The organism is Vibrio alginolyticus NBRC 15630 = ATCC 17749, from assembly GCF_000354175.2.
Classification (GTDB): Bacteria; Pseudomonadota; Gammaproteobacteria; order Enterobacterales; family Vibrionaceae; genus Vibrio; species Vibrio alginolyticus.
Genome location: NC_022359.1, coordinates 749,730 through 807,400, shown reverse-complemented (window position 1 = coordinate 807,400; position 57,671 = coordinate 749,730). Strand labels below are relative to the sequence as shown.

The 57,671-nt window shown below is 45.7% G+C and carries 49 protein-coding genes and 3 pseudogenes (2 of these 52 cut by a window edge); 24 read left to right on the top strand and 28 right to left on the bottom strand.

The window, feature by feature from the left end; genetic code table 11:
• On the bottom strand, nucleotides 1–388 hold the 5' end (the start) of the coding sequence (gene yghU / locus N646_RS18990) for a glutathione-dependent disulfide-bond oxidoreductase (protein WP_005373705.1). 470 nt of this gene lie to the left of the window's left edge; 388 of the gene's 858 nt are visible here — the first part of the coding sequence; it begins with the start codon at nucleotides 386–388; its stop codon lies beyond the left edge, outside the window.
• Between the two features lie 253 nt (nucleotides 389–641).
• Here yghU and N646_RS25090 point away from each other — a divergent pair.
• A pseudogene (locus N646_RS25090) lies at nucleotides 642–761 on the top strand (dihydrofolate reductase family protein); the annotation flags it as partial.
• Nucleotides 762–825: 64 nt separating this feature from the next.
• Here the strand turns inward: N646_RS25090 and N646_RS18985 are convergent.
• From N646_RS18985 to N646_RS18975, 3 genes are all read right to left on the bottom strand, one after another.
• Nucleotides 826–2,280, bottom strand: coding sequence for a sucrose-6-phosphate hydrolase (locus N646_RS18985; protein ID WP_017819850.1), 1,455 nt, complete (start codon nucleotides 2,278–2,280; stop codon nucleotides 826–828).
• A 31-nt stretch (nucleotides 2,281–2,311) separates the two neighbouring features.
• Nucleotides 2,312–3,235 carry an aminoimidazole riboside kinase gene (locus N646_RS18980; RefSeq protein ID WP_017819849.1) on the bottom strand — a complete coding sequence of 308 codons (924 nt, stop codon included), beginning with the start codon at nucleotides 3,233–3,235 and terminating at the stop codon, nucleotides 2,312–2,314.
• 165 nt (nucleotides 3,236–3,400) lie between these two features.
• On the bottom strand, nucleotides 3,401–4,840 hold the full coding sequence (locus N646_RS18975; RefSeq protein WP_017819848.1) for a sucrose-specific PTS transporter subunit IIBC: 1,440 nt from the start codon (nucleotides 4,838–4,840) through the stop codon (nucleotides 3,401–3,403).
• 235 nt (nucleotides 4,841–5,075) lie between these two features.
• Between N646_RS18975 and N646_RS18970 the strand changes: the two genes are divergently transcribed.
• Nucleotides 5,076–6,062, top strand: coding sequence for a LacI family DNA-binding transcriptional regulator (locus tag N646_RS18970; RefSeq protein ID WP_017819847.1), 987 nt, complete (start codon nucleotides 5,076–5,078; stop codon nucleotides 6,060–6,062).
• Between the two features lie 63 nt (nucleotides 6,063–6,125).
• On the opposite strand, the gene N646_RS18965 is transcribed toward N646_RS18970, so the two are convergent.
• The 5 genes and pseudogenes from N646_RS18965 to N646_RS25020 form a co-directional block, all read right to left on the bottom strand.
• On the bottom strand, nucleotides 6,126–7,499 hold the full coding sequence (locus N646_RS18965; protein WP_031777226.1) for a carbohydrate porin: 1,374 nt from the start codon (nucleotides 7,497–7,499) through the stop codon (nucleotides 6,126–6,128).
• 740 nt (nucleotides 7,500–8,239) lie between these two features.
• Nucleotides 8,240–9,118 (bottom strand): alpha/beta hydrolase, encoded by an 879-nt coding sequence (locus N646_RS18960; protein WP_017819845.1) that lies wholly within the window; start codon nucleotides 9,116–9,118, stop codon nucleotides 8,240–8,242.
• 32 nt (nucleotides 9,119–9,150) lie between these two features.
• A complete protein-coding gene (locus N646_RS18955) occupies nucleotides 9,151–11,094 on the bottom strand; it encodes a TonB-dependent receptor domain-containing protein (protein WP_017819844.1) in 1,944 nt (647 codons plus the stop codon).
• Nucleotides 11,095–11,245: 151 nt separating this feature from the next.
• Nucleotides 11,246–12,199, bottom strand: a complete 954-nt coding sequence (locus N646_RS18950) for a LysR family transcriptional regulator (protein WP_017819843.1) — start codon at nucleotides 12,197–12,199, stop codon at nucleotides 11,246–11,248.
• Nucleotides 12,200–12,452: 253 nt separating this feature from the next.
• Nucleotides 12,453–12,722 (bottom strand): annotated as a pseudogene (locus tag N646_RS25020) (transposase); the annotation flags it as partial.
• Between the two features lie 395 nt (nucleotides 12,723–13,117).
• Here N646_RS25020 and N646_RS18945 point away from each other — a divergent pair.
• Complete coding sequence (locus N646_RS18945; protein WP_017819842.1) at nucleotides 13,118–14,722, top strand: S8 family peptidase; 1,605 nt, start codon at nucleotides 13,118–13,120, stop codon at nucleotides 14,720–14,722.
• A 260-nt stretch (nucleotides 14,723–14,982) separates the two neighbouring features.
• On the opposite strand, the gene fabG is transcribed toward N646_RS18945, so the two are convergent.
• From fabG to N646_RS18925, 4 genes are all read right to left on the bottom strand, one after another.
• On the bottom strand, nucleotides 14,983–15,702 hold the full coding sequence (gene fabG / locus N646_RS18940) for a 3-oxoacyl-ACP reductase FabG (protein WP_017633598.1): 720 nt from the start codon (nucleotides 15,700–15,702) through the stop codon (nucleotides 14,983–14,985).
• A gap of 300 nt (nucleotides 15,703–16,002) precedes the next feature.
• Nucleotides 16,003–16,797, bottom strand: coding sequence for a metal ABC transporter permease (locus N646_RS18935; RefSeq protein WP_017819841.1), 795 nt, complete (start codon nucleotides 16,795–16,797; stop codon nucleotides 16,003–16,005).
• A gap of 3 nt (nucleotides 16,798–16,800) precedes the next feature.
• Complete coding sequence (locus N646_RS18930) at nucleotides 16,801–17,727, bottom strand: metal ABC transporter solute-binding protein, Zn/Mn family (protein ID WP_017819840.1); 927 nt, start codon at nucleotides 17,725–17,727, stop codon at nucleotides 16,801–16,803.
• Nucleotides 17,717–18,859, bottom strand: a complete 1,143-nt coding sequence (locus N646_RS18925) for a hypothetical protein (protein ID WP_017819839.1) — start codon at nucleotides 18,857–18,859, stop codon at nucleotides 17,717–17,719. The genes N646_RS18930 and N646_RS18925 overlap by 11 nt, the downstream gene beginning before the upstream one ends.
• 208 nt (nucleotides 18,860–19,067) lie before the next feature.
• Here N646_RS18925 and N646_RS18920 point away from each other — a divergent pair, with 208 nt between their 5' ends.
• The gene (locus tag N646_RS18920; protein ID WP_017819838.1) at nucleotides 19,068–19,739 is read left to right on the top strand and encodes a cupin domain-containing protein; all 672 of its coding nucleotides are present in this window, start codon (nucleotides 19,068–19,070) and stop codon (nucleotides 19,737–19,739) included.
• Between the two features lie 73 nt (nucleotides 19,740–19,812).
• Here N646_RS18920 and N646_RS18915 read toward each other — a convergent pair whose 3' ends face one another.
• Nucleotides 19,813–20,052, bottom strand: coding sequence for a YdcH family protein (locus tag N646_RS18915; protein ID WP_005373737.1), 240 nt, complete (start codon nucleotides 20,050–20,052; stop codon nucleotides 19,813–19,815).
• Between the two features lie 228 nt (nucleotides 20,053–20,280).
• On the opposite strand from N646_RS18915, the gene N646_RS18910 reads away from it, so the two are divergent.
• Complete coding sequence (locus N646_RS18910; RefSeq protein WP_017819837.1) at nucleotides 20,281–21,084, top strand: SDR family NAD(P)-dependent oxidoreductase; 804 nt, start codon at nucleotides 20,281–20,283, stop codon at nucleotides 21,082–21,084.
• A 77-nt stretch (nucleotides 21,085–21,161) separates the two neighbouring features.
• Here N646_RS18910 and N646_RS18905 read toward each other — a convergent pair whose 3' ends face one another.
• Together N646_RS18905 and N646_RS18900 are read right to left on the bottom strand one after the other, a co-directional pair.
• Nucleotides 21,162–22,064, bottom strand: a complete 903-nt coding sequence (locus N646_RS18905) for a LysR family transcriptional regulator (protein WP_017819836.1) — start codon at nucleotides 22,062–22,064, stop codon at nucleotides 21,162–21,164.
• A gap of 80 nt (nucleotides 22,065–22,144) precedes the next feature.
• Nucleotides 22,145–23,014 (bottom strand): AraC family transcriptional regulator, encoded by an 870-nt coding sequence (locus N646_RS18900; protein ID WP_017819835.1) that lies wholly within the window; start codon nucleotides 23,012–23,014, stop codon nucleotides 22,145–22,147.
• 125 nt (nucleotides 23,015–23,139) lie between these two features.
• On the opposite strand from N646_RS18900, the gene N646_RS18895 reads away from it, so the two are divergent.
• Both N646_RS18895 and N646_RS18890 read left to right on the top strand, forming a co-directional pair.
• Nucleotides 23,140–24,288, top strand: a complete 1,149-nt coding sequence (locus N646_RS18895; protein ID WP_017819834.1) for an aminotransferase-like domain-containing protein — start codon at nucleotides 23,140–23,142, stop codon at nucleotides 24,286–24,288.
• Nucleotides 24,289–24,699: 411 nt separating this feature from the next.
• Nucleotides 24,700–25,728 carry a hypothetical protein gene (locus N646_RS18890; protein ID WP_017819833.1) on the top strand — a complete coding sequence of 343 codons (1,029 nt, stop codon included), beginning with the start codon at nucleotides 24,700–24,702 and terminating at the stop codon, nucleotides 25,726–25,728.
• A gap of 79 nt (nucleotides 25,729–25,807) precedes the next feature.
• On the opposite strand, the gene N646_RS18885 is transcribed toward N646_RS18890, so the two are convergent.
• Nucleotides 25,808–26,134: a DUF4156 domain-containing protein gene (locus tag N646_RS18885; RefSeq protein ID WP_017819832.1), complete on the bottom strand. Its 327-nt coding sequence runs from the start codon at nucleotides 26,132–26,134 to the stop codon at nucleotides 25,808–25,810.
• A gap of 224 nt (nucleotides 26,135–26,358) precedes the next feature.
• Between N646_RS18885 and N646_RS18880 the strand changes: the two genes are divergently transcribed.
• Nucleotides 26,359–27,069, top strand: coding sequence for a lipoate--protein ligase family protein (locus N646_RS18880; RefSeq protein WP_017819831.1), 711 nt, complete (start codon nucleotides 26,359–26,361; stop codon nucleotides 27,067–27,069).
• 59 nt (nucleotides 27,070–27,128) lie between these two features.
• On the opposite strand, the pseudogene N646_RS25160 reads toward N646_RS18880, so the two are convergent.
• Nucleotides 27,129–27,206 (bottom strand): annotated as a pseudogene (locus tag N646_RS25160) (VOC family protein); the annotation flags it as partial.
• Nucleotides 27,207–27,354: 148 nt separating this feature from the next.
• On the opposite strand from N646_RS25160, the gene N646_RS18875 reads away from it, so the two are divergent.
• Nucleotides 27,355–28,923, top strand: coding sequence for a DEAD/DEAH box helicase (locus N646_RS18875; protein WP_017819830.1), 1,569 nt, complete (start codon nucleotides 27,355–27,357; stop codon nucleotides 28,921–28,923).
• A gap of 105 nt (nucleotides 28,924–29,028) precedes the next feature.
• Here the strand turns inward: N646_RS18875 and N646_RS18870 are convergent, their stop codons facing one another.
• Nucleotides 29,029–31,908 (bottom strand): MGH1-like glycoside hydrolase domain-containing protein, encoded by a 2,880-nt coding sequence (locus tag N646_RS18870; RefSeq protein ID WP_017819829.1) that lies wholly within the window; start codon nucleotides 31,906–31,908, stop codon nucleotides 29,029–29,031.
• Nucleotides 31,909–32,128: 220 nt separating this feature from the next.
• Here N646_RS18870 and N646_RS18865 point away from each other — a divergent pair, with 220 nt between their 5' ends.
• Nucleotides 32,129–33,040: a LysR family transcriptional regulator gene (locus N646_RS18865; RefSeq protein ID WP_017819828.1), complete on the top strand. Its 912-nt coding sequence runs from the start codon at nucleotides 32,129–32,131 to the stop codon at nucleotides 33,038–33,040.
• Here the strand turns inward: N646_RS18865 and N646_RS18860 are convergent.
• The gene (locus tag N646_RS18860; protein WP_021035930.1) at nucleotides 32,993–33,928 is read right to left on the bottom strand and encodes a LysR family transcriptional regulator; all 936 of its coding nucleotides are present in this window, start codon (nucleotides 33,926–33,928) and stop codon (nucleotides 32,993–32,995) included. The genes N646_RS18865 and N646_RS18860 overlap by 48 nt on opposite strands.
• A gap of 198 nt (nucleotides 33,929–34,126) precedes the next feature.
• Between N646_RS18860 and grxB the strand changes: the two genes are divergently transcribed.
• Both grxB and N646_RS18850 read left to right on the top strand, forming a co-directional pair.
• Nucleotides 34,127–34,756: a glutaredoxin 2 gene (grxB, locus tag N646_RS18855; RefSeq protein ID WP_017819826.1), complete on the top strand. Its 630-nt coding sequence runs from the start codon at nucleotides 34,127–34,129 to the stop codon at nucleotides 34,754–34,756.
• A 10-nt stretch (nucleotides 34,757–34,766) separates the two neighbouring features.
• Nucleotides 34,767–35,891 (top strand): alkene reductase, encoded by a 1,125-nt coding sequence (locus N646_RS18850; protein ID WP_017819825.1) that lies wholly within the window; start codon nucleotides 34,767–34,769, stop codon nucleotides 35,889–35,891.
• Between the two features lie 83 nt (nucleotides 35,892–35,974).
• Here the strand turns inward: N646_RS18850 and N646_RS18845 are convergent, their stop codons facing one another.
• The 3 genes from N646_RS18845 to N646_RS18835 are packed head-to-tail and all read right to left on the bottom strand — an operon-like array spanning nucleotide 35,975 to nucleotide 38,352.
• Nucleotides 35,975–37,033, bottom strand: a complete 1,059-nt coding sequence (locus tag N646_RS18845; protein ID WP_017819824.1) for a zinc-binding dehydrogenase — start codon at nucleotides 37,031–37,033, stop codon at nucleotides 35,975–35,977.
• A gap of 4 nt (nucleotides 37,034–37,037) precedes the next feature.
• Nucleotides 37,038–37,550 carry a 2,4'-dihydroxyacetophenone dioxygenase family protein gene (locus N646_RS18840; RefSeq protein WP_017819823.1) on the bottom strand — a complete coding sequence of 171 codons (513 nt, stop codon included), beginning with the start codon at nucleotides 37,548–37,550 and terminating at the stop codon, nucleotides 37,038–37,040.
• Nucleotides 37,551–37,590: 40 nt separating this feature from the next.
• Nucleotides 37,591–38,352 (bottom strand): SDR family NAD(P)-dependent oxidoreductase, encoded by a 762-nt coding sequence (locus N646_RS18835; protein ID WP_017819822.1) that lies wholly within the window; start codon nucleotides 38,350–38,352, stop codon nucleotides 37,591–37,593.
• Between the two features lie 131 nt (nucleotides 38,353–38,483).
• Between N646_RS18835 and N646_RS18830 the strand changes: the two genes are divergently transcribed.
• Nucleotides 38,484–39,506, top strand: a complete 1,023-nt coding sequence (locus N646_RS18830; RefSeq protein WP_017819821.1) for a helix-turn-helix domain-containing protein — start codon at nucleotides 38,484–38,486, stop codon at nucleotides 39,504–39,506.
• 20 nt (nucleotides 39,507–39,526) lie between these two features.
• On the opposite strand, the gene ehuR is transcribed toward N646_RS18830, so the two are convergent.
• A complete protein-coding gene (ehuR, locus tag N646_RS18825; RefSeq protein ID WP_017819820.1) occupies nucleotides 39,527–40,960 on the bottom strand; it encodes a MocR-like ectoine utilization transcription factor EhuR in 1,434 nt (477 codons plus the stop codon).
• A gap of 271 nt (nucleotides 40,961–41,231) precedes the next feature.
• Here ehuR and doeA point away from each other — a divergent pair, with 271 nt between their 5' ends.
• The 6 genes from doeA (at nucleotide 41,232) to N646_RS18795 (ending at nucleotide 47,899) form a co-directional block, all read left to right on the top strand.
• A complete protein-coding gene (gene doeA, locus N646_RS18820) occupies nucleotides 41,232–42,419 on the top strand; it encodes an ectoine hydrolase DoeA (protein WP_017819819.1) in 1,188 nt (395 codons plus the stop codon).
• Between the two features lie 54 nt (nucleotides 42,420–42,473).
• Nucleotides 42,474–43,481 (top strand): N(2)-acetyl-L-2,4-diaminobutanoate deacetylase DoeB, encoded by a 1,008-nt coding sequence (gene doeB, locus N646_RS18815; protein WP_017819818.1) that lies wholly within the window; start codon nucleotides 42,474–42,476, stop codon nucleotides 43,479–43,481.
• 123 nt (nucleotides 43,482–43,604) lie between these two features.
• The gene (locus N646_RS18810; protein ID WP_005387046.1) at nucleotides 43,605–44,084 is read left to right on the top strand and encodes an Lrp/AsnC family transcriptional regulator; all 480 of its coding nucleotides are present in this window, start codon (nucleotides 43,605–43,607) and stop codon (nucleotides 44,082–44,084) included.
• A gap of 155 nt (nucleotides 44,085–44,239) precedes the next feature.
• Nucleotides 44,240–45,760, top strand: coding sequence for an NAD-dependent succinate-semialdehyde dehydrogenase (locus N646_RS18805; RefSeq protein ID WP_017819817.1), 1,521 nt, complete (start codon nucleotides 44,240–44,242; stop codon nucleotides 45,758–45,760).
• 41 nt (nucleotides 45,761–45,801) lie between these two features.
• The gene (locus N646_RS18800) at nucleotides 45,802–47,205 is read left to right on the top strand and encodes an aspartate aminotransferase family protein (RefSeq protein WP_017819816.1); all 1,404 of its coding nucleotides are present in this window, start codon (nucleotides 45,802–45,804) and stop codon (nucleotides 47,203–47,205) included.
• Nucleotides 47,206–47,377: 172 nt separating this feature from the next.
• On the top strand, nucleotides 47,378–47,899 hold the full coding sequence (locus N646_RS18795) for a DUF2058 domain-containing protein (protein WP_017819814.1): 522 nt from the start codon (nucleotides 47,378–47,380) through the stop codon (nucleotides 47,897–47,899).
• 92 nt (nucleotides 47,900–47,991) lie between these two features.
• Here the strand turns inward: N646_RS18795 and N646_RS18790 are convergent, their stop codons facing one another.
• The 3 genes from N646_RS18790 to N646_RS18780 form a co-directional block, all read right to left on the bottom strand.
• Nucleotides 47,992–48,606: a LysE family translocator gene (locus N646_RS18790; RefSeq protein WP_017633575.1), complete on the bottom strand. Its 615-nt coding sequence runs from the start codon at nucleotides 48,604–48,606 to the stop codon at nucleotides 47,992–47,994.
• Nucleotides 48,607–48,683: 77 nt separating this feature from the next.
• Nucleotides 48,684–49,076 carry a ribosome recycling factor family protein gene (locus N646_RS18785; protein WP_017819813.1) on the bottom strand — a complete coding sequence of 131 codons (393 nt, stop codon included), beginning with the start codon at nucleotides 49,074–49,076 and terminating at the stop codon, nucleotides 48,684–48,686.
• A 19-nt stretch (nucleotides 49,077–49,095) separates the two neighbouring features.
• A complete protein-coding gene (locus N646_RS18780; RefSeq protein ID WP_005373812.1) occupies nucleotides 49,096–49,965 on the bottom strand; it encodes a LysR family transcriptional regulator in 870 nt (289 codons plus the stop codon).
• A gap of 105 nt (nucleotides 49,966–50,070) precedes the next feature.
• Between N646_RS18780 and N646_RS18775 the strand changes: the two genes are divergently transcribed.
• Together N646_RS18775 and ansB are read left to right on the top strand one after the other, a co-directional pair.
• Nucleotides 50,071–51,327, top strand: coding sequence for an adenylosuccinate synthase (locus N646_RS18775; protein ID WP_017819812.1), 1,257 nt, complete (start codon nucleotides 50,071–50,073; stop codon nucleotides 51,325–51,327).
• 370 nt (nucleotides 51,328–51,697) lie between these two features.
• Nucleotides 51,698–52,762, top strand: coding sequence for an L-asparaginase 2 (gene ansB, locus N646_RS18770; RefSeq protein ID WP_017819810.1), 1,065 nt, complete (start codon nucleotides 51,698–51,700; stop codon nucleotides 52,760–52,762).
• 76 nt (nucleotides 52,763–52,838) lie between these two features.
• Here the strand turns inward: ansB and ppsR are convergent, their stop codons facing one another.
• Complete coding sequence (gene ppsR / locus N646_RS18765; protein ID WP_005373820.1) at nucleotides 52,839–53,675, bottom strand: posphoenolpyruvate synthetase regulatory kinase/phosphorylase PpsR; 837 nt, start codon at nucleotides 53,673–53,675, stop codon at nucleotides 52,839–52,841.
• A 251-nt stretch (nucleotides 53,676–53,926) separates the two neighbouring features.
• Here ppsR and ppsA point away from each other — a divergent pair, with 251 nt between their 5' ends.
• The 3 genes from ppsA to N646_RS18750 all read left to right on the top strand — a co-directional run.
• The gene (gene ppsA, locus N646_RS18760) at nucleotides 53,927–56,299 is read left to right on the top strand and encodes a phosphoenolpyruvate synthase (RefSeq protein ID WP_005373822.1); all 2,373 of its coding nucleotides are present in this window, start codon (nucleotides 53,927–53,929) and stop codon (nucleotides 56,297–56,299) included.
• A gap of 170 nt (nucleotides 56,300–56,469) precedes the next feature.
• Entirely contained in the window at nucleotides 56,470–57,249 is a 780-nt protein-coding gene (locus tag N646_RS18755) for a lipid-binding SYLF domain-containing protein (protein WP_005373824.1), read from the top strand.
• A gap of 193 nt (nucleotides 57,250–57,442) precedes the next feature.
• On the top strand, nucleotides 57,443–57,671 hold the 5' end (the start) of the coding sequence (locus tag N646_RS18750; RefSeq protein WP_021707696.1) for a response regulator transcription factor. It continues 578 nt past the right edge of the window; 229 of the gene's 807 nt are visible here — the first part of the coding sequence; the start codon lies at nucleotides 57,443–57,445; the stop codon falls past the right edge of the window.

The following is a 57,671-nucleotide window of genomic DNA, read 5'->3' as shown; positions in this document are numbered from 1 at the left end:
GATCAAACTTCTCTGCTAGATAAAACAAGATGTTGCCAGATTCAAACACGTTCACTGGCTCAGAACCCGAACGGTCAACCAATGCCGGAATTTTAGAGTTTGGGTTAACAGCCACAAAGCCAGAGCCAAACTGGTCGCCATCGCCAATCTTAATCAGGTATGCATCGTATTCTGCTGCCGTTACGCCAGCCGCCAAAAGCTCTTCAAACATGATCGTCACTTTCTGACCATTTGGGGTACCCATTGAGTAAAGTTGGAATGGGTGCTCACCAACTGGAAGCTCTTGCTCATGACGTGCGCCAGAATCCGGACGGTTGATGCTCGCCCACTGACCGCCGTTTTCATTATCGTTTGTCCAAACTTTTGGTGGAATGTATTCGTTAGCCATTGTTTTCCCTTATTGTGTTTGAATGCATCTTCAAACTGACGGGTCTTACGCGCCAGCAAGCATTATTAACATCACCTCTTCGCCAACTGCGATTAGGCATACTCAAGATATTAGGTCGAATTCGCTAAATAAAAGTCCTGCAATCTCTTTTAGTTAGAACCTTTGGTTATGGGATTTTCTTTCACGCTATAAGTAAAAACGTCGCGATAATGTGAACTAGGTTCGAGATGCCAGCGATGAGTAAGCGACACTCGGCGGCGCGCCACTATTTGGGGATTTAGAACAACCGCTAAACTTCAAAGTCACCAAGAATGAAGTTGTTCTGGATACCTTAGTTCAAACAACTTACGTGCGTGATAGGCAGTTAAGTTAGATAGTTAGAAAGAAAAACGCCCTTCACTAAATCAATGAAGGGCGTTTTAATGTATTCGAAACCGTTACTTAGCTGATTCAAACAAACCAGAAATACCTTTCAAAGGGAAAAGCCTTGCTTGCTCCAACCCTCTCAACGTTACCGTATTGAGGTCATCAATAAAGAAACGACTGGTCATCGTGTGTTTGCCGCCATTAATGAAAATCTCGATGACAGAATTGTCGATATACATCTCAATCGTCTGCTTAGCGTCCAATCTTGGTGCTTTTCGAATACCACCAAATTCTTCTGCGTACAAATGAGACATGTGACGACGGTCCAGCATAAACTCGTGCTCTGTCGCACTAAAGACGATGTTGTCACCTTTGAGGTTACTCAGCTCAAGTTCAAAGCCATCGCCCTCAAGGTCTAATTGGATCAAACAACTTGTGCTTTCCAGTGTATGGGATTGTGCAAAGACCACCTCTTCTTTTCTTAAACTCTTCAGCTCAGGGAGCGGAGCTTGAACAAGAAAACCATCTTTCAACGTTAGTTCTCTAGGAAGAGACAACATTCCTGCCCACTGGTGTGTGACCGATGGTGTGTCGATTTCTGGCAACCCTATCCATGCAATAAGAATGCGACGCCCATTCTCATCTAAATAGGTTTGTGGGGCGTAGAAATCAAACCCATAATCTGGCTGCAAAATATCTTGGTGGTTTTCTAAAATCATCGACTCTAGGTTCAACTGATCACCCACGATATACGCAACAGAATAGATGTTTTTGAAATCATAAGGATTATTACTGCTCACGCCCTGTGGAGAAAACAGCATCACCGATTGACCATTAATCTCAAAGAAATCAGGACACTCCAACATGTACCCAAGGTCAGAAAACTTGGTCTTGATAGGACCTTTATGCTGCCACGTTTTCAAATCTTTGCTTTGATAGAGCGCCATTGAACCATGCTCGGTTTTGGTTTGAGCACCCACCACCATCAAATAGTCGTCGCCTTTCTTCCAAACTTTTGGATCACGAAAGTGCTCCGTGTAATGTTCGTTCTCAATGACCACACCATGCTTTTCAATGTTGCCATCTGAATCCATGGTGGCAAAGCACTGTGTTGGAATTCGATTCCAGTTTTGGTCACGCTTATTACCAGTAAAAAACAGCAAAGCCTTGTTGTTTTCCACCAAAGCACCGCCCGAATAGACACCATGTGAATCGTAGTCTTGGTCAGGATGAAGACCCACGCCATGATCTTTAAAATGGATGAAGTCTTTAGTAGAAAGGTGGTACCAATACTTCATTCCATGGACTGGTCCCACAGGCGTCCACTGGTAAAAGATGTGGTGCTCACCATTGAAATAGCACAACCCATTTGGGTCATTTAACAGCCCAAATCTAGGGGCGATATGAAAACTAGGAAAGCCTTTATCTTGCTGACGTGAAAGTGTCATTTCTTCGATATCACACTGAGGGATTTGCTCAAGTCGACGATATCTTTGCTCTACAGTCCAACGGTTGTTTAAGCTCATAATTTTTCTCAACTGAAATTGGATCTGAAGATCATTGCCCAATAAATTGCAGCAACTCTGTCTGGGTCGGAAGCGCGGTCATTGCGCCTTTTTGCGTCGTCGCTAATGCACCACAGCCATTTGCCCATTGAATCGCAGAGCTAACAACAGGATGATTTTTCCAATCGTCATGCCGAGACAGGCATGCCAGTAGCCCTCCGACAAAAGCATCACCCGCACCTGTGGTGTCAATCGGACTAACGACTTGACCTGTGATCAGTTCACTCTGACTTTCAAAGACGCGCCAAACACCTTTCGCACCTTGTGTCACCAAGACCAAAGCAATATTCAAAGAGGCTATTTGTTGTAAACCTTGCGCCATCGACGTTGAGTCAGTCAAGAACAAAAGCTCTTCTTCAGAGAACTTAACCACATCGGCCATCGCTACAGCCTTCATCACGACAGCTTGGATTTCTGATTGATCTTGCCACACTTCATCACGCAAGTTAGGGTCAAAGCTAATGAAACCACCAGCGGCTTTTGCTCTTTTGATCGCCTCAAATGTGCTGCTTCTACTTGGCTCATTTGCCAGTGAAATTGAGCAAACGTGTAGCCAGTCACCTTGCTTAAAGTTTGGGATGTCTTCAACAGACATAAACTGATCAGCGCTCGGTTTTACCATAAACGTAAAGCTGCGCTCACCTTGCTCGTCTAAATCCACCACCACTGTTGATGTTCTTTGCTCAGGATCTTTAACGAGAAACTCCGTGCTCACGCCCTCTTGATCGAGCGTTGATTGCATGAAGCGACCAAATGGGTCATCACCTACACGTCCAAAAAACGCACTCTTACCAGATAGACGAGCAATTGCTACGGCGACATTCGCTGGTGCACCACCGGGACATTTGAGTAAAGAAGTCTCAGATTCCGGTATTAGATCGACAACAGCATCACCAGTTACCCACACTTGATTCATCTTGCTTACCTTGAAATTAAAGCCCTGATAGTCCAACGTGTTGAACACCTTCACTACCAAGTAAAAATTGAAAAAGGCTAGCCAAGCCATTAGTGCTTGGCTAGCACCCCAAACATTTAGGAAAAGAAGTGGATTTTGGGGGACTCCACCCTTAAGGAGTTCAGATTAAGCCGCTGCTTTTCTACCGACTTTAGCGCGGTCACGCATACCAAGAACAATGGTGAGAACAAATGCGGTCAAGAACGCGATCACCATACCCGCGATGTAGTACCCAATCTTCTCTGGCGTAATGGAAATGATGCCTGGAAGACCAGCTGCGCCCAATGCCTGAGCTTTCACATTAAACATTGTGATGAACGCACTTGATAACGCCGCAGCGCAAACTGCCGCAATAAATGGGTAACGTAGTTTTAGATTAACACCAAACATGGCTGGCTCTGTAATACCCAGCAAACCCGTAACACCCGATGGAATCGCAATACCTTTCATCTTCTTATCTTTGCTCATCACGCCCACCGCCAACGCTGCCGCTCCTTGAGAAACGTTAGACATCGCCGCAATAGGAAAGATAAAGGTGCCGCCCGTCGTCGCAATATCCGCAAGAAGTTGAGTTTCAATCGCAATGAAGCTGTGATGCATACCAGTAATAACAAACGGAGCATAAATAAGACCAAATACCGCACCACCAACAAAGCCAGCAGTGTTGTATAGCCAGTTCAGACCATCACCCAATAGGAAACCGATATCACGCGTGAACGGACCGACGACAGTAAACGTCAGCAAACCCGCTATGAAAATCGCCAGTAATGGCGTTAAAAGGTTGTCTAAAACAGAAGGTATGACTTTACGTAAGCCTAGCTCAACCTTCGCAAGAATGAATGCCGATACCAAAACCGGTAACACCGAACCTTGGTAACCCACTTTTTGGATTTCAAAGCCAAGAATATTCCAAACCGGAATGTTGCCAGACACAGATGCGCCGCCGAATCCCCAACCATTCAGCAAGTCAGGGTGAACCATCAACATACCTAGCGCCGCCCCTAAATATGGGTTACCGCCAAACTTCTTACTGGCTGAAAATGCCAGCAGAATAGGCAGGTAAACAAACGGCGCGTTCGCAAACGTGTTGATCATGTTCGCCAAGTCTGTCAGTCCTGGGTTGGCATCAATCAAAGATTTGCCATCAATGAACAAGCCTTGAGCAGTCAATAGGTTATAGATACCCATCAACAAACCACCAGCGACGATTGCGGGAATGATTGGGACGAAAATATCAGACAGCCCTTTCACCGCGCGCTGAACAATGTTTTGTTTCTCTGCGCCAGCAGACGCAACGTCGTTGGTGGACATTTCACTCATACCCGTCAACTTCGCCATTTCTGCATAAACTTGGTTTACGATGCCTGATCCAAAAATGATTTGGTACTGACCCGCAACTTTGAACTGCCCTTTTACCCCTTCAAGGTTATCAATCGCTTGTTCATCTATTTTTTGCTCATCTGCAACGGCAAGGCGTAAGCGTGTCGCACAATGCGCAAGTGCGGTGATGTTGCTTTTACCACCTAATAGAGTTAACAACTCTTTTGCTACTGCCGGATAATTCATTTCATACCCCATTGGATTATTATCTGAGCTTGCGAAATTTTCGGGAACGTTTGCAAAACAGATTTTTGCTCAATAAAACCAAATGATCAAAGATAAAGCAGAGAGAATGTGAGAATGATCGTCAAATTCTCTCCCTAAGAGCAGTATAGGAGGTTAGAATCGCTACTTATCAAAGAGCTTTTCATCTTCTCTTTGCAAACAATCCCAAAAACGAAAAACAGAATGGATAGGAACAATGGCGAGTCTGCATGATGTCGCCCGTCTGGCTGGCGTATCAAAATCAACAGTGTCACGGGTTATAAACGATGAGTATGGCGTAAAAGAAGCGACAAAACAGAAGGTCCGCCAAGCAGTAGCGGAGTGTGGCTATGTGCCGAACCAAGTCGCTAAAGATCTAAAATCTCAAAAGACCAATCTGGTTGGTGTCATTGTTCCTCGGGTTTCCTCTCATGCCACATCCCAAGGTGTCGATGGATTAACCGATGTCCTTGAAAAAGCCGGGAAACATGTCTTACTTGCTAGCACTCACCAAGCCCACGAAAAAGAACTGGAGTACATTCAGATCTTTAACCAAAAACGGGTTGAAGGGATCATTCTTTACGCCACCCACCTCGATTCCAAACTGGTAAAAGCAATTCAAAACTCAGCCGTTCCAGTTGTGCTCGTCGGTCAAGATGGTTCCATGTTTAATATTCCAAGCATCATTCATGATGACGCACGAGTAGGGTTTGAAGCGGGAAATAGACTGGTTGCAAAAGGTTGCCAAACCATGGGTTTTATTGGTGTGCAAGGTGACGATATCGCGGTAGATAAGCAACGCTCTGAAGGATTTGTTCAAGCGCTACAGCATCATGGTTTTGAGATCGCCTTCCATGCTCGTGGTGACTTTACCATCGATTCTGGCTATTCATTGGCAAAACAACACTTAACAAAGAACCCTAAGCTAGATGGCTTGTTCTGTGCGACAGACCGTATTGCTATCGGTGCGATGAGAGCGATTCAAGAGCTCGGGTTAACACCGGGTAAAGACGTTTTAGTTCTAGGAGTTGGTGATGATGAGCTCGCATCAGTGTGCACCCCAACCTTATCAACATTTAACTATGCATTTGATAAAGCGGGTGAAAATGGTGCGAAACTGCTACTAGATAGAATTGCCAACAGAAGTTTTGAAATGAGTAAGATGGTACTAACATTCAAAACAATTGAGCGTCAGTCCTGTTAATGAAAAAGCGCCAACTGAAATCAGTTGGCGCTTTTCTTATTACTCTTTGTCGGTTAGATCCCTTTAGAACCAAGTTTCCATTTGCAGTGCAAACAGAACTTCACCACCATCACCCATCGTTGCAGCACCCGCATCCTGGCTAATCGAGTAGCCATTCAAGTCTTCGCTCCAATCAACGTAGCTAACTGCAAAACGTAGCTCCGGACGGTCAAAGAAACCTGCAGCGGTAGACATCTTAAGCGTTGGTGCAATTGTCGCTTTGTAAAAACTGCCACTTGCTTTATCAATCGCATTGTCTAGGTCCATGTATTGGTATGAGCCTTCATAAACCATCTCAAAGTTCTGCGTAAACTCTTGCGCTAAGCGGATGTTGAACGATGCCCACGTAAATTCATCATTTTTAGCAAAGCGATCTTGGCTGTGTTCTGCTAGCAACGCAGGTGCTACACGCCAGTTGTCGCCGATGCGTGTTACACCATAGCTGAACAAGCGTACGGCTTTTGCGTCTTCTAACAAATCTCCGTTTGAACCGATGCCTTTAAGTTCCGCACCCAGTCCATCACCCATCAAAATACCGGTTTTAGAGAAGCCTTCACTCATGCCAAAGAAGTTATCGCCATGGTAAGCAAACATCGCATGTAAACCTTTGTCCGCTCCGCCTTCTACGCGATCATTGTTATCAGCAGACGTCATGCCGCTCAGCATCAATTGCCAATTACCGAAGCGGTTGTTCATTGTCGCGATATAGTTTTCAACATCTGTTGATGAGCTATCAATCTCACCAAAATCACGACCATAGATCGAGAAGTTTGCTTTCCACGAATCGCTCATTTGGACGTCATACACACCAGCACCAGTACCAGATAAGAAAACAATATCCGAGTCAAAGAAGTGAATGTCAAAGTTATCACGGTCAAATCGTTTACCAGCCCAAAACGTCGCGTCAGCAAAAGCTCTTGATTCAGAGAACATACTCAACTTGTTTAGCTCAGCATATATCTGACGAACGTTTAATTGACTCTCGCTCGCCGTCCATTCGTTATTGGTTTCCGTACTATCTGCCAACATGATTCGGAACAATGCGCTGGAACCATCATCTGCAAAACGTTTGTGAATAAGGTTTGCTTCCACATAATGATCATCCTCTACCCCTAATCGCCCAACTGGAGCGCCAATAGCACCAGCTGCCGTCATGTAAGGACCAGTACCCACTGCACCATTCAGATCGTCATTAATCAGTAGCCCGGAACGAGCGTAGCCATGAAACTCAAAGCTTGAGGCTTTCTCATTTGCTTCTGTGGATGCTTTTTCTGTCTGCTCAAGTCTCTGTTCTAATTCATTAATTCGCTTTTCAAGAGCGTCAACATCTGTTGCTGCGAATGCAGGTGCAGTAACCATTCCAAGCGCTACTGCCATCGTCAAAGTGTGTAGTTTCATTTCCATAGTCTCACGTAAATTTATACTTAGGCACATTGCAAACGTTCCCAAGGAAAAATCGCAAACTTATGGTGACTTTAAATGTCCATCTAAAGCCTGAATTTCAGAGCGCTCGTACTCAGAGCGTCTCTACTACTTATATCAATGAGGGCGATAATATATAAACTTTTCGGGAACGTTACCTTTAAGAGGCCATTTTGTTACTTCTATCACGTTCAATTGTGTTACTTACAGAAAAATCATTAACCAGCGCACATTTGAATTAATTGTTAGCGCTAGAGGAAGTAGTTTGAAGGTGACAGGCTACAAAGAAGGAGTTTAATGTTCATTTGAGAGAATACTCCCTCGCTTCCCTATGCTACTTGATGGTAACTCATCTCTATTTATTGATGAAAAGTAGCAGCTAAGGTTGAACGTAACTAAGAGCGAAGCGGATCTCGATACCTCATTTCAAACAACTTGAAAGGCTGTTAAGACGAGATAAACGACCTTCATTTTCTGTGAAGAGCGCTTTGTTGTTCTAATTCAAGCTAACGAAACACTTTTTTGGACAGAAGTACGTTAGAATACATACCCTAAAGTAGTCATAGATTTATTCAACCACTGCCTGAAAATGAGCCAGCCGCTCCCATTAATCAGAATGATAAAATGCCCAATAGAGATACATGAAAAAGCCAACTGTAATCACAGTTGGCTCAGTATTTCCCCTTGAACTTTTAAGCCTTATATTGACTAGAGCGTTAGTTCGGAAAGTGTTTATTTAAGAAGTCCAAAACATGAGTAACGTACTTCTCGGTATCAAAGACAGGTGCACTGTGTCCTACACCTTCTTCAATGAAAAGTTGGTTGGTAACTCCATGCTCATCAAGCTTAGCCTTAAGTATCTCACTTTGAGATAGAGGCACTCGCTTATCCAAGGTGCCGTGTAACTGTATATATGGTGGAGTATTTTCATTCACATAACTCGTCGTTGATGCTTTCTTGGCAAGCTTTGGAATATTGTTTGGAATATCTCCTAAGAAACGAGATACAGACGATTTTTTGCTGGTTTTCTTGCCACCTTTATTACTTAACTCAAGTAAATCGGTAGGGCCAAAAAAGCTTACTACGGCTGAGACCTTGTACTTTGGTGGCTCATAGAAATCTACTTGGTTGTATGCCGAGTTAGTCGCACCAATAAAGCCAGCGAGGTGCCCGCCAGCAGAGCGTCCCATTATCACAACATTGTCCGCTTTAATACCGAGCTTTTCAGCATTGTCGTACAAATAGTTCAGTGCATCATTAATGTCTTGTACTGGTTGAGGAAAGATCGCTTCTCCACTTAAACGATAATCAACTGAAGCTAGCGCATAACCTTCATTCAACACAGACTGAAGTAATAATGGGTTCTTTTCTGGGATGGCGTCTTTGCTCCCACGTTTCCATGCACCACCATGTACCCAGACTAATAACGGGTACTGAGTATTTGATTCAACCGAAGGAGTATAAAGATCGAGTTTAATCTCTCTTTCACCTACAGTTTTGAACAAGATATCCTTCTCTACATTGAACTCCCCAGCCAAACAGACAAAGGGCATAAGTAGCAGAGAGGTCATCGCAGACTTAATTTTCGTATTCATTGTTTTGTTATTCGCTTAAAAAAGTAAGTAGATTAGAAAGTCGCTTCAGCAGCTAACCAGTAGCGTCGGCCATCTTCAATGTAGCCAAACTCTTCCTCTGTGATTTGCTCATCGAACAAGTTATAAACCGCTGCCATTAACTTCACATTCTTAGTTACACGCCAGTTCACACCGAGATCCACGTAAGTATTAGAAGGTGCCAACGTTCTTGTGCTATCACTAGTGATGTTGTTTTTCTCTTTGCCTCGATAGTTCATGCGGGCCCATGAAGCAACATCATCACGCACTGCCCAATCACCATTAAGTGAGAAGATATGTTCAGGTGCTTGTACAAGAGGCAAGCCATCATCATCGTCATTAGTGTTCTTTTCACTACGAGTATACGAGTAGGTTGCACTTAGTGTAATTGACTCTGTAATACCCTTAGATACGGAACTTTCTGCACCATAGCTGTTCGCATCATCAATGTTGACGTAAGTGCGGTCGCAACTTCTGCTATCAGTACACGTCGGATCGACAAACTCACTTTCGATCTTGTCTTTGAAGTCGCTGTAAAACAAAGTAATGTTTGCAGAAAGGTCTCGCTCATTAACGTAATACAGTCCCATCTCTGTATTGATGGAGGTTTCTGCTGTTAAGTCTGGATTACCGTAAATAGAACAACGCCCTCTACAGCTCTCTTGAACCCACTCTTCGTCCATTTGTGTCAAACTAGGTGCTCGATAACCCGTAGACACACCACCTTTTAGCGTCCAACTAGGGTCAATAGACCAGACCCCGTAAGCTCTTGGGCTAAATTGCCCGTCAAAGATCTCATTGTCGTCATAACGTAAACCAAGGGTGAGAGCGAATGTATCCGTGAGATACCACTCGTCCTCAGCAAATACTGCCCATTGCTTGTTTTTAGAGGTCAATGACAGTTTATTGTCAGTCAGATCCTTTTGCTCGAAAGATGCGCCCAGTGTTAAGTAGTGAGCATTAAGAGGCAGACCCCATTGCGTATTAATTTGACTATTCTCGACTTCTTTATCTGCACCGATATTTTTTACTGTTTCATTACTGATAAATGAAGAACTTGTACCCCAAGAGTAGTTTCCGTCGTGGCTAAAACCAATAGATTGGCGTTCATATTCTCGTACTGCAACTTGAGACTCTCGCTCCACTGATTTACCTAGAGTGGTCTCTCGCTCTTGGTTATGATTGGTGAACTCCAGAGTAAAAGTGTCATCCGAGGTAGGTGTGAGGTACAAAGAAGCTCGATAGTTGTCGAGTGTCTTACCTGCATAACCACCTTCAATTTCATCTTCTTTTCTTTCCTGATACAGTCCAGTCAAAGAAGTACTCAACAGACCATCAATGACAGGGCCAGCAAGGTAAAGCTGCCCTTGATAGCTATTTCCAGATTTTGAATTTTCTTGAAGCGTCGTTTCTGCACGCAAGCTTCCGTGCCACTCTTGATAATTTTTACGCGTAATAATATTAATCACACCCCCCAAAGAATCAGACCCATAAAGGGTTGACATAGGGCCACGTACAACTTCAATACGTTCAATTGCACTCAACGGGGGAAGCCAGTCTTGTTCAGTAAACGTACTACCATTAGTTTGAGTTTCTCGACCAGACTGCTTCCTGCCATCAACAAGAATGGCCGTATATTGAGCAGGCATACCTCGAATTGAGATATCTTGGCCATCACCACCTCCTGTAACGGTTACCCCAGGTATATCACTTAAAGCATCAGTCAAATCTTTATATGAGCGATTTTCAAGTTGCTCTCGGGTGAGAACACTTATTGTTGCTGGCGCTTCTGTGACATTCTGTTCGTAACCAGAGGCTGTAACCACTACGGTTTCCATTGCTGTTGTATTGATACCAGTCTCAGGTAACTGGTCATTTGCAACAACGACCATAGGTACAGTAATACAAGCAGAAACAACTGATGTAGAAAATAGAGAGTATGTGAAAAGAGGCTTCATATTGAATAGGCTTAAAATGTAATTGCATTTAATAATTATTATCAATTAAACCTGATTATCATAATCACTGACAAGTTAATCACTATCGAGAAAAGAGAATATCACTATCCAATATACGAATAGTTAACCACGAATTACCCGATATAAGCATTTAAGCTAAAGTATCGGTTCCAACATAGAGCTGTTTAAAGATCTCTCGTACCCATTCACACATAGGATCATCGTTAAAGCGTTTGTGCCAATATAGGAAGACTTCTTGAAAGTCCAACTGTAGCTCGGCAGGTACTTCTCGAACGATCAAGCGAGGGTCTTGACAAGCTGCCTCTGCAAAAGGTGTCGGTAGATGAAATATAATCTCAGTCTCCGCAGCGATACTTGGAGCAGAACTAAAGTTATTCAGTTGCACTGGCGCTGATAAACGCTTTTTTTTGTTCGCTAACCCTAGCTCTTGGTATTTATGCTCAAACGACAATCGCTTCTCACCCTGCAAAGAGACTTGTCCAAAGTCAAATTCGGCCAAACGCTCTGGAGTTAGCTCTAAATCGGCCAGTGGATGATAGCGGCTCATAAGCAAACGGAAAGTACGCTTAGCAACAACCATTCGATAGATATTTTGCTCAGAGCTTGGCGGTTGATGAGAGGAAAGTGCGAAATGAACATCTCCAGCCACCAACGCATCAAAATGACGTTTTGGTGCTGAGTCCAAACTGACCTTAAGGTTTGGAGCCTCTTGCCGAATCTTAGCGATAACCTTAGGCATTAAGGTATTAATCTGAGGAAGAAGGCCGTAAACCTTAACGGTGCTTGATACAGTGCTCGGATCAAACGAGTCTCTATGGGCAAGTTTTTCTAAACTGGTAATCACATTATTGATGTCTTGCCTTACTGACTCTGCTTTTGGAGTCAGTTCATAGCCGTATTTCTTGCGCACCAGTAATTCGTCATTAAAGAAAACTCTCATTTTTTGCAGTGCTCGACTTACCGCAGACTGGCTCATATTTAAAGCCATAGCGGTGTTAGATACATGCTTCTCTTCGAGCAAGTGCTTTAAAACAAAGAGCAAATTCAGATCAATTTGAGATAAGTTCACGTCAATACCACCCATCAAGCTTCCAGTAGGTGGTATAGTACATAAATCTCTAGAGTTTGTGGTAAGTGTTTTCGATACTACAAGGCACTATTGAAACACAAGTCTGGTAGCAGGACAGTTTCCGTGCTAACACGAAAAGGGGCAAAAGTGTGTTTCAGTTCTTAAATGGGGAAGTGTTTTCCTCATATTCCTCAACCAATACAGCTAGCCTTTCAAGTTTACAAATTAGTCTTATATTTGCTTTATCGAAAGGCATTGAGGTTACTTACCTTGGCGCGAGATTTTTTAAAGTGCTCAATACCGTGTTGTATGCGACATTCAACACTTGTACTGTTTCCCTAACGCCAGAGCTATTCATTGACATATCAACAATTTTTTCTTTTACATCTGGCTTGCGGGCTTCGTAAACTTAATCAAGTTAAAGCTCTTTCGACACTCGATACATCTGGAGCGAGGAAAGCCAGAATGCCCTTTTCCATGTTCACGAACGGGCTCTGGTTTTATTACAGAAACGACATTGAACTTGGATAGTAACCATGAGTTAAAAAACATCAGAAATCAGGTGGCTATATTAACATCTATCAACCGATTTGAGTTGTGACCAATGAAAGGATAGTTAGGTTTTTATTGCGTAAATTATCGGTAAGATGAGGTCATATAACAGGCAATATGCCAGGTGTGTAGAATTATTCTATTTTAGGGATTTTGCTCTAAGTCTAAATGAATCTTTGCATTTCAATTTCAATAAAGCTTGGTTATTGATCATGTTTCTGAGTATGCGAATTATTATCAGTTATGCATATAATTGCTCATTGTCTAGTTTGACTTGTGTAACGTCACTTCAGCACGTACTACGCTGATTGTCTGTGTTTTCGTGTTGACAGTTTGGTACTAGGTAAAAATCAACAAGACTATGATTTCAAGGAACATTTTATGTTAAAGAAACTACTAAGTTGTTGTATCACCTCCGCGCTCTGTTTTCATTCTTCTCTCGCTTTTTCGCAATCCAATGAGATTGTGGACAGTACAGAGTTACAACAAGCTCCGGACATATTACCAGCCACATTAATGCTCGCACCGGACGAGATCGCCATTGCAGATCGCTACATAGTGGTATTTCAACAACCGCAAATGATGGCGAGCAACTCAACGGAATTCGAGCAATTCACGCAACAATCCGTAGACCGCATGTCTGGTTTGTATTCGGTAAAAGTGGAGTCGGTTTTTGACCACTCGATAAGTGGATTTGTCGCTAACTTGAGTCCTGAGCAACTAAAAGATCTGCGTTCTGATCCTCGTGTGGACTACATTGAGCAAGACAGAATCCTATCGCTTGACCCAATAGTCTCGGCAGACGCAAATCAAACCAATGCCATTTGGGGACTAGACCGAATCGACCAACGAAACTTGCCACTCGATAACAACTACAGTGCCAACTTTGATGGGACTGGGGTAACGGCTTATGTCATCGATACTGGTGTGAATAACGCGCATGTTGAGTTCGGTGGTCGCTCAGTTTCAGGGTATGACTTTGTCGATAACGATGCAGATGCAAGTGACTGTAATGGACACGGCACACACGTAGCTGGCACCATTGGCGGCAGCTTGTATGGTGTTGCGAAAAACGTCAACCTTGTCGGCGTGAGAGTATTGAGCTGTACCGGATCGGGTTCTACTTCTGGTGTTATTGCCGGTGTGGACTGGGTGGCTGCGAACGCTTCCGGACCTTCAGTCGCCAACATGAGTTTAGGCGGCGGTCAATCCGTCGCTCTGGATAGTGCGGTGCAAAGTGCGGTTCAGTCAGGTGTCAGCTTTATGCTAGCAGCAGGTAACTCCAACGCCGATGCGTGTAACTATTCTCCAGCACGCGTTGCTTCCGGAGTAACTGTCGGATCGACCACTAGCACGGATGCACGTTCGAGTTTTTCAAACTGGGGCAGTTGTGTGGATGTATTTGCGCCAGGTTCACAAATCAAATCTGCATGGTATGACGGTGGCTACAAAACCATTAGTGGCACTTCGATGGCGACGCCACATGTGGCGGGTGTAGCAGCATTGTATCTTCAAGAAAACAGTTCACTGTCTCCAAGCCAAGTAGAGGCCTTGATCGTTAGCCGCGCAACTAGCGGAAAAGTGACGGACACAAGAGGCAGCGTGAACAAGCTACTTTATAGCTTAACGGATGAAGATTGTGGCCAAGACTGCGGTGGCCCAGACCCAACACCGGACCCAGAAGGCAAATTAACCTCGGGCGTGCCAATAAGTGGTTTAAGTGGTTCAACTGGTCAAGTAGCGTATTACTATGTTGATGTAGAAGCTGGGCAGCGTTTAACCGTACAAATGTATGGTGGAAGTGGTGATGCGGATTTGTATCTCCGTTTTGGAGCAAAACCAGCACTGAATGCATGGGACTGCCGACCTTTCAAATACGGTAACAATGAAACATGTACGGTCAGTGCGACACAAAGTGGACGTTATCACGTCATGATTCAAGGTTACTCAAACTATAGCGGTGTCAGCATTCAAGCGAGCTACTAGTTATTCTTCTCGTTATTAGAAGAGAACAAAGCCCGCTTTTCGGTGGGCTTTTCTTTTGGGAATACTGTGCTTTAGGGAATGCAGTGTTTAAGAGGAGACGCCCGACGCTATTCAAACGTATTGGCCTTTTGCTTCAAAAACTCAACTCGAAGCGAAATCGAAGCTTTCTATTAGTAGTACTCACATAAGTCGGGTTCCTCAAACAAAAACGCCCTTCATATAAGTAAAAGGCGTTTTTATTTTGGGTTTTGATTAACGAGCTATAATACCAACCCACCGTCAATCTTGAGCACTTGGCCTGTGATGTAGGCGCTCTTGTCTGAGGTTAGGAAAGAGACGCCATTGGCAATATCTTGAACTGAGCCCATGCGCCCTAATGGGGTTTTGCCTTCCATCATTTGAATGACTTTCTCTGGCAGGTTCTTGGTCATGTCGGTGGCGATAAAGCCTGGCGCGACACAGTTGACGCGTATCTGTGCACCCTTTCTTGAAAGTTCTTTCGCCCAGCCTTTGCTCATTGAGATGACGCCGCCTTTACTTGCGCCGTAGTTGCTCTGGCCGATATTACCATCCGTTCCCACTATAGAAGAAATGCTAACAATACTGCCTGTGCCCTGCTCTAGCATGACAGGAGCAACACGTTGGGTGAGTAAGAACACCGCTTTTAGGTTCACGTCGATCACGCTGTCCCAGTCTTGCTCTAACATGTCTGGCAACAGTGCATCTCGAGTGATGCCCGCGTTGTTAACCAGAGCATCGATTCTTCCGTGCTGCTCTACAACACTTTCTACCACTTCACTGACAGCTTCGGCATCACACAAGTTGACTTGATAACTGCTTAGCTGCGCCGACTGGCTCCATTCCACGGGCGATATGTCTAGCCCGATTACGTGGAATCCATCCTCCAGTAATTGCTCACAAATCGCTTGGCCAATACCACGAGCCGCACCAGTGACTACTGCTACTTTTTCCGGTTTCATCTTGGTCTTCCTTAAATGTTGAGATTACAAATTCGCTTGTATCCCTAGCGTTTTTTGTTTTTATGCCTAGTCGCGTTACAGCTGCGCTTCTCATACGCAGGGTCTTTTATATCTAATAAAAACTATAGAAACAGTCTGGGAGTCGAATGTGAACTAATCAAGGCAACTTGATGACTATGGCAAGATCAACGTAAGAAAGTGTGTTGGAAGGCGCAAAGTTACACGATTGGAGGACTTGGATAGAAAAGTATTGGTCTGATTAATCAAATACTACTTCATCAGACCAATATTACTTGTCTCTTAATCTCTTACAAAAGCTGGTTTTGTTATTTTCACCAGAAAAGGCTGAAGCAAGAGATTAAACAACATGCCAGCAATAAACAGGGTGATCACAATACTCGCACCACTCGGTAAGTCATAGCGAGCCGATGCGGCAATACCCGATAAGATCCCAACAATACCAATGCTGATACTAGCGACAAAGAATCGAGTTCCCTTCAATGCTGCCGCACATAAAGCTGGAATAACCAACAAAGCAAATTCTAAATAAATGCCGGTTAACTTGACCGTAATGGGCATCAGGATTGCAAAGATCAGATAAAAACCACTACCGCGCATAAACGCAGGTTTTAACCAAACCAATAGCAACATCGCAGCGGTAATGAGTGCCAAAGGCCAAACGTCTGCCCAAGTCGCCCATAACAATTGCCCATTAAGAATGCCTTGAATAAAGTCTCCGCCGTGTGGGTCTTTACTCACCAGCAGGATCGCCAGCGATGCAGACACGACAAACAAGCTGCCAATCATGGGCTCTAAATGTTGCTGGTATCGTTTCTCCATTAAGGCAATCAAACCGCAAAGCATCAAAGACATCACCCAAGGGCCAACCATCTCACCAAAGAAAGAACCAGAAAAGAGATCGTATTGGTTCAACCAATAGTGACTTAGTGCAGCCCCCAAGGCCGCAACTTGTGCCACCGCCAAATCAATAAAGATAATTTGGCGTTTTAACACTTGCTGCCCGAGCACCACGTTACCGACCAGAGCAATCAAGCCACACAGCACCGCAGGTAATAGCCATGCATAATCTGCCATGGTTTAGATCTTCACCGGAACAGGTTGCACGAGCACATCCAACAAATCATCGATAACTTGGTCGTACATTTCATCCAAGCTTTCGCCATCAGAAACCGTTAAAGGCAGCTGAATCAGCGGCTTATTGGTTTGTTTCTGTAGCCAGTTTGCAGGACGCTGGTCTTGATGCGACGAGTAGACAATCGCTTCAAAAGAATCCGAGTCCAACTTAGTTAAGGATTGAAGGTGAGAAGTGGTAGGAGAAATGCCCGGCTTTGGTTCGAGGTCAGCGATTTGCTCCATGCCAAGCCAATCATATAGGTAACGGTAGGTTTCGTGATAGCCCACCACTTGTTTACCCTTTAATGGCGCGGCTTTCTCATTCCACTCATTGAGCTTTTTACGCCAGTGAGCGCGGAACTTCATACCATTCACTTGATAGCTTTGCGCGTTATCAGGATCGATGCTCTTCAAACGTTCCGTCAAAGCACGCGAAATCGCAACCATGTCATTCGCCGCAAACTGTACATGTGGGTTTCCGTGCGCATGAATGTCCCCCATGCTGCGGTCGACATGATCATGAGTGTCTAACATGCGCACGAAATCGGTCGCGTAGATCATGCTTTGTGAACCGTTTTTCACCGCACCATTGCTACTGCGAACTTGCAACATAGGCAACCATCCTACTTCTAACTCCGCGCCGGAACACATTGCCATGTCGGCTTGGCGCATCTTTGCAATCAAAGAAGGGCGAGCTTGTACATAATGAGGATCTTGCTTGGCGGTGGTCGCGGAATAGATGGTCGCGTCTGGGGCGTGACTTTCGAGAAGGGCTTTCCATTCTGGCTCACAAACAAAGATGTTCAGAGCCAAAGCAGGTGAAGAGATGATGGCAGCCCCCGCCGCCATCATCGCTAAACTGCATTTATTTAATGTCAGCTTAGAACGCATGTGCACCGTGCGCTCCAAATGTCATCACGTATTGCAGAGTGAATACGTTGTCTGTCTCGCTGTCTTGGTTATCAATGCGAGTGTATTGAGCACGGATAGTACCAAAGTGAGAAGAATCCCATGCGATCATCGCATCCATTTCTTTATCATTCAGTGCAGTGAAGTGCATGTGGTCGCCGTGCGCGTGGCCATCGTAGCTTTCTGCTTCACCGTAACGTAGACCTGCTGACCAGCTTGGGTTGAAGCGATAAACACCCGAAACATAGTAAGCGCTTAAGTTGTCTGGTGACTCTGCATCGTTTTTATATTTGCTATCTACCACACCGTCTAACAGCATGTATTCAGCCGATAGCGTGAAGTTGCTGTATTTGTAATTACCGTCTGGTGCCCATTTCCAAACAAAATCAGCACCGTAAAGGTTCGCACCTGTCACTGCTGCGCCATGATGGTGATCGTGCTCATGCTCTTCTTCATGACCGTGGTCGTGATCTTCGAATTCTTTAACCTTGCCGTTTTCGTTACGCAGGTAACTTAAACCAAACTGCCAACTTGAAGATTCGGAGAAGTCACTACCAAGCTTCAGCGTCGTGGTGTACACGCCAACTTCAGAACCATCTTCGACAGAAGACATTTTGCTACCACTGAGCGCTTCTACACCAAGTTTTACATAAAGGTCGGTTGGCAACACGATGTTTGCACGTACACCATCATCGTAGTAGTGCGAGCCAAGGAAAGTACGATAAGCAATTGGACGCTCAACAAAGCTATCGGTGTGCATGTGTTGGTTGTTCAGGTAACCAAAGTCAGATAGGAATCGGCCAGCGCGCACGTTTACACCATATGGCAATGCCAAAGTTTCGATGAATGCCTCTTCAAGCTCTAATTCTGTCTCATCACCATGACTTTCAAGAACCGCGGTCAATGCGCCGTAAAACTTGTCGTCGATATTTGATGAGAAGTTTAATTCCGTATGGCCTAGACCAAAGCCTTCTTCGCGCTCAGAATTATGACGTTGGCCATCTTGGTAGTAGCCATCAACAACAACACCAATCTGTGGGTTCGATAGTGTGTCGGCAAAAACAGGGGATGCAAAAATGCTACCGATCACGAGAGACACCAATTTCTTATTCACTACTTTTTCCTTTTTGTTATGTTATAACATTTAATTTTTCGATGTTATAATATAACAATTCTCATTACACAAGCAGAAATTTAAATTAGGCTCCGATTTCATGTTCGTACTCAATCCATGAATTGGGCTATCAACAAATGAATCAATTGATGTTTTTTATACGTATACTAATGAGAATTAGTAATTAAATAAGTAACGGAATTTCAATATGTTGAATATGGATTTTTCAAAAAGAATCGTGATAGATACTGCTCAACAGGAGTGGATCGCCAGCCCTTCCAAAGGTGTGTGGCGCAAACCTTTGGAACGAGAAGCCAAAGAATCAGGGCATACCACCAGCGTCGTTAAGTACAAGCCAAATTCGCAGTTTTCGACTCATCCTCACCCTCGAGGAGAAGAAATATTGGTGCTCGAGGGAGTATTCTCTGACGAATACGGTGACTACCCTGCTGGCACTTACCTTCGTAACCCTCCAGGAAGTCAACACGCACCATTTAGCAAAGAAGGCTGTGTGATTTTAGTTAAACTAAATCAGTTCGAATCTGAGGATCTTGAAACAGTTCGCATTAATACAAACCAAGCGAGCTGGCAGAGTGGTGTCGGTGGGTTGCAAGTCATGCCTCTGCATCATTTTGAGCACGAACATGTCGCGTTGGTTAAATGGCCAAAAGGTGAGAAGTTTCAACCACCCCGTCACTTTGGTGGTGAAGAAATTTTCGTATTGTCAGGAGAGTTTAGAGACGAGCTAGGTACCTATCCCGCTCTCTCTTGGATCCGAAGCCCACATATGAGCGAGCATTTTCCTTTTGTAGAGCAAGAAACGATCATTTGGGTAAAAACTGGTCACCTGCCGCTCCAAGCTCCTGCTCAGCACTCCTAATGTTTGCACACTTGGCATCGTCCATTGGAACTAAAATCGGCCCGCAATTTACGAGCCGATGATCATTTCGTCACTAAGAACCCATTATTCGCGAGTGGAGCCAGTCTTTGAGCTCAGCCCGGTTATGTTTTAACACGTTCATTTCGTGATCATCAATCGGGCTTCCTTGAAGTTCTAGTACGCGGATTTCCTTATCTAAAGCATTGTAGTTTTTAACGGTTTCAGCAAATGATGCATCGTTTTCGGTAAGCTGAGTAATGGTATCCAAATGTTCTGGGAATTCATGAGTTAATGAGTGATTTTCACCTAACATAGAGACCTCTTGGCTATTATTTGAGTACAAAACAGTGCCTAATTTTTGAGCACCACATGTATAACCGTAGCATCTAATGAGACGTTAATTCGTCGCACCGTCCACAAAAAGAACAACAAAGTTATTTTCAATTTTTCCTAGAAAGTGTTTTCTTTTTAGTCTCAATAGTCGAATGCAAAAGATGCCACTATGATCGTTCTATAATAACCCTCAACAATGAGAGCGATCATGCGAAAGACAATTCTAGTTACTGGATCTACTGACGGTATTGGTTTAGAAACCGCGAAAATGTTAATTAACCGTGAACAACACGTAATAATCCATGGCCGGAATATAGAGAAAATTCAACAAGTTGAGCAAATTTTGAGGGAGATGAAAAGTGGTAAAGTTGAAAGCCTTGTTGCTGATTTATCCTCTCCCAATGCGGTAAAACAGATAGTGATGGAGATAACAGAACGGTTCAATCGTTTAGACGTCATCATTAACAATGCTGGTGTGTACGCAACACCAAATCCAAGAACTAAAGAGGGTCTTGATGTACGCTTCGCAGTCAACACCATTGCTCCCTACTTACTCACTAGAGAGCTATTGCCGTTGCTCGGTGATACGGGTCGTGTGGTTAATTTGTCTTCAGCTGCACAAACAACAGTAAACACTAGCGCTTTAGTCGGTAATAAACCATTGTCAGATGGCGAAGCATATGCCCAAAGCAAATTGGCATTAACGATGTGGTCACGAGCAATCGGACTAAAGCTTAAGAACACTGGCCCTATGTTGGTATCAGTAAACCCAAAATCATTCCTAGGTAGTAAGATGGTTAAAGATGCTTATGGGGTTGCTGGTGGTGATATCCGCTTAGGAGCAGATATTCTAACTCGCGCTGCGCTATCAGAAGAGTTTGCTCAAGCGCATGGTATGTACTTCGATAATGACATTGAAGCATTCGCGCCCCCACACCCTGATGCATTAGATCAGAGCAAAACACAGCAGATAATTGATAGTATTGAATTAATCCTAAGCAAACTCTATTAATAACAATTAAGAATTATCTTGAGGTTCGTTTTTATTCGGACCTTAAAAACAATGTATTCGATAATTGAAACTTATTATCACTTTTCCGCAAACTCCCAATAAGGTGGCGTGCCATAGTATTCAGCAAAGTAATCAATAAAAGCACGCACCTTAGGCGCAATTAAACGAGAGCTTGGGTACACAGCCCAAATCCCAGCATCCATCGCTAAAGGGTGATCTTCGAGTACTTCCACTAGCTGACCACTTTGTAATTCTTGATAAACACTCCAAACCGAGTTGATAGAAATACCTAACCCGTTTACCGTCGCGTCTCTCATCGCATCACCATTATCGGTTTTAAAACGACCAGAAGTTCTTACATTGAACATTCCATCTTTTGTATTGAATGACCAATTATTCATTCCAACTAAGTTAATACATTCATGATTCGCCAAGTCTTGGGGCTTGTTAGGTCTCCCAAATTGTTCAATATAATCTGGTGATGCAACGATAATACGACGATCTGGCGCAAGCTTTCTTGCAACCAATGAAGAATCTTTCAACTCAGCGACACGAATGGCGACATCAAAACCTCCCTCAACCAGATCAATAATGGAATCAGAAAATCGGCAGTCCACGGTTAACCCTGGGTAACGCGCCATAAAACCTTTTAATGCGGGCACAATATGCAAGCGACCAAAAGTTGCAGAGGCGGTTATACGTAATACTCCCGTTGGCGCACTCTGCCCTGAGCCAACAGCTCCCCTTGCTGCCTCCACTGTTGCAAGGACCTCCTCCGCGTGAGGTAAAAAAGCCTGCCCCTCTTCAGTTAAGGAAACTTTGCGTGTGGTGCGATGAACTAAACGAACTCCTAAGCTGTCCTCAAGTTTATTGATGTGTGCGCTAGCGACAGCAGGAGAAAGTCCAAGCTCCTGACCAGCCATGCTGATGTTGTGTGTCGAAGCCAAACGGACAAATAGCTTTACATGATCGATGTTCATTTAATTTTCAATTATTTGTAAAAAATCACCATATAGAGCTTAGCATTTTCTTCCTTACGGATAGTAAATAAATACTCCAATTAGAAAAAGCTGATGGGCAGATAGAAGTCCAGCTCAAACGCCTCATCATGGCTAAGGAAATGGTTTTTCTGATAGTGAACATAAGCGGGTGTAGAACGCTGCTTAAAGCCTGAATTCGGCAACCACTTCTCTAACACCATACTCAATTGAGGAAGAAGCTCTCCATATACGCCTGTTAAGCGAAAAACAGCATGCAAACCACCCGGAATCGTCATTTGATTCACGACACCGCGTACTTTAAGCGGCTTATCAATCGCCATACAAGCCACATAGCGACACTTATCTAGCTCGACCCAAGCGGGGTTGGAGTGATGCAAACCATATTGAACCGAAAAGTCCCGATTCTCAGAGCTTGCCCACGCCTTCAAAATCAGCCACGCATTGCGAATGGAACGGCTATAACCCTCATGCCGCACATAAGCCGCAAAGCGTTGTGGAACCTCCATAATTTTAGGTTCTGGCAACTCGCGTTTAGCAACCCGATGATAACCCGCAGCCACTTCCGGATCTTTTAGATACGGCTTTTCTGCGACTTGTAAATCATGCTTTCGCCACGCACCAGGAGACATAGCGAACGTTGCTTTAAACGCTCGGCTAAAAGAAGATACCGAGCTAAAGCCGCACTTGTTAGCAATGTCTAACACCGATGAGCTGGTATCAAACATCAGTTGATTGGCGGCGTATTCCATTCTTGTTCGACGGATATATTGATGGACAGACTCCCCTACCACATCTTTAAAAATACGATGGAAGTGCTGTTCAGAATAGGCTGCTACATCTGCTAGCTCTTTAGCCGATAAATCTCTGCTAATGTCCTGGTGAATGTAAAACAGCACGTCATTGATTCTGGAAACTTGTTGATGGCTCACGGAGTAAACTTTCGCTTAAATAGCATAAATGGACATATTTAACAGCATAAATGGACACACCAAGCTTGGCAATTTACCTATACTATTTCTGACATAAAAAAAGACAATTACGAGAAGCACAGCACATGGAAATCGCACAGTCATTACAACAAACTAAGTCATCCTACATCCGAGAGATCCTCGCAGCAGCGAGCGATAAGAACGTCATTTCTCTTGCAGGTGGCTTGCCGGACGAAAAAACCTTCCCGATCGACTTAATGAAACCGACGCTCGAAAACCTCGCTAATATGCCAGAGGTGTTTCAATATGGCGCAACAGCAGGCTACGCCCCGCTACTTAACTTTTTGACCGATTATTACCAGCTGCCGGAATCTCATTTGGCTATGATCACAACGGGCTCTCAGCAAGGGCTAGATTTGATTGCGCGTGCGTACGTAAATCCGGGCGATAAAGTGGTGATGGAAGCACCGAGCTACCTTGGTGCTATGCAAGTATTCGGTCTAGTGCAAGCCAACATCGTGACCGTTTCACAAACCGAGTGTGGCCCAAACCTTGAAGAACTCGAACAGTGCTTTGCCACGCAGCAACCAAAAATGTTCTACGCCGTACCCGATTTTCACAACCCAACGGGCGTATGCTGGGCGCTAGAGACTCGCCAAAAAGTTGCCGAGCTTTGTATACAATACGACGTGGCGTTCATTGAAGACGCACCATACCGCGAGCTGCGTTTTTCTGGTGAAGCGCTTCCACTGGTTTCGGACTTCTGCCCACAGCACTCCATCGTATTGCGCTCTTTCTCCAAAATAGCTTCACCAGGCTTGCGTATTGGTGTAGTTACGGGCAAGAGTAGCTACCTTGAGCCACTCATCAAAATTAAACAAGGTGCCGATCTGCACTCTAGTATTCCTATGCAAGCTTTGCTGCATGGCCTGCTCCAACATGACAACTTCGAAACGCACATTTCAACCATCTGTGCGCTTTACAAATCACGTTACGATGTCATGTTTGCTGAACTACAAAAACAGCTGCCAGAAAGTTGCGTACTCAAACCTGTCGATGGTGGTATGTTCGTTTGGGTCGAGATTCCAGAATGTGACACCTTCGAACTGGCGAAAAACCTTCTCGCAAACTGGGTTGCTGTAGTGCCTAGCCCGGTCTTTTATCCAGAAGGTTCAAAGGTAAAAGCCGCTCTGCGTCTTAACTTTACCAATGCCACACCAGAAGAACTGACGACAGCTGTCTCTCGACTCGCGGATGTCCTCAACACGTTGTAATTGAACGCGAGTGTAAGAACCTGCCTTTGAGATTCAAAAAAAGTCTCAAAGGCAGCATCAAAAAAGTTCCCCAAAAAAATTTATATTTTTCCTTCAAATCAACTCTCTACAGTAAGTGCCTGTTTTCTCTTGAACCTCTCACTCATATAAAAATGAGAACTCAATCACGTATTTGATGGTTAGAAAAGTTACGTCTATCTTTCAGTCAAAGACATCAACTTCGCAGCGTTAATGCTCTCAATTTCAGACACTTTATCAATCGTGGCTTAGCGGTTGATAAACGACTAAAAAAGCATCTGTGGGCATACCCACTACGAAGGGTTGACCAGAACCATTCTGAATGTCGCGAGCCAATCTTTTGATTGGCAATTACGTCAGTGAATCGCACCAAATGACAGAGGGGTTATCAGGATGAATACTCGAACCACGACAGGACTCGTCACCATCGGCTGGTCCGTTACACTTTCACTTTTTACCGCATTCGCCGTGTATGCCAATACGTCGCCAAACTGTAGTGACGTATTAGCGGGCAACACAACTGCCGCATCGCAAAAAATGATGGTTTTATTGGGCGAAGACATCACCAAATCCAACCGTATCACTACGGTGATTCCAGCCGAAAACAATCCATTTGTGACCGAAGAACTGGTTTCGGTTTCTAACGACGTATCGCCAAACGGTCGTCTTTCACAAAAGAGTTTGGAAGAGATTCGGAAAGTCCGCTCAAATCTAGAGAAAGCAGCACAGGAAGTAAGCCGATTACAGGGCACTTTTGAAGTGGCTTTCATCAGTTTGATTGATGGTTACTGCCAATTTTCTAATCATAAACGTACTCAACATGCCAAAATCGACTTTGACCATTTGGAAGGCCTCACTTTGTATTCAATCCCCGCTTTAATAGCAATGGTCGATCAGTCGTACTACATGGCAAAGAATCGAATCGCTAATGAGCAGAAACAGTTAAGCGACATTGAAAAAGAGAAACAGAGGCAGAAACAGCAAGCAACCGCGGCTGCAGCCGCTCGTTACCAAGACGGTAACGTACTCGTAAGAGTCGAGAACTTTGATGGCGCTAATGTGACATTTTCCGTTACTAACATTGGTTCACAAGGATCATTGCAACCAAATTTCAACTCGTTTAATGCATATCGCACAGAAAGTGGAGAATTAATCTACAAGTCAGAATCTTTATTACACCTGGCGGATACTGCAGGTAACACACTTGAAACAATGGGTATCGCTGAGCTCTCATCACAAGGTGGAAGTGACATATCGATCTCTCCTGGAGAAACCCGAAAATTCGTTACTAGCATTGCTTCAGAAGTCGCGCCACATACACAGTTGAGCTTAGAGTTTCCAGCCAAAGTACTTAATACCGAGCGAGACTTTACGTTGTCGTTTTCTGATACATCAGCGGTGGCGACAGCAAACGTCAATTAACGCAAAGTCGCCAGTATTTGTAGAACGCATCAAAGACAGGCGAGCAGCGCCTGTCTTTCAATTATGAGCAAGAAAATCGCTACTGTTTGCACTTGTAAGCATTTGCAAACATCGTCACTGACGTAGAAAAGCTCAACGGTTGATACAAGTACAAGGTATCTGCGCCTAAATCCGCCGCCTTGATGCGCATTTGGTTTAGCGTCCCCCAAACCATGTCTTTATCTGCGTGAAACCAGTAGTCGTAAAAGTGTCCTTCTGAGCCGATCACGGTACCCATTAGTTCACAGTTTTCAATCGCATTCACATTGTCCCAAAGCACCTGTACTTGCTCAGATTCTTGAGTTGGGGACGTCACACATCCCGTTAATGATGCCGCTAACGCGAGAGTCATCACTCGCTTTTTCATACTTATATCGCCAAAATTTTTCATAGATGGCAGATTTTATGAATGGCTGATGTGATGACTAGCAAAAACTTTTTATCGCGTGTTCAAGCAGAATTAATGGACAACGGAAAAGATCCAAAAGGTGATCATGCAGCTAGCGAGCAAAAGCCTAATCACTCAGACCTAGCAATAAAGCTGTATCTGAGATACAACAGTAACGATTAAATAGCCGCGAGGGATAGAGTTTGGTTGCTAAAAATAAGCTAATTCGCTACACAGCTACGGAAGTCGCTGATGCATTTGACAAAGAAGATGAGCTCATTAAACAAGTTCAGTCCAACCAACTCTCGCAAGTGCTATTGCTTTGGCAAGTAAAAAGTCCAACGCTCGTGCTTCCCGCTGGTAAGAAATGGCCAGTGTCTAATGAGTTAGAACATGCGTTAAACATGTCGGGCTGGAAACTCTTTTCCCGTAAAACCGGTGGTGCACCAGTCCCTCAAGTGCCAGGTATTATCAATCTATCCCACATTTACCACTGGCCAGAAGGCGAGCCTTACAACATCAAAAAAGCGTATCTCGATTTATGTGCGATATTAACGGTTTTCTTTAAACAGCTCGGCGTGAAAGTGGATGTTCATGCTACGCCTTATTCCTACTGCGATGGCGAGTACAACCTCAACATTGGCGGGCAAAAAGTCGTGGGAACCGCGCAGCGTGTTTTACTTAAAAAAGGCGGCGGACAAGTGGTATTGTCACAAGCATGCATTCTGATTGATGCCGACGTCGAGAAGATTGTCGAACCAGTACGAATGTGTAATCAGCTTTGCGGTCACAGCGATGATATTCGTGGTGATGTCCACACACCGCTCTTCCATCATGTATCCGACCGCCCATCGGTAGATTCGCTCTTTCAGCAATTGACGAGTGCGTTTTTAACGCATGCAAAAGCGGAGTAATGAAAGGAGCAAGCCTCCCCCACACTCCGAACAGCATTTGATAAACTAAAACTGCATACCGTGATAGCGATGTAAGAATGGGCATCGCCAACGTAAAACCATTCAATCGATCGACCAAACCAGTTATCAGTTTTGCCTGCCAAAAAGAAATGAGATCCAGTTCAAATATTTATCCATGACGGAATTAGTTGAAGCCTGCGCGTAAAAGCCTCAGAATGTCGCACTTTTCGCACCGATTTGTTTTCGGCGCGTTGTTATCTAACTCTACAATTGAGAATCATACATATGGGTTTTACCTCGTTAGGTCTATCTGCTCCAATCCTTAAAGCTATTCAAGAGAAAGGCTACGACACCCCTTCGCCAATTCAGGCAAAAGCAATTCCTGCTATTTTGGAAGGGAAAGACGTAATGGCAGCAGCGCAGACTGGTACAGGTAAAACTGCAGGCTTTACGCTACCGATTCTTGAGCGTTTATCGAACGGCCCTCACGTTCGTGCTAACCAAGTTCGTGCACTTATCCTGACGCCAACACGTGAGCTTGCAGCTCAGGTGCAAGAAAACGTGTTTATGTACGGCCGTCATCTTCCACTAAGCAGTGCGGTTGTTTTTGGTGGTGTGAAGATCAACCCGCAAATGCAGCGTCTTCGCAAAGGTGCGGATGTGTTGGTCGCGACACCAGGCCGCCTGATGGATTTGTACAACCAAAATGCAGTGAAGTTCGACCAACTGGAAGTGCTAGTACTGGACGAAGCAGACCGCATGCTAGATATGGGCTTTATCCGTGACATTCGTAAGATCCTAGCTCTGCTACCAAAACAGCGTCAGAACCTACTTTTCTCTGCAACTTTCTCGGATGAAATCCGCGACCTTGCGAAAGGCTTGGTGAACAACCCGGTTGAGATTTCCGTTAACCCGGCAAACTCGACGGCGAGAACGGTTGAGCAAAGCATCTACCCAGCAGACGTGAAGAAGAAAGCACCGATGTTGGTTAAATTGATCAAAGACGGCGATTGGAAGCAAGTGCTGGTGTTTACGAAAACGAAACACGGCGCAAACCGTCTGGCGAAGTTCCTGATCGAACAAAATCTACCGGCTGCTGCCATCCACGGCAACAAGAGCCAAGGCGCGCGTACCAAAGCACTGGCGGATTTTAAATCGGGTGAAATTCGTGTGTTGGTCGCGACGGACATTGCTGCACGCGGTATCGATATTCCTCAATTGCCGCAAGTGGTGAACTTTGAGCTACCTAAAGTGGCGGAAGACTACGTTCACCGTATTGGTCGTACTGGCCGTGCTGGCGAAGTAGGTAAAGCGATTTCACTGGTTTGTGCGCTGGAAGCGTCTGAGCTGTTTGCGATTGAACGTTTGATTAAAGAAGTGCTACCACGTAAAGAGTTGGAAGGTTTTGCGCCAACCAATGTGGTGCCAGAATCTAAACTGGATACTCGCCCAATCAAACCGAAAAAACCTAAGAAGCCAAAAAAACCAAAAGCGCCAAATGCTGCAAGTGAAAACGCCCCAGCAGCCGAAAAGAAAGCAGGCAATGGTGCAAACAAACCTAAACGTCGCTTCAACGGTGGTAACAACGGCAACAAAAACAGCACCAACCAAGGCGGTGCGGGCAAGCCTAAAGGCAACCGTGAAGGCCAAGGTCGTGCAAACAGCAAACCAGATGACCGCAAACCTAACGGCAACAAGCCAAATGGCAATAAACCGAATGGAAATAAACCAAACGGTAATAAGAGTGGCAACGCTGGTAAACCGTCAGGTAACCGCAAGCCAAACAATGCTAAACCTGCAGGAAACAAACCGTCAGGTCAGCGCCGTAAACCTCGTCCGCAGGCGGCAAACTAACCTGTAAACGGCCCCCGATAGCAAATACAACAAAGCCGCTGATAATCTCAGCGGCTTTGTTTTTCTTAGAACACAGTTTTTAGAACGCAGCTTTGTTAAAACAGCCTACATTAAAGGTGTGATTCGAATATCTGCGATTTGCGCTTCGTTTTTTTCACCCTCAATACCACCAGCGTAAATGTAGGTTTCATTCGATTTGAGGTAACTCATATTGAAGTGGTCCTTCAGCGCGATCTGATAGGTTTTCCCCTGCTCCAACGTCACTTCAATTGGCGTTGAGTAACGCATACCTTGGTTTTCACCAATATGGCCCATCTGCAAGTAACCTTGACCAACCACTTTACCTGCATCATCCAATACCTCTAACAATTTCACGGTGTTCGTGATGCCAGTATTAAGTTGCCCCAGGTTATTGTTGTACCAAGCATCGAACTGGTAAGTGCCCGTTACAGGAGCTGTAAACGACTCTGCACCTTTTACGATGGCACTCTCTTTGCTCACCGTAACCACTGAGACATTGTCTTTGAGTGGCTGATATTCGCCATCAAGTTTGATGCGGATCTCTTCACCGACACAAACTGGTTGGCTCGGATTAGAGCGGAAACCTTTATCGTTAATGCTTTCAGCCAAATAACACGCAAAACCTGTTGGCGTATCGGAATAAGATTGAGCAATCACGTTCTTTTGAATCAGCTCGCCATTGCGATACAAGTTCACGTTGTACTTGCTCATCACGTCAATCGAAACCGAATTATCAACGCTTTTTACCACCAATGTTGGCTCTTGCGGAGAATAAACGCGGCTATCTTCACTCACATACGGTTTCACCCCAGAAACTAAAGTAATGCTGCTATCTACATTCACAAGCGCGCCCAGTGTCACGTGGAAATGCCCCTCTTCGTCCATCGTGACATTTTCAACTGGGTAGTAACCTGTTTCATCTTTGCTTACTTCAGGCAAGTCAATCGTTACCGAGTAGTTCTTTCCTTTGAAGGCAAAGTTTTCCAACGTGATTTGTTCAGACTGAGCCAACAAGTTATTGCGCACCCAACTTGTGATAAATGGCTTCACTTCCAACTTACCTGTTTCGGTATGGATGCCAAATAGGGTCTCTACCACCATGTTCAAGTAGCCACCCACAGACCAAAGCTGACGCTGAGAGTTAATCACTGGGCCATCCAAGCTCGGATCTTCGCCATGATCACTATGGATGATGAATGACTTACCAGAAAGCCACTCTAAGTTTTCCATGTTGGATAAATTGGTCGCTGTACCACGAACCAACGATTGAATGGCATTGTTCGCTGCTGCCACGTTTTGTGTTTGATGCGCGGCGCGCAAGCTGTACGCGGTAACAAATGGCCAAATTGCGCGGTTATGGTACACAGGCACGTCTGGTTGTTGAGGGAAATAAACCGGCACGCCAAACTCACTGTGTGGGTAATTGGCCATGATTTGTTTCGCCTGCGCATCACTTGCCACACCACTGATGATCGCCAGTGCTTCGCCCAACATGTCATATTTGTCGACCGCGATGTCTTTGCCATTATCAAACAAATAACTTACGTACATACCGCGTTCGGCATTCCAAAACTGCTCGTTGATAGCGGTTTTTAGCTGTGCAGCCCACTCGGTGTATTTGACCGCGTTGGTTGAATCGTACTTCTCTGCCAACTTAGCCGCGAGCTGAATCGCGCGGTAGTGAACCACGTTTGTCGATAACGCTTTGCTGCTACCAATCGCATTGACATCGTTTGGCGTCCACGTTGAATACGTTTGCTCACGCCAATCAAGGAATGATTGCTCACCAGTGTATAAACCAGATTTCGCATCAAAAGCCGCCAGGCGATCGGCTTCAAGTGTATTACTGATCGCTTTGTAAGCGCGCTCGGCAAATTGGTTGTACTCTTCTCCATCCAATGCCGAAAGTAAGCGTTCTGCACCAAGCGCCCAAGTCGTGCGGTCGGTACTAATTGGCCAGCTGCCGCCAGTGCCCGTATCTTGCACAATCTGCTCGCCATCGTATTGCTGATCGGTCGTGTCGCGGAAAGCAGACAATTTGAAATTCAAACCATTCTGCACGCGAGTTGGATTCATCAATGCAAGCGAAAGGTCTGCTGCGTACGCCAAATCACGCGTCCACACGTAATGCCACTTCGCGCCCGTCTCAAAAACTTCCGCTTTGATTGGGTTGTTGTAGTTGTAATTGCCGTCTTTGATTTCAGAAACAGCAAGCTGGTCTAGCTCTTTCATCGTCAACGCAAACAACGCATCAAACGCGACATCATCCGACACCACTCGCGGCCCTGTTTGTTCATTAATCACTAAGCCTTGGTCGAGCGCATCACGCAATTCTGTCGTCGTTGAAATACCAAATTCACGCAGTTCAGCTTTAGGATCTTTCACCGAGAAAATCACGGTATCACTCGAGTCATCGTAATTGGCGAACAGTTTCACTTCTCTGCTCTGATGCCCTTGATGCACCATTGCAGGGTCGAGAATCGCATCAGAGTAGTATTTTTCCGCTTCTTCTTGCGTTGCTTTCGTCACAGTCATTGTCGCGCGACTTTCATCGGCAAAGCTCACAGAAAACTTGTAATACCCTTTGTCTTCAAACGTGATCTCAGAGTTGCAGTCATCGTTCATACACGCTTCATTCGTGTCTGGTTTTGGCAGGTACTCCTGAGCTTTATCGAACGCCGCGGGCTCCTCAAAGTAGGTGTATTGGATCTGCCAACCCGGATCAGCAATCTTGAACTGATTGCTACCTCGAGCGACGCGCAGTACGGTTTCGTACTCGTTATTACCCAAATAGTTTAGCTTGGCATGCTCTGCCGTGCCCCAATCCCCATTTAAACCACGTAAATATAAGTCGGCTGAAATAATTGGTTTGTCGACTGACACTGGCGCATCAGAGGAATCTGACCCACATCCAGCAAGACCAATACAAGACGCGACAGCAAGCGCAATAAAACTCGGTTTCATGTTCATCCCTTAGATTGTTGTTTTGGCGACAGTCTAAAGAACACCTTTTTGAGGGGAAAATAGGAAGTCAGGAGCGAGCTATAGATAACATCTATACGTCAGACCCCAACAGTGATGTAGATCTATGAAATGCGCATAATTTCAATCAAATGAGATTACAGATTTGTGATTTATAAATGAAATTGTGCAAAATACCCCTCGTTCTTAGAGGGGAAAGAAAATGGACAAATCTCTGCAGCAATTTTTACTGGTTGCACGCTGCCAAAGCATCAGCGCTGCGGCAAGAATGGCAGGGTTAAGCCAGCCAACGGTAACAAGCAATTTAAAGAAGCTGGAAGAGAATCTCGGCGTAACGCTGTTTGAACGTCACCCTAATGGCATGGTGTTGACCGAATACGGGCGCATCCTCTATCGCCATAGCAACGCGATGCAGCATGAATACAACCAAATGATGCAAAGCATTGATGAGCGGAAACAGTACCAAGTCGGAAAAATTAAAATGGGTACTGGCGATGCGTGGTGGCCGCTGTTCGTCAAACAAGCACTCAATGACCATCTGACCAAGCAGCCATCGGCATCTACGCACGTCGAATTTGGCAACCACTTAGGCTTGATGGATTCATTAATCAACGAACAGATTGAATTCTTCATCGGCCACGAGATTGTCGGCTTGTCGTCTAAATGCGATGTTACGTTTATTCCGCTATTTCAAACGGTTGATGCCTATTTTGTTTCCCCAAACCATCCACTGCTAGGGAAAACCGTCACCGAAGAGATGCTGCACGAATACCCCGCTCTTTCGGTCACTTATGACGCTAAGAAATTCGCTCACGTCATCGATAACCCAATCCCGAAACAAAATGAACGCGAAAGGCAGCAACTGGATGACCGACCGACTTACGAAGTGGATTCTCTGCTCGCCAGTATTGATGTACTGAAAGAAAGCGTCGCGGTGATGTCTTATACCCGCCATCTGCAACCGTATTTGGAATCCTTTGGCTTACGATGCTTAACCATGGAAAACGAACCAAACCCTGGTACCGTCGGGATTTATCGCCACCGCCGAGAAACCTCTGAATCGCATCTAGATCTGATTGCTGGTATCACTCAGCGCGCTAAATTGCTCAACTAGAAAGTCCAAAAAAAGGCGAACTCTTTTCGGTTGATATTGGCGGCTTTGATAAATGACATGCAGATCCGCTTCAGCGCCTTGCGAAAAGGCGCTGAAGTTTTTCATATACCTATCCAAAACCGTAACTAAACGTTGTTGTTTTAGGTCTTGCTGAATATCTAAAATCGATTTCAACGCAATCCCCGCACCGTCCAACGCCCATTGTCGAATCACTTCACCATCATCAGAAAAGCGCTTTGGCGTGACCGTGATCGTTTGGTGAGACTCTTCATCTTTAAAGTGCCACGTTTTTAATTCTTCATTGCTGCGCACCATGGCTAAGCAGCGATGATCCGCGAGATCTTGTGGGCAGTTTGGGACACCTTGCTTCGCCAAGTAATCAGGTGACGCGCACAGCACGCGTTGACTCGACGCCAGCTTGCGCGAGATGAGATTGCTGTCCGCTAACTCGCCGTAACGAATCACCAAATCGAGCCCCGATTCAGCCAAGTTCGATAAATTGTCATTAAGATAAAGATAAGGCGTCACATCCGGATATTGCTCAGAAAAAGCCGACACCATCGGCGAAATAATTTGTTTGCCAATATCTCGTGGAGCTGAAATTTTCAACGTTCCGCGCACTTCCGAAATACCCGTTTGCAGCAAGTTTTCCGTCTCTTTCACGCTATCAATGATGTTCAGACAAGCTTGATGGTACATTGCCCCTGCGTCCGTGAGTGATACATGGCGTGTGCTTCGGTTGAGAAGCTTTACGCCATAGCGTTCTTCTATCGCTTGCAGCCTTGCCGTTACCGTCGCCGGAGACAAACCTAACTCCCTTCCCGCTGCTGCCAGACCTTGATGTTTAACGATGCTGACAAACAACGTCATATCCGAAAACTTATCCACCTTCGCGCCCTTATTATTTGGAAAAACTGAATAATCAATTCAGATATAACCCAATTATCAAATTAAATCGAATCCATATACTGACCCTATCGACATTGTTTAGACACAGAACGTTATGTGACAGGGCAAAGTTAAACGCCGTAACGCTGTTCAACGCACAACAACACGCCCTGCCCAGCCAGAGATAGGAAACAAAAAATGAAACTGTACATTTATGAACATTGCCCCTTTAGCGCCCGCGTCCGTTTTGTCGCAGGCATGCTGAATATTCAGCTCGACGTCATCAACATTGCTTATGACGACGAGAGCACCACCACAAACATCATCGGCGCAAAACAAGTTCCTCTTTTGATCAAAGACGATGGTGAAGCGATGGCGGAAAGCTTAGACATCATCAACTACTTCCTTGAATTGGCATCTTCCAATGAAAGCAGCCAACCCTCAGCACCGGTTTTAGACTGGCAAAAACAAGCGTTTTTACCGCTACAAAAAGTCGGGTATCCGCGTTGGTCAAACATGACGTTACCGGAATTTGCAACAGAAAGCGCTAAACAAGCATGGCGTGCAAAAAAAGAAACCGAAGCGTTAAATTTTGAAGCCTTGATTAACGATACACCAACGATTGCGAAAGAAGTCGCCGCTTTGATAGAACAAACCAAACCCTTGCTCAACCTAAGTTCAGAAAAGCAAACATCACTGGTTGATCAAGCCATTATGTTCTCCATTTTGCGCGGTTTCTTCAGTGCTTCCGAAGTGCAATGGGATCCAGCCGTACTTCACTGGATGGCAAGCGCTCGTAAAGCGACCAACGTGCCAGTGCTTATCTGAGGAGCGCAACATGAAACAAAGAACAAATAAGCTGTTTGAACCAGCTCAACTGAAAGCGTTGTCACTACAAAACCGTATTGTCATGGCACCAATGACTCGCGCACGCACCACTCAGCCGGACAACATCCCGAATGAGATGATGGCAACGTATTATCAACAGCGCGCTTCTGCCGGGCTGATCATTTCCGAAGCCACACAAATTTCGGACGATTCTCAAGGCTATTCGTTCACCCCTGGCGTTTACACCGATGCGCAAGTGGCGGGCTGGCAAGGTGTGACCAAAGCGGTCAAATCACAAGGCGCAGCGATGTTTTGTCAGCTATGGCATGTGGGCAGAGTCTCTCACCCAACATTCCAAAATGGTGAACAGCCTATCGCACCATCTGCGCTCGCTCCGGTAGAGACGCAAGTTTGGATTGCAGATGAACAAGGCAACGGCAATATGGTCGATTGTGTTGAGCCACGCGCCATGACACAAGCGGATATCAACCGAGTTGTCGGTGATTTCGCGAACGCAGCCAAACGCGCCATTGAATCGGGTTTTGATGGTGTAGAAATCCACGGCGGGAATGGGTATCTGATCGATCAGTTCTTAAGAACCAACTCAAACCATCGAACAGACAACTACGGCGGTCCACGAGAAAATCGTATCCGTTTTCTTATCGAAGTAGTGGAGGCAGTTATCGCCTCTGTTGGAGCGCATCGAGTTGGAGTGAGACTGGCACCATTCATTACGTTTAAAGATATGGACTGCCCAGATATCGTGCCAACAATCTTGGAAGCATCAAAGCAACTACAGGAGCGCGACATTGCCTACTTGCACTTGTCCGAGGCCGATTGGGCCGATGCACCAACCATTCCAGAGACGTTTCGAGTCGAACTTAGAAAGCGCTTTCGCAACGCTATCATTGTCGCAGGTCGCTACGATCCTCAACGAGCAAACGAAGTATTAGAGAAAGGCTACGCGGATCTTGTCGCATTCGGACGGCCATTCGTAGCAAACCCAGACTTAGTCTCTCGCTTGCAACATCACCATCCGTTGGCAGAACTCGATGGCTCAACGTTGTTTGGCGGAAACGAACGAGGCTACACCGATTACCCTGCTCTGCAACAGGAATGCGCAGAACAGGCCTAACAAAAAAAGCCCCAACCTAGCTGCTACGGTTGGGGCTGTCACCAAACTAAAATTGGTTTTAGCTAGCTTAATCTGGCTAAGAGTTAAATCACTTCTAACGCGCCGCTGCGCCAAGGTTCGATAACCACTTTGATGTGGTCATTTGGCGTCATTAACTTTGTAAATGCGTCTTCGACACCATCGATTCCCACTTTGGCGGTGAGCATTTTCTGCCAAGGCAACTTATGTTCGGCAATCGCTTGTAGGCATTGCTCAAACTCGTGCGGTTGGTAGTAGTAAGAGAATCTCAAATCGAGCTCTTTTACCGTCGCGTACGCGTAGTTGATGATTGCGGGTGTAGTATGGATACCCGAGATGACGATTCGCGCTCGGGCAGGAGCGCGGCGCAGAAAATCGTCAATCAAGGTATGCTTGCCCACACACTCATAAATGACCAGACGTGAGTTCATCGCGTACTGTGCCCCGACGGCGATCTCGTCTTCCTTGGTCGGGTTGATCAATCGACTTGCGCCAAACTCACTAGCAAGTTGCAGTTTCTCTTCCTGAAGATCGACCGCAAGAATATTGCTCACGCCACGTTGTTTCAGTGCAGCAATCACAGCCAGCCCTATAGGACCGCAACCGACAACCAGCGCGGTTTCTTCCGTCTCGATTTCACTGCGATTGACCGCGTGCAAACCGACCGCCAGTGGTTCAGTCAGTGCCGCCGCCTCAGATGGCATTCCGTCTGGGACAGGTAGCAATAACGCTTCATCAAGCAGGAAGTACTCAGAGTAAGCGCCATAAGTACCCGGAGTAACACCAACGCCCGCGCCATTTTGGCTGAGCAACATCGGCACTGAGGTGACTCGGCTACCAACGGACAACGTTTGCTGCGTATCGGCACCGTATTCGATAATTTCCGCACAGAACTCATGCCCCAACATCACTTGAGCGTGCTCACCGGCTTCATCAGGCATCAACCCGAGCTGGTGGAATACATCAAATACCTCATCCGCGTGTCGAGTAATGTGAAGGTCGGAGCCACAAATGCCACAGGCAAGGCTGCGAACCAACACTTGTCCCGCTGCAGGTTTGGGGATTTCGACTTGCTGCAGGCGGACACTACCATCCTGCATTATGATACTGTTCATCTGTTGCATGGGGTTACTCCGCTAGCTCATCGCTTAGGCCAGCAATCGCACCCGGTTTGATATAGCGCGCAGTGAAGCCTTGCGCTTTGGCAGCGGCAACCACAACTTGCTCAATCCAACCTGCATCCATGATGTTGATGAAGTTACCCTCGTCGTCAAAGTTAATGTTCGCACCTTGGATCACCATAAAGCCATCTGCACCACCCGACTCTTCTGGACAGTGAAAGGTATGAATCGAACCGCCCGGCTCATATAAGTAGCTACCAGAAGTTTGGACTTGATCTGGGTACTCAATGTAGTGCCAAGCGCCACTCAGCGTATAGAAATGCACCACGCCAGTGTGGAAGTGCTTAGGCAGAGTGATACCCGGTTTGAATTTGGCACGAATCACCCAAGTACCGTTTTCTGGGTCAAGAAACAACGGGTAAACATCCACACCCGGTAACGAGTCTTTGATGAACGACTCCTCATTGGTATTAAGAGTTAATAAGAAATCTTGGTGCTGAATAACTTCTGGTAATGACATAACTTACATCCTCGCTATTGCTGTAATGTGGCGTACTCGCCTATCCCATAAGTGGGTACTTAAAATTCTCGAAACCGTCAGATGCGCTGATGGTACAACCGTTGATACAGTTGGCTTTCTCGCTGACCAGAAACGCCACCACATCAGCAATCTCTTCTGGTTGTGTGAAGTTTTGACGCATCTGTTCTTTGCGGATGTGGTCCCACAGGCCAATCTCTTCGTATTGCCTTAACATCGGAGTATCAACGCGTCCCGGAGCGACAGCGCAAACACGAATACCCAATGGTGCGAGTTCTAATGCGGCGCATTTGGTCATCATATCGACTGCGGCTTTACTGACGCTGTAGGTAAAGGTCATCTCAGACGCCATTCGTGCGTAAACAGAAGAAGTATTGAGGATCACGCCCGGCGTGCCTTGCGCTTGGAATTGTCTTCCAGAGGCAAGAATGCCGTAGTAAACGCCATTTTGGTTGACCTTAGAGATCGGCTCAAAATCGGCAATTGGGTCGTGGTCAAGCAGAGGTTTCGGTGCACCGATGCCCGCGTTGTTGACCATGATGTCAAGCGAGCCAAACTGTTCGACCGCGCACTTCACCATAGCTTCAACTTGTTGGTAATCGGTGACGTCCGCGACAAAGGTTCCCAACTGCTTTGAGTCAAAACTTGTGTACATTTGCAGTGATTGCTCTGAAATATCGACAGCAAGCACTTTGGCTCCTTGCTCTCTTAGCTTTGCAATAATAGCTTGCCCAATTCCACCCGCAGCGCCAGTCACGATGGCAGTTTTATTGATAAGTTCCATACAGCTTCTCATCCATGCGTTGTTGTTATCGAAATGTAACTTAGATCAACTCACTGGCACTCACTTGACCTTTTACGAAGTAAATTTGATACATTGCGATTTACAACCTGTTAACATTTAAAAATCGAGACATGTATATCGTACGAAGTGGCGCTGCCGATAAATTTGATAGCTTGGTTTCCGAACTGGGGCAGAATCCGGTTGAGATTATGGCTGCCGCCGGGCTGTCTGCGGCGCAGTTTCGCAATCCCGATACGTATCTCGCTTATCCAAGGTTGGCGGAATTGCTGGAGGAAGCGGCTGCTCGTTGTAAGCAACCGCTGTTTGGTGCGTTGCTCGCCGAGCGCCAAAACCTGCAAAGTTTAGGTGATTTGCCGATGTTGGTTTCCCGCGCAGAAACGGTCGGTGAAGCCTTGGTGCGGGTGAATGATTTTCTCTATCTGCATTCGTCAGGAGTCACTCTCAACATGACTCCACAAGATGATTGGGTACGGTTGTCGCTCAATATTGATGTGCACAGCGAACGCGGTATCGCGCAGTTGATGCAGTTGAGTGTGTCGCACTTAGCCATGTTTGTTACGAGCTTACTTGATATTGAAGCGAGCCACTTCTCTTTACACCTCAACCAACACGCCAGCTTCGAGGCAGAACAGAGCGCATTTGCCCAGCAGAACAAACTGCGTTTCGGTGATAAGTTTGACGGTATCCTACTTAAAGCGAGTCTACTTAACGCTAAGAACCACCAAGATGAAGACGCACTAGAGCGCCATTTTCAGCAACACCTCAAAGAGCTGCAGACCCGTTACCCTAATAATCTCAGTGACCAAGCGGCAAATATGATTGGCCGTCTGCTCTCAACCGGAGAATGCAGCGTTGAGCGCGTTGCAAGAGCATTGGACCTGCATCCGAGAATGCTGCAAAACAAGCTGAAACAACAGGGCACAAATTATCGGCAGCTTTTACAACAAGTGCGTCAGGATTTCGCCGAACAGCGATTGCATGAGAATATTCAGAGTATTACCGATATCGCGTTGCAACTGGGCTATGCAGAAACTGCGGTCTTCAGCCGCCACTTTCGCCGTTGGACGGGGAAATCGCCGAGGCAATGGCGACAAGAAAAAACTCAGTTACAAACGTTTAAGTCCATCAGATAAAAGCATAAATAACCTATCGCTCAAACCAAAAAATGTGAGGTGGGAGGGTTGGTATCGAGAATTTCAGCAATCACAGATAACCCGTGTTTGATGTAGCCTCGGTTTGTTTCTGCTCCCAAACTGATTCGCACGTAAGGCATTGGCTGATTAGTATCGAGAACAAACGGTTTGTATCCCGTGATCTGCACCCCTGAACGCTTAGCCGAAGCAACCAGATCATCGCTATTCCACTGCTCGGGTAGTCTCAACCAAATGTGCTGTCCATTCGGGTGCGAGCTATAAACATGCCCTTCTAAAGCGGCTTTTGCTATTCGCTGTCGCTTAGCAAACTCATTGACTTGAAAGCGAATAAGTCGATTTAACGTACCGTTTTCGATCCACAAATGGGCGACTTCAAATGGTAATGGAGTCGCGGACCAACTCGTTGCCGCTAAACGACCAATCGCGTGCTGCAAAAAATGACGTGGGACCGTCAGATAGCCAGTGCGCATGCCTGGCGCTACAACTTTGGTTAAACTGGTGACATAGAAAGCTTGTTCGGGTAACAATGTGGCAAGGGGTGGGACACGGTTAGGTTCTAGTGCTCCATACACGTCATCTTCAATGACATAGATGTCGTATTGCTGCGCAATATTCGCTATCGCCTCTCGGCGTTCAACATCCATATGCGCACTAGTCGGGTTAGCCATGCTCGGTGTGCAACACAATACCTTGATTGGTTTGTGTTTACATGCCCATTCAAATGCATCCGGCGTTATACCAAACTCATCCATTTCAAGTGGTTGCAACTTAAATCCAAGCATTCTCGAGCGAGAGATCAAGCCATGATCAACCAAGTGACCACAAGCAACTAAATCACCGTGTTCAACAACTGTGCTTAAAGCCAACGTTAAACCATGGCATGCTCCATTTGTGAGTAATATTTGATCGCCACCCACATCCAGCCCTTGGCTACTTAGAAATCGTGCTCCTGACTCAATATGATGAGGCTGACCTGTTACCGGCTTTGCTTTACTGATCAAACCACGATTGTTTGTTTGCCCAGCAATCTCCATTAACGCCTGATTAAAAAGCGTAATGTGGCGATCGGTCACCACCGGATGTGCAATCGACATATCAATTTCATCCGGCGTTTCTTTCATCTCTTGTGTCAGCATGAACTCCGTGTCCGTACTTTCATCCACAAAACCTGATTTGACAAAAGTACCATTCCCAACCCAAGACTCGATCGCCCCTTTTTTCTCTGCATAACCATATGCATGGCTCACCGTTTGTACGCTGACGCCAATTTGTTCTGCAAACTCACGATGTGTGGGTAATCGAGTCCCCGGTTTTAGATAACCACTGCGGACACATTCGACAAGATAGTTACCAATGGAGATGTATTTAGCGATGCCTGGCCGAATGATCGGGTTCAAAGAAATTGTCATGACACAATATTTTAATTGATTCATTTTTAACGCTCATTGTAACTTCCATTTAACAATTGGCGAACTTTAACTCACAAAACGAGGTGAAATGCACAAAAATAAACCACAATTGTAATGATTGACATGAAATGTATGGGTTAAACAAACATGTTAAACAGCATCGTTCAATCCAAATACAACCCCAGAGGTAAATTGCAATCATTTTTAACGCAGATCTGGCTAGCTGGTAGAAGGTAGAAATACCTCAGCGTCTCCGAAGGCCCATAAGGCGTCGGATTTCTAACAAGGAGAAAATATGAGAGGCGTTGCTTTGCATTTTACACTGGATGAGTTCCAGGATCGGTTAACGAAAGTTCGGCAATCGATGGAAGAAAGAGAATTGGATGTCCTTATCATTCATGACCCTTCTAACATGGCGTGGCTAACAGGCTATGATGGGTGGTCTTTTTACGTGCCACAATGTGTCGTTGTTGGTCCATCTGATGAACCCGTTTGGTTTGGACGCTGCCAAGATGCCAACGGAGCATACAGGACTGCGTATATGTCGGCAGAAAACATCACCTACTATCCAGACCATTATGTAATGAATCCGCCGCTACACCCGATGGATTTCCTGGTCGAAGCCGTACTGGCTTCGCGCCTTTGGGATCGTGGTCGCATCGGCGTAGAAAAAGATAACTATTACTTTAGCGCCACCGCTTACGAATCACTCACTACGCACCTACCGAATGCTCAACTTCTCGATGCAACTGGACTAGTCAACTGGTGCCGCGCCGTTAAATCCGATCAAGAACTGGCGTACATGTACCGTGCCGCTCGCATTGTTGAAAATATGCACCGCGTCGCGTTCGACATGATTGAACCAGGATTACCGAAACACCACCTTGTTGCCGAGATTAACCGCCAAGCCGTGCTCGGGCATGAAGACCACTTTGGCGATTACACCGCGATTGTGCCGCTTTTGCCATCAGGTTCTGATGCTTCCGCACCTCACCTGACTTGGGATGACAGACCCTTCAAGAAAGGCGAAGGGACGTTTTTTGAAATCGCAGGGGCGCACCGCCGTTACCATTGCCCACTCTCACGCACTATTTTTCTTGGCGAGCCTGACGACAAGTTCAAACGAGCCGACGAAGCCCTAACTTTAGGACTTGAAGCAGGCCTAAAAGTGGCAAAGCCCGGAAATACCTGCGCCGACATCGCCAATGCACTAAACCAGGTTCTCGATAAAGCGGGATTCTCACGCGAAGGCGCCCGTTGTGGCTATCCAATAGGTTTGAGCTACCCGCCAGATTGGGGGGAACGAACCATGAGTTTGCGAGACACCGATAAAACCATCTTGAGAGAAGGCATGACATTCCATTTTATGCCGGGACTGTGGTTCAAAGATTGGGGGTTAGAAACAACGGAAAGTATCGTCATTACCCATGATGGAGCAAAAACGCTGTGTGACTTTCCACGCCACTTATTTGTTAAACACTAATTTTTCAAACCTCAAGCTCTGTTGAGCTAGATCTGAGAACTAAAAGGACTTGATATGCAAAAAAGCTCGATCACAGCCACCATAGACTTTGACCGAGAAGGTGTACAGCACGGCTTTTTAACGCTGCCCTATTCACATGACGACTCCGCTTGGGGCAGTATTATGATACCTATCACCGTGATCAAAAATGGTCACGGACCAACCGCACTGCTTACTGGCGGTAATCACGGAGACGAATACGAAGGCATCACCAGCCTGCTAAAATTGACGAACTCGCTTCAGGCAGATCAAATCCAAGGTCGTGTCATTATTGTACCCATGATGAACTTACCTGCGGTACAAAATGCCTCACGTACGTCGTTTATCGATAAAGGGAATTTAAATCGCAGCTTTCCCGGCAACCCCATAGGCACAGTGACCGAGAAAATTGCGGATTATTTTACTCGTTACCTAGTTCCTAAGTGCGATTTTGCGTTAGACATTCACTCAGGTGGTAAAACGTTAGATATCGTGCCGTTCGCCGCTGCCCATCGTCTCGACAATCTCGATCAAGAAGAAGCCTGCATATTAGGTGCAAAACTGTTTGGCGCACCTTACACCATGATCTTGCTCGAAATGGACGCCACCAGCCTGTATGACACTGCCGTGGAGTCTCAGGGAAAAATCTTTGTTACCACCGAACTAAGAGGAGGCGGAACCAGCACTCCAGAAACCATCGCTTGTTCCGACCGTGGCATTCGCAACTTCTTACGCTTCTCAGGCAACTTGCCCGGTGACTACGAACAACCAACCCAACCAACTAAGTTATTAGATATGCCTGATGCAAGTTGTTATGTGCAAAGCCAGCACCACGGCATCACAGAATACTTATTTGATCTTGGCGATACCGTCAAAAAGGGAGATGTATTAGTGAGAATCTTCTCGACCGAGCGCACAGGTACCGCCCCCGTTGAGTACAAGTCACAGCGCAATGGTATTTTCGCGGCACGTCGTTTTCCTGCTATGGTGAATATCGGTGACACTATCGCAGTTATAGCCGAAGACTGCGGCGAGATAGGCTGATTGAAAAGCCAACTAAAGAAATCAAAACAAATGGCATACCAGAAGCAAACTGGAAAGCACCTTATAACAGCGACCAGTCATCAGCCTTTATGAAATGATTAGTATTCAACAGGGAGACCCATAATGCGCCTCGATCGCTACGACGTAAAAATTCTACAAATACTTCATGATAATGGTCGTATCACCAAATCTCACCTTGCCGAGGCCATCAACCTATCCGTGAGCCCTTGCTGGGAGCGCGTCAAAAAACTGGAAGAAGCAGGCATCATTGAAGGTTACGGAGCAAAAGTAAATACCGATATTTTGTTCAAACGAACGTCGGTTATGGTTGAAGTTACGCTCAAAGAACACAACGCCCAAGCGTTCAAACGCTTCGAGCAACTGGTTCAACATTCACCAGAAGTCACTGATTGCTATGCCACGGGCGGTGGTATCGATTACATCCTTAAAATTCAGTCAGAAGATATCGACCAATATCAGCGGCTTATCGACAACTGGTTAGACTCAGATGTGGGCATTGAGCGCTACTTTACTTACATTGTGACAAAAACAATCAAACGTGATGCGGGCACATTCGAAGTAAACCAAAACGCTTTGTTATAAAAGGGAAAATGCGTATCAGGCGTGAACAGAAAAAACACCATATTTAACGGCACTAAAAAGAAAGTTCTGACGTTTTAAACCTCGGTATCAGAAATTATTTCGGTCACTTCTCCATTACAGTTTCATTATGGACAACGATGCTGGGAGAAGGACTCATGGCAGCACTGCACAGCTTACACACTGAAGAATTAAAAGCCTCACACGACATGATGGCGATAATGAAAGACGTACGTTTGGTGAGAGGTTTAGCGTACGTGAATGGCAAATGGGTAAGTGGTGATCAATTTCATCCGGTGGATAATCCAGCAGATGGCACGGTCATCGGTTACATCACTAAGCTATCTCAGCAACAACTCTATCAAGCGATTGATGAAGCCGACCAAGCCTTTCGTCAATGGCGAAAAATGCAAGCAGAAGAGCGCGCTGAAATTCTCATGCGTTGGCACGACCTGATTCTAGAATCAAAGCAAGACCTTGCTCATTTGATGGTGATGGAGCAAGGAAAAACACTAGGTGATGCTGTAGGTGAGATTGACTACGGCGCATCCTTTGTTCGTTGGTTTGCCGAAGAAGCACGCCGCAGTTATGGCGAAACCATCCCAAGTCATATTCCGAATGCGCAGCTATCAACGGTGCGCGAGCCAATTGGTGTCGCAGCACTGATTACGCCATGGAACTTTCCTAATGCCATGATCACACGCAAAGCCGCTGCCGCACTAGCAATAGGCTGTCCGGTGCTCATTAAGCCCGCCAGTGAAACGCCTTTTTCTGCGTTAGCGTTGGCAGAGTTAGCAGACCGAGCTGGCTTTCCACCTGGTGTCTTTAACGTGATCACTGGCGATGCGGTGATGGTGTCACAAGCCTTGTGTCACTCCGATAAAGTCAAAGCGCTCTCGTTCACAGGCTCAACTCGAGTAGGCAAACTATTGCTACGCGACGCGGCACAAACCGTGAAGAAGTGCAGTATGGAGCTCGGTGGTAACGCCCCTTTCATCGTGCTGCCAGATATGGATGTCGAGCAAGCAGCGAAAGCCGCCGTGGATGCGAAGTTTCAAACCGCAGGACAAGACTGCTTGGCCGCAAACCGTATATTCGTCCCTGACGATAAGTACGAAGCGTTTTTGGAAGCGTTTGCCAAAGAAATGAGCCACATCGTTTTGGGCAATGGCTTAGACGAAAAAACCACCATGGGACCGCTTATTAATCGCACTGCGGTGGATAAAGCGCATGATTTGGTGCGTGACGCGCTCGACAAAGGCGCGCGATTGGTAGCGGGATACCACCAGCCCGTACCAGGCGAAAACTTCTTCGCGCCGACATTGCTAGCCGATGTAACCCCAGAAATGGCGGTGTATCGCGAAGAGAATTTTTGTCCTGTGGCAGGCGTATTGCCTTACCAAGACTTAGATACCGTGATTGAAATGAGCAACGACACTGAGTACGGCTTAGCTGCCTATGTTTATGGTCACGATATTCACCAAATTTGGCACTGCATGCGCGGTTTGGAGTTTGGCATGGTGAGCGTGAACTCCGTCAAAATGACAGGGCACCCTATCCCATTCGGCGGCGTGAAACAGTCTGGTCTTGGACGAGAAGGAAGCCGTCACGGATTTGAAGAATACAGTGAAATCAAATACTGCTGCTTAGGCGCTTTACCAACCGTCAGTGGCAGTTGAGACACGAAATATGGATATCCAATTATTCGAGGAGAAGGATCATGAGTAACAAAACCCAACAACTTTTAGAGATCGATCGTCAGAGAGTATTTCATGCCTCAACCCACCTGAAGCAGTATGCGGCCGGGGAGCTTCCGGGAAGAATTATCTCGAGCGGAAGCGGAATACGCATCACCGATTCAGAAGGCATCGAGCTGATAGACGGCTTTGCCGGGTTGTATTGTGTAAACATTGGCTATGGCAGGACCGAAATGGCCGATGCGATTTATGAGCAAGCCAAAGAACTGGCGTACTACCACACTTACGTCGGCCATACGAACGAAGCGCTCGTGACACTGTCAGATCGCATCATCAAAATGGCGCCTGAAGGCATGAGCAAAGTTTACTACGGCATGTCAGGCAGCGACGCGAACGAAACTCAACTTAAGTTGGTGTGGTATTACAACAATGCTCGTGGTCTACCAGAGAAGAAAAAAATCATTTCGCGTGACCGCGGCTACCATGGTTCAAGTATCGCGTCCGGTTCACTGACAGGTTTACCGTTGTTCCACGCCCATTTTGATTTACCACTTGAGCGTATCAAACACACCATCGCGCCATATTATTATCGCCGTGAAGACGAGAGTATGTCTGAGCTTGAATTCTCTCAATATTGCGCAGATCAACTCGAAGCGATGATCTTGGAAGAAGGCCCAGAAACGGTAGCAGCAATGATTGCGGAACCAGTGCTCGGTACTGGCGGTATTGTGCCACCACCAGCAGGGTACTGGCAGGCGATTCGCAAAGTACTCGACAAATACGATGTACTCTTGATTGCGGATGAAGTGGTGTGTGGCTTTGGTCGCCTCGGCTCCGATTTTGGCTCACTCCACTACGACATGAAACCAGATCTCATCACGGTAGCGAAAGGGTTAACCTCAGCGTATCAACCGCTGTCTGGCGTGATCGTCGGTGAACGAGTTTGGAGTGTGCTAGAAAACGGCACCGACCAATGGGGTGCTATCGGACACGGTTATACCTACTCTGGTCACCCAATGGGAGCGGCAGCCGCGAACTGCAACCTCGATATCATTGAACGTGAAGGCCTGGTGCAAAACGCAGCCGAAGTCGGCGCTTACTTGCAGCAACGCATGGCGGAGACGTTTAACGATCATCCATTGGTCGGTGATACTCGTGGCGTTGGCTTGTTGCATGCGTTGGAGTTTTCTTCAGACAAGCTCCGCCGTGCACACTTTGATCCAAACTTGAAAGTAGGCCCGCAAATCGCGGCGGCCTGTTTAGAGCAAGGCTTAATCGCTCGCGCCATGCCACATGGTGACATCCTCGGATTTGCTCCACCGCTTATCGCGAACCGTAACGATATAGACACCATTGTCGACAAAGCGCATCAAGCGGTAAACAAAGTGATGGATAACCTCGTCACATCTAAACAGTGGCAGCCATAACCCACCTAGATTTCAGTAATGCTCGCGGGCTTTGGAGAAGGCCCGCTTTGCACTTTCCATTAAAGAGACAACAAGCCAACCAAACATTTTAGACCCATAGAAAGCACTATTATTTACTACAAGTGGCAATAGTGGGTAAAATGCCCAAAATTGCGCACTAACTGGATGAAACATGGCAAAACTTACCCTTCAAGAACAAATGCTGAAAGCTGGCTTAGTTAATGAAAAGAAACTAAAGAAAGCGAAGAAAGGCTCAAAAAAATCACGCGTTCAAGCACGCGAAGTAAAAGCGGCGGTTGAAGAGAATAAACGCCAACAGTTAGAGCGTGATAAACAATTGAGCGAGCAACAAAATGCTGAGCGATTAAATAAAGAGATCAAAGCGCAGATCAATCAATTGATTGAGATGAACAAGATCGACTTAAAAGATGGCGACATCAAATACAACTTCACTCACGGTACGCTAGTGAAATCACTTTATGTAGATTCACTTATCCGCGAGCAGTTGATCAAAGGTATTTTGGCAATCGCAATTGTTGGTGAAAGCTATGTTGTCATTCCACATGGAGTAGCGAATAAAATTGCTCAACGTGATGAGTCCGTCATCATCGAACAGAAAGAAGCAGAATCTGACATTCCAGCAGAAGACGATCCATACGCAGATTTCGTCGTGCCTGACGATTTGATGTGGTAACAATAAATAATCGATGCATCAACGAAAAGAGCCGCTGATGTAACATCAGCGGCTCTTTTTATAGAAAAATAATCTACAGAGATGATGTGTTGTTATTGCTTACTTAGTAGCAAATTCGCACCTGATGCTGCTAAAAACAACGAACATCCGCGATTGAAACGTTTCGCCATTTTTGGATTTGAAAACCAGTGTCTCAAGTACAAACCAAAGATGGCATAGATTGAAATGGCGACCATTTCTAATATCAAAAACGTGGAGCCAAGGGCAAAAAACTGCTCTTGAACGTTGGCATTGGCATCAACAAATTGCGGCAAGAATGCAGTAAAAATAAGTATCGCTTTCGGGTTGCCAGCAGCAAGCGTAAATTCTTGCTTCGCAAGTCCTGCGTAATTGCGCGAATTGTCCAAGTCAGAGATCGGGCTGGACTCTGAACGCCAAAGGTTGAACGCAATCCACAGTAGATACAGCGCCCCTACCAGCTTTATTGCCAAAAATAGCATTTCTGACGTATACAAAATCACAGCCAGACCTGATGCAGACAACGCAATCATCGCTGAAAAAGCAGCAATTCTGCCTAAACTGGCCGTAAACGCGGCCCTAAAGCCGTAACAACGAGCATTATTCATTGCCAATAAATTGTTTGGGCCTGGAGCCATATTTAGAGCAAAGCAAGCAGGGATAAAAAGGAGAAGCTGCCAAATATCCATAATAAAATGGTCTTAGTGAGTGATTTTGATCGGTACCCTAACATCTGTTAATAAAGTGAGTAAACCACAAACCGATCTTAAAGCAACTCAGCATCAAATCGTGCCGTGCGAGCTTGAACTAACGTGCAGTTCGTTTCAGCCATCAGCTCCGCTAAGGTGATGTTTGGGTTTTGTCTCACCAAACGTATCAACTTCACGTCCAAAGGTTCCAATTTGTCTTGGTGAGCAAGTAGAGCTTGTTCGATCTTGTTGATCGCAAATCGCATCGTCTCTGCTTCTTCGTTTTTGAGATGCTCTAAAAACGCTTTTACATCCAAAGCCTCGCCTGAGATTTGCCAATGACGAGATCGTCTAATTCGCTTAAGATCGCACTGTTTTTCTGCTGCGAGTGTTTTCGCTCGCTTGGCATGGTCGCCCCCAATACGGTGAATCAAGGATGGGAGCGAAATCGTAATCTTCGTCTCTTTCATGGCCTTTTCTTTCATCGCCTTAGCCCTCAACCACCGACACATTCTCGCCAACCCAAGCCAACAACTGTTTTGCCGCTTTGGATAACACCTGATTTTGACGCACGATGTAGCCGAAATCAGTGTTTGGAAAACTTGGCAAAGGCGTAACTTCTCGAGAAAGCTTTAATCTCGGATCGAGCGAAAAATCCGGCACAATAGCAGTCCCAAACCCCGCTTCCGCCCAGTCGATTTGTGCTTCCACACTGCCCACTTCCATCACGCGATGCTTAGGCAGATTTAGTTCAGGTAAAGACGCATCAATCAGCTCTCGGGTTCGAGTATCGTGCCCTAGCAGGATCAGCGTCTGGCTCTCTTTTCGATTGTCTTGCCACTCAAAAATGTTATCGCCAAACGCACACCAGTGAATTTGCGTGAGAGGCGTAAAATGCAGCGGTTGACTCTCTTTTTGTGCGATAACAAAGCCGATATCGGCACGCGCACTTTTCACCAAATCCACCGCTTGAGAAGATGTGGTATTGAACAATGCCAAGTCGATCCCCGGATATTCACTTTTGAATTGCTGAAATGGTTTGATAAGCAGTAAACGTGAAACAATATCGCTCGCCGCAATAGAAAGCGTCCCCTGCGTAAGATCGTTGATGGCATTGAGATCCGACTGACAAATTTGCAGCTCATTAAGCATCCGCTGCGCCGTAGCTAACAAACGCTTCCCCGCTTGCGTCAACTGCACGGGATTTCGCTCAATCAATTTCGTGCGCGTGGCTTGCTCCAACTGCTTGATATGCAAACTTACGTTCGGCTGCGTCATGTGCAGTTCCGTCGCTGTTTTACCAAAGTGTTTTACCTCTGCAAGAGTTACGAAGGTTCGCAGCCAGTTCAAATCTAACATTGCCAATTCCGATATGAAATTCTTATCAAGTTAATGAGTATAATTAATTTCTCTTATTATGGCGAACACCTTAAGATTTTTGCATCTGTTTTTGGAGATTAAATTATGTCGTCTATCGTTGTTGTGGGTGCAAACTGGGGTGATGAAGGCAAAGGCCGCATCGTTGACTTTTTGGCAGAGCAAGCTTCTGCGAGCATTCGTTTCCAAGGTGGTAACAACGCGGGTCACACCGTGGTTAACGATCTAGGTACGTTTAAGCTGCACCAGCTACCAAGTGGCGTATTCAACCCAGACTGTTTGGCAGTGTTAGGTCCGGGTATGGTTATCAGCCCTGCGTTGCTGTCTCAGGAGATTGCGGAAGTTGAAGAAGCGGGCGTAAAAGTGAATATGTGCATCTCTGATCGCGCAACACTGTGTCTACCTCTACACGCACTAGAAGATACGCTAGAAGAACAACGTTTAGGCGACAAAGCATACGGTTCAACTCGTCAAGGTATTGCACCTGCTTACGGTGACCGCGTAATGAAGAAAGGCATCCTAGTTGGTTGGTTGAAGCAACCAGAAGTATTGGTTGAACGCCTTCAATTCATGATGGATTGGAAACTGCCGCAACTGCGTGCACTTTACCCGACGTTCGAGTTTGAACAAACCGCTGAAGAACTGGCGAACTGGCTGCTAGAAGTCTCTGCACCTTGGCGCGATTCAATTTGCAACGTAACGCTTCCTCTAAAAGAACTACAAGCGAAAGACAAAACTCTATTGTTCGAAGCACAGCTTGGCGCAGGTCGTGACCTTGTTTACGGTGAGTATCCTTGGACAACATCTTCTAACGTTGTATCAATGTACGCGGGTATCGGCAGTGGTCTTCCGGCACTTCGCCCTGAGCGCGTTATTGCGGTTGCAAAAGCATTCAGCTCATCAGTAGGTACTGGTACGTTGATCACTGCAATGGAAGAGCAAGATGCTTTCCGCGAACTTGCAGGCGAGTTCGGTGCAACTACAGGTCGTCCACGCGATATGGGCTACTTCGACGCAGTCGCTACTAAGAATGGTGTTGAACTGCAAGCAGCAACTGAAATTGCGCTAACTAAAGTAGACTGTTTGACTGGCCTTAACGATCTGAAAATCTGTGTTGGCTACGAAGGCGACCACAACGAAAACCCAATCTGGCCTCAAACTGCCTCTCTTGCACCAATCTACGAGAAGATGGAAAGCTGGAGCGAGGACATCACTGGTTGTCGTAAGTTTGAAGAGCTTCCAGTAGCAGCACAGAAATACGTTCTACGCATTGAGGAACTCATGGGCGTACCAGTAAAAATGGTGTCTGTGGGTCCTGGTCGTGAACAAATGATTATGCGATAAGATGTGAATTAACACATCATTGGCAAGCGGCTTTTATCTGTTCCGGGGTAAAGCCGCTTTTTTTTACACTGTAAACTTTGGAAAATTGCACGGCTAAATTCATGTTTAGTAACCTCATCACGAGACTCCTACCTCCTTTATTTATAAATCAATAAATTATAGGGCTTAACACGTTGTGCACGTTACTAGCACATCTCACTTGTTAAAGAAGCACGTCAATTAGGTTAACTGGTTGATTTGATATTCTTTAAGTGATTAGTTGATCACGATCTTCATCTGCAATTTGTTGAACTAGTACTCAAAAAATCTAACCCACTGTTTTTAGGATAGATGAGTTCCCCAACATCCAACCTAACAGCAGGTGATTCCCATGACGAAAAATCTTTTCCGCCTCAGTACGATAACCCTTGGTTTGTGCCTTAGTTCTTTGTCTTTCGCGCAATCCGAACTTCCGAACATTAAAATTCTTGCCACTGGCGGCACCATAGCAGGCGCAGGTCAATCTGCAACAGAGTCAAACTACACAGCAGGTAAAGTCGGCGTTGAATCATTGATTTCTGCGGTGCCGAGTATGACCAACATTGCCGATATTTCTGGAGAGCAAGTGGTCAGTATCGGTTCACAAGATATGAATGATGAAGTGTGGCTAAAATTATCGAAAAGAGTTAATGAGCTACTCGCTCAAGATGATGTTGACGGCATCGTCATTACTCATGGTACGGATACGTTAGAGGAAACCGCTTACTTCCTTGATCTGACCGTCAAGAGCAAAAAGCCTGTCGTGATCGTCGGTGCAATGCGTCCTTCCACCGCAATGAGTGCTGATGGACCAGTCAACTTATACAATGCAGTCGTAACAGCCACCGATGAAGATTCAGAAGGACGTGGCGTGCTAGTCGCAATGAATGACACGATTTTCGATGCGCGAGATGTGACAAAAACCAATACAACCTCCGTCAGCACTTTCCAGTCACCCAACTTTGGTGCTATCGGCTACATTCATAATAGCGATGCCAAATATCAACGAAGCCCAGAGCGTAAACATACGACAGAAACCCCATTCGATGTATCAAAGCTTACTAAGTTGCCTAAGGTCGGTATTGTTTATAACTATGCAAATGCCTCCAATTTGCCAGTGAAAGCCTTTGTGGATGCGAAGTTTGACGGCATCGTAAGTGCTGGTGTCGGTAATGGTAACTTGTACCACACTGTGTTTGATGAGCTAGAGAAAGCGAGTAAAGATGGCGTTGTTGTTGTAAGAAGCTCCCGAACGCCTAGCGGCTCAACCACTTTGGATGCTGAAATTGATGACGAAAAATACGGCTTTGTTGCCGCTGGTACATTGAACCCACAAAAAGCACGTATCTTACTGATGCTGTCACTGACTCAGACCAAAAACTATCAAGACATCCAAAAGATGTTCCAATACTATTAATTCTGTCTAAGGTTCATTCGATAGAGGAGGTACACACCTTACCTCCTCTTACACATAGCGACATGAGCGTCTCTTGTTAGCCAAACAAGCGACGCTTCATTCCTGCTTTTTCCAGAATACGCGTAGTAATTTCCTCAACAGACAGAGAGGACGTATTGATATATGGGATCGCCTCTCTTCTAAACAACGCCTCAACAGTGTCTAGCTCCAGCTTGCACTGCTCTGTGCTAGCGTAATCACTTCCAGACAAACGATTTTCACGGATTTCAGTCAAGCGCTCGGGATCAATAGTCAGCCCGAACAACTTATGACGATGGATCTCAAATTCAGGCAACAAACGCATCATCTTCACATCTTCCGCAATGAACGGATAGTTCACAACACGTAAACCAAATTGCATCGCCATGTACAAGCTAGTCGGCGTTTTTCCGCTGCGCGATACTCCCAGCAGGATAATATCGGCTTGTTCCAACCCTTTTAGCGTGATGCCATCATCATGCGCCAATGTGTATTCAATAGCCGCAATACGGTCAAAATAGGTGTCGGAATCTTTCCCCACACTGCGAGAACGCTGCAACTTAGGCTTTGGTGCCATCTGAATGTCGTCTTGCACTTTCTGCACAATACTCTCCAACACATCGTAACTGTATGCCGGCGCTTCAAGCAGCATTTCACGTACTTCTGGAACGACAATTGAGAAAAAGACCAGAGGTTTGACGCCATTGCGCTGGTAGGAAGTTTCAATTTCTTTGACTACGTCAGTAGCTTTGTCCTGGCTTTCTACAAACGGAAAGGTTTTTTCGTTAGGAATGAACGGAAATTGACCGAGAACAACATGCCCTAATGTCTCACATGTTATCGCCGTACCGTCAGAAACATAGAATACATCACGACTTTGGTTATTTATTTGCATTTCTGTTTAATTTTTCAAAATCTTTTGAGTAGGATGGTACACATAATATTAATAAATCAGTTTGGCTTTCAGTTAGGTTCACCACAGCTTTAAAAATTCTTTTGAATTTTTTTCAGCCAGAACGTAATCGTTTGCCTTTGATATCAATCTAAATGAAGCAATGTATGGTCAACGTGTAATAACAGCCAACATGCGATTGTTTAGATCGATTTAAGTCCCCCTACTAAGCTGCAATGTTTCTGGAGAAAGACATGCAAAAGAACACCCTCTGGTTCAATGGCCTATCCATGGATGATGTCGACAAAGTCGGCGGTAAGAATGCTTCACTTGGCGAAATGGTTTCTAACCTAGCAAACGCAGGCGTTTCTGTACCAAATGGTTTTGCGACAACCTCATACGCGTTTAACCAATTCCTTGACCACGAAGGTTTGGATGAGCGTATTCACCAATTACTCGATGAACTAGACGTTGAAGATGTAGAAGCTCTGCGTAAGACAGGTGCAAACATTCGTCAATGGGTATTAGAGGCCCCTTTCCCTGCGGACCTTGAACAAGAAATTCGTGAAAATTACCAAGAACTGATCGAAGGCAATCCTGAGCTTTCAGTCGCAGTTCGTTCATCTGCTACGGCAGAAGACCTACCTGATGCTTCTTTTGCTGGTCAGCAAGAAACGTTTTTGAACGTGAAAGGCATCGACGCAGTACTAGAAGCAACTAAGCACGTTTACGCTTCTCTATTTAACGACCGTGCGATTTCTTACCGCGTTCACCAAGGGTTCGACCACCGTGGCATCTCGCTATCTGCGGGTATCCAACGTATGGTGCGTTCAGATAAAGCCTCGTCGGGTGTTATGTTTACACTAGACACTGAATCGGGTTTCGACCAAGTTGTCTTCATCACCTCTTCATGGGGTCTAGGCGAGATGGTCGTTCAAGGTGCAGTAAACCCTGACGAGTTCTACGTTCACAAGCCAATGCTTGAAGCAGGCGAACACCCAATCGTTAAGAAAACATTTGGTTCTAAGTTGATCAAAATGATCTACTCAGATAACCAAGAAATCGGCAAACAAGTTGATATCGTTGATACTTCTGATGAAGAGCGCAACACGTTCTCATTGAACGACGACGAGATCAAAGAGCTCGCAAAGCAAGCAATGATCATCGAAAAGCACTATCAGCGTCCAATGGACATTGAATGGGCAAAAGATGGCATTGATGGCAAGCTGTACATTGTTCAAGCGCGTCCTGAAACCGTATGTTCGCAAACGGAACAAAATGTGATTGAGCGCTACGAACTACAAAACAAAGCAGATGTTTTGGTTGAAGGTCGTGCAATCGGTCAGCGCATCGGTAAAGGCGTGGTTCGCTTGGTTGACTCTCTGGACCAAATGTCTCTAGTCCAAGAAGGTGACGTGCTAGTTACAGACATGACTGACCCAGATTGGGAACCAGTGATGAAAAAAGCATCTGCAATCGTAACCAACCGTGGTGGCCGTACTTGCCACGCTGCCATCATCGCTCGTGAGCTTGGTATTCCTGCGATCGTTGGCTGTGGCGATGCGACAAGCAAGTTAACCGATGGTGCAACCGTGACCGTATCTTGTTCTGAAGGTGAAACGGGCTACGTTTACCAAGGTGAACTTGAGTTTGACGTAAAACGCTCTTCTGTTGATGAACTGCCACTGCTACCAACAAAAGTGATGATGAACGTGGGTAACCCTGATCGCGCGTTTGACTTCGCACAAATTCCAAATGAAGGTGTTGGTCTTGCTCGTCTTGAATTCATCATCAATAAGATGATTGGTATCCACCCGAAAGCATTACTTAACTTTGATGCACAAAGCGATGAGCTAAAAGCAGAAATCACTCAGCGTATTCGTGGTTACAAAGATCCTATCGATTTCTACGTAAGCAAACTGACAGAAGGTATCGCAACCATTGCTGCGGCATTTTGGCCGAAACGCGTTATTGTTCGTATGTCTGACTTTAAGTCTAACGAATACAGCAACTTGGTTGGCGGTAAAGCCTACGAACCGCATGAAGAAAACCCAATGCTGGGCTTCCGTGGCGCGTCTCGTTACATTTCTCCAGTGTTTGAAGACTGCTTCGAGCTAGAAACTCAAGCAATCAAACGCGTTCGTAACGAAATGGGTCTGAAAAACGTTGAAATCATGATCCCATTTGTGCGTACACCAAGCGAAGCAGCATCAGTGATTGATTTGCTAGCGAAGTTTGATCTGCGCCGTGGCGATCAGGGTCTTAAAGTCATCATGATGTGCGAACTGCCATCCAACGCGGTCCTTGCCGATGAGTTCTTGAAGTACTTTGATGGCTTCTCGATTGGCTCAAACGACATGACTCAGCTAACGCTTGGTCTTGACCGTGACTCTGGCGATGTCGCACATCTATTTGATGAGCGCAACCCAGCGGTTAAGGTGATGCTTCAGATGGCGATTGATGCGGCAACAAAAGCAGGCAAATACGTTGGTATTTGTGGTCAAGGCCCATCAGACCACGACGACCTAGCGGAATGGCTAATGGATCAAGGTATTAGCTCTGTATCACTAAACCCAGATACGGTTATCGATACTTGGTTAAAACTCGGTAAAGTTAGCAGCAAGTAACACACGATAAACTCTAGCCCTCACACTCCCCTTGTGAGGGCTTTGTTATTCACACGTCATTTCACAATCAGTTCGTGATTCCTCTCTCAAGTTCGTCATTTAGTCAATTTCATTATCAAAGTCTGATGACCTAAAATGAATGGTATATCGATAACTCCAGAGAGAATTTGATGAAAAAGCCTATCGCACTCCTTACTACATTGATGCTCCTGGCATCCCCTGCTTATGCCGATTGGGATGAAATTTCCAATAAAATGTCTGAGCTTGGCGACGCAGTTTCTGATACTGCCCAAGATGCTTGGGACGACACCAAAGCGTTTTCAAAACAAGCGTGGCAAGATTTCACGAATTGGTCCGAGGAAGCGATCAATACCGCAGGCGAATGGACAGAAGCCAGCATCGAGAAAAGCAAAGAATGGATAGATGCTGCCGACAAAAAAATTGATGAGCTGATGGAAGGCGATACGCCAGAAGAAGCTCGCCAAGCCGTGGACTTAATGGCAGATAGCGCTTTGCTCAAGTTATTTAATGAAAAGCCGGAGGCAAAAGCTATTTACGACAACGCGTACGGCTACGCGGTCTTTGATTCTCGTAAATTATCTTTGCTGTTTCACACCAACTCAGGGTCAGGAGTCGCAGTGAATAAGGAAACAGAAGAACGCACTTATATGAATATGTTTGGTTTGGGCGTTGCACTTGGGGCTGGCGGCAAATTTTACCAACAAGTGGTTCTGTTTGAGAGCAAAGAAGACTTTGATACGTTCGTCAACGAAGGATGGGAGGCCACAAGTGAAGCCTCTGCTGTTGCGGGCGAAGATTCAGAGCAACTTTCAAAACAATTTAACAGCGGCGTCGCCGTCTATCAGCTGAACGCTAAAGGTTTGCTCATCGATGCTAACGTGTCTGGTTCTAAATATTGGGTTAATGAAGAGCTCACTAACTCGCAGTAATGCATAGCAACTAATTGCTTAAATAAAACCGTTGTTATGCACCCTTATCAATAAGTTAACGGGGCTATGATTCCTCAAAACTGAGCACTTACGCAACTTTCTCTATGGAAGTCACCAGAAGATGGCGACTTCCCTTTCTCGTTGGATTGCTTTTGGTTATGCTTGCGCAAAACCACCTGCAATTCGGTATCCCATGCCTGACAATAACTTTAATAATCTGCTAGCAGAAGCAATTTCTGCTCTTAACACGCCTAACTTTACTCCTAAACTTATGCGTGTCATTCGCACTCTTTTTCATTTTGATTGCGCAGTTATTTTAGGTTACCGAGAAGGTAAACACCCTATTTATCTCTACGACTCAATTGAGAACGAGCGAGAGTTACTTTTTCAACGCTACCTTACTGACTCATTTCAAAATGACC

Bases quoted from the DNA above. Each gene is read 5' to 3' on its own strand.
- N646_RS18865 (WP_017819828.1), top strand. From the start codon at position 32,129: ATGGACAAATCTCTGCAGCAATTTTTACTGGTTGCACGCTGCCAAAGC.
- N646_RS18845 (WP_017819824.1), bottom strand. From the start codon at position 37,033: ATGCAACAGATGAACAGTATCATAATGCAGGATGGTAGTGTCCGCCTG.
- N646_RS18875 (WP_017819830.1), top strand. From the start codon at position 27,355: ATGGGTTTTACCTCGTTAGGTCTATCTGCTCCAATCCTTAAAGCTATT.
- N646_RS18905 (WP_017819836.1), bottom strand. From the start codon at position 22,064: ATGAACATCGATCATGTAAAGCTATTTGTCCGTTTGGCTTCGACACAC.
- ppsR (WP_005373820.1), bottom strand. From the start codon at position 53,675: ATGCAAATAAATAACCAAAGTCGTGATGTATTCTATGTTTCTGACGGT.
- N646_RS18960 (WP_017819845.1), bottom strand. From the start codon at position 9,118: ATGAATACGAAAATTAAGTCTGCGATGACCTCTCTGCTACTTATGCCC.
- N646_RS18920 (WP_017819838.1), top strand. From the start codon at position 19,068: ATGTTGAATATGGATTTTTCAAAAAGAATCGTGATAGATACTGCTCAA.
- N646_RS18850 (WP_017819825.1), top strand. From the start codon at position 34,767: ATGAAACAAAGAACAAATAAGCTGTTTGAACCAGCTCAACTGAAAGCG.
- N646_RS18975 (WP_017819848.1), bottom strand. From the start codon at position 4,840: ATGAATTATCCGGCAGTAGCAAAAGAGTTGTTAACTCTATTAGGTGGT.
- N646_RS18890 (WP_017819833.1), top strand. From the start codon at position 24,700: ATGAATACTCGAACCACGACAGGACTCGTCACCATCGGCTGGTCCGTT.
- fabG (WP_017633598.1), bottom strand. From the start codon at position 15,702: ATGAAACCGGAAAAAGTAGCAGTAGTCACTGGTGCGGCTCGTGGTATT.
- N646_RS18785 (WP_017819813.1), bottom strand. From the start codon at position 49,076: ATGAAAGAGACGAAGATTACGATTTCGCTCCCATCCTTGATTCACCGT.
- ansB (WP_017819810.1), top strand. From the start codon at position 51,698: ATGACGAAAAATCTTTTCCGCCTCAGTACGATAACCCTTGGTTTGTGC.
- N646_RS18800 (WP_017819816.1), top strand. From the start codon at position 45,802: ATGAGTAACAAAACCCAACAACTTTTAGAGATCGATCGTCAGAGAGTA.
- N646_RS18755 (WP_005373824.1), top strand. From the start codon at position 56,470: ATGAAAAAGCCTATCGCACTCCTTACTACATTGATGCTCCTGGCATCC.
- N646_RS18830 (WP_017819821.1), top strand. From the start codon at position 38,484: ATGTATATCGTACGAAGTGGCGCTGCCGATAAATTTGATAGCTTGGTT.
- N646_RS18945 (WP_017819842.1), top strand. From the start codon at position 13,118: ATGTTAAAGAAACTACTAAGTTGTTGTATCACCTCCGCGCTCTGTTTT.
- N646_RS18930 (WP_017819840.1), bottom strand. From the start codon at position 17,727: ATGCGTTCTAAGCTGACATTAAATAAATGCAGTTTAGCGATGATGGCG.
- N646_RS18915 (WP_005373737.1), bottom strand. From the start codon at position 20,052: ATGTTAGGTGAAAATCACTCATTAACTCATGAATTCCCAGAACATTTG.
- N646_RS18775 (WP_017819812.1), top strand. From the start codon at position 50,071: ATGTCGTCTATCGTTGTTGTGGGTGCAAACTGGGGTGATGAAGGCAAA.
- N646_RS18980 (WP_017819849.1), bottom strand. From the start codon at position 3,235: ATGAATCAAGTGTGGGTAACTGGTGATGCTGTTGTCGATCTAATACCG.
- N646_RS18935 (WP_017819841.1), bottom strand. From the start codon at position 16,797: ATGGCAGATTATGCATGGCTATTACCTGCGGTGCTGTGTGGCTTGATT.
- N646_RS18805 (WP_017819817.1), top strand. From the start codon at position 44,240: ATGGCAGCACTGCACAGCTTACACACTGAAGAATTAAAAGCCTCACAC.
- N646_RS18985 (WP_017819850.1), bottom strand. From the start codon at position 2,280: ATGAGCTTAAACAACCGTTGGACTGTAGAGCAAAGATATCGTCGACTT.
- N646_RS18970 (WP_017819847.1), top strand. From the start codon at position 5,076: ATGGCGAGTCTGCATGATGTCGCCCGTCTGGCTGGCGTATCAAAATCA.
- ehuR (WP_017819820.1), bottom strand. From the start codon at position 40,960: ATGAATCAATTAAAATATTGTGTCATGACAATTTCTTTGAACCCGATC.
- N646_RS18895 (WP_017819834.1), top strand. From the start codon at position 23,140: ATGGAAATCGCACAGTCATTACAACAAACTAAGTCATCCTACATCCGA.
- doeB (WP_017819818.1), top strand. From the start codon at position 42,474: ATGCAAAAAAGCTCGATCACAGCCACCATAGACTTTGACCGAGAAGGT.
- N646_RS18835 (WP_017819822.1), bottom strand. From the start codon at position 38,352: ATGGAACTTATCAATAAAACTGCCATCGTGACTGGCGCTGCGGGTGGA.
- N646_RS18790 (WP_017633575.1), bottom strand. From the start codon at position 48,606: ATGGATATTTGGCAGCTTCTCCTTTTTATCCCTGCTTGCTTTGCTCTA.
- N646_RS18870 (WP_017819829.1), bottom strand. From the start codon at position 31,908: ATGAAACCGAGTTTTATTGCGCTTGCTGTCGCGTCTTGTATTGGTCTT.
- ppsA (WP_005373822.1), top strand. From the start codon at position 53,927: ATGCAAAAGAACACCCTCTGGTTCAATGGCCTATCCATGGATGATGTC.
- N646_RS18910 (WP_017819837.1), top strand. From the start codon at position 20,281: ATGCGAAAGACAATTCTAGTTACTGGATCTACTGACGGTATTGGTTTA.
- N646_RS18965 (WP_031777226.1), bottom strand. From the start codon at position 7,499: ATGAAACTACACACTTTGACGATGGCAGTAGCGCTTGGAATGGTTACT.
- N646_RS18810 (WP_005387046.1), top strand. From the start codon at position 43,605: ATGCGCCTCGATCGCTACGACGTAAAAATTCTACAAATACTTCATGAT.
- N646_RS18840 (WP_017819823.1), bottom strand. From the start codon at position 37,550: ATGTCATTACCAGAAGTTATTCAGCACCAAGATTTCTTATTAACTCTT.
- doeA (WP_017819819.1), top strand. From the start codon at position 41,232: ATGAGAGGCGTTGCTTTGCATTTTACACTGGATGAGTTCCAGGATCGG.
- N646_RS18795 (WP_017819814.1), top strand. From the start codon at position 47,378: ATGGCAAAACTTACCCTTCAAGAACAAATGCTGAAAGCTGGCTTAGTT.
- N646_RS18955 (WP_017819844.1), bottom strand. From the start codon at position 11,094: ATGAAGCCTCTTTTCACATACTCTCTATTTTCTACATCAGTTGTTTCT.
- N646_RS18885 (WP_017819832.1), bottom strand. From the start codon at position 26,134: ATGAAAAAGCGAGTGATGACTCTCGCGTTAGCGGCATCATTAACGGGA.
- grxB (WP_017819826.1), top strand. From the start codon at position 34,127: ATGAAACTGTACATTTATGAACATTGCCCCTTTAGCGCCCGCGTCCGT.
- N646_RS18950 (WP_017819843.1), bottom strand. From the start codon at position 12,199: ATGGGTGGTATTGACGTGAACTTATCTCAAATTGATCTGAATTTGCTC.
- N646_RS18780 (WP_005373812.1), bottom strand. From the start codon at position 49,965: ATGTTAGATTTGAACTGGCTGCGAACCTTCGTAACTCTTGCAGAGGTA.